This is a genomic window from Microcoleus sp. B7-D4 (genome assembly GCF_036705125.1).
Classification (GTDB): domain Bacteria; phylum Cyanobacteriota; class Cyanobacteriia; order Cyanobacteriales; family Microcoleaceae; genus Microcoleus.
On record NZ_JAUBTT010000012.1, the window covers coordinates 57672 to 113619 of the forward strand.

Here is a 55948-nt window from a genome sequence, read left to right on the forward strand (position 1 = left end):
CTACTTTTTGTTGGTGAATCCTACTTTTTGTTGGTGAATCCTACTTTTTGTTGGTGAATGCCAAATTGTCGGTCATTTGAATAAATAGCTGTTCGCTCTTCAGTTTTCGACGCCGGGGGGCGATCGCTATTTATGATGTAAATATTTTAAGGCCAATACTGGCCTATTGTCAAGAAATGGGATTGGTTAAGTTGCGGATTCGAGAGCTGGCTGCCGAGAAGGGTTGGACTTTGACAGAGGTTTCTGAGCGATCGGGAGTTCACTACAGCACGCTTAAGAATTATGCTCGTTCGCCCGGGTTAGCAACGGTTGACGTTACTCATTTGCAAAAATTAGCTCGAACTTTTGACCTGTTGATTGAAGATTTGTTTGAGGTTGTGGAAGATTAGGCCCCGTCCTGCGGTTGCGGTGGTCGGCGCTTTCAATCTCATATATAGGTGAGGTGAAATTTCACCCTGATGTCAAGAGGCGAATTGGTTAAATTGCGGATCAGAGAGTTTGCTGCTAGGGAAGGCTGGACGCTAAAGGAAGTAGCCGATCGCTCTGGAGTATCCTACAATACTGTTAAAAGTTATGCCCTGACGGTATTACGCTGAACATATGTGGACAAACACATCTGACGCGATAGCAATGCTTCCAACGGCTAGGTTGAGAGCAAAGGAGCCGTCCCTCAAAGCACGGAGCATAATATTCCGTGCGCCACCCCAGTCTCGGTCGTGTTCATGACCGCATCGAGGGCATTTGAATGTTTTGGAGCCGCCTAACTTGTCATGCTGAAATCCGCAATGGGTGCAAGTCTTGCTAGTATAGGATTCGTTGACATCCACAACCACAACGCCACGACGCCCGGCCAAAGACTTAAGAAATGTCTTAAATCGGTAGCTTGCCCAAGTCAACATTGCTCTAGCTGTTTTAGTATTCAGCTTGCGTTTTGACTTGATAACCATTTGAGAGGTTTCAAATTTGGGCAGAAAGATGATTTTGTAGTTTGTGGTTAAATAATTGGCAACCTGCTTGTGACATTCATCAATCAAATTGCGAATGCGATTTCTGATTCGGTGAGCAGCTTTATACATTTTCTGTTTCTGTTTGCGCCCAGCTTTGGCTGCTTTACCTATTAGTTTGTCAAGGTGAGAACACAATCGATGAATGCGTCCAATGTCTGCCTTGCCAAACTCTAAAATAGCTTCACCGTCGTAGCCAGTTAAAAACGTTCTCACGCCAGGGTCTAACGCAATTACCTTACTAGCTTTGGAAAGAACTTCCTCTACACGAACGGGAAAAACAGCAAACCAGCGCTGCCTATCTCGTATCAATTGGGTTGCGTGTTCGCAAACAACAGGAAGAGTTTCGCTAGCTTTGACTTCTAACTTCTTTGTCAAACCTGGATACCACGTACCAGATTTGTAGTTACAGGCATGAAACTTAATGGTTTGCACGGGTTGCCGACAGCTTCTGTAATGAGCCTCTCCTTGCTGCTTTTTAGCCTGTTTCCAAGCGTCATGAGCATCAAAAATAGCGTTTTCTCTTGGATGATTAGGAGTGGCTTTTATCCAATCAGGTAAGTTGGAATTCATTACGCTATCTCGCAACGAATAGGCGCTTAGGCTGGGGTTGTTTTTAAGTATAGATATTGCTTTGTTGTAGCAATATCTGGCAGCAGCCAACCATTGTTTCCAGGTTTTATGCAACTCAGCTTCGGGATACACCCGAATTTTAAGCGTCTTATTTGGAGCTAGCTTTTTGGTCTTGTGTCTCGGTGCCTTCTTGTACGAGTTCTTTGATTTGCTTGGCGTGTTTTCTAAGGGAATAGAGTCTACTGGAGAAACTATGCAAGATGGCGATGATATCGGCAACAAGCTCTTGGTCGTCCTCTCGACTATCTTGGTTGAGAACCACGATTTTGCTGTCATGGATTTCACACAACCATTCAATGAGGTCGAACCCGAACCGAGCAAGTCTGTCTTTGTGGGCAACCACAATAACTTTGACATCTCCTTTGAGAACTCGTCCCAGAAGGGAGAGCAGTCCTTTCCGCCTAAGATTGAGTCCTCCTGCCACTTCCTTAATAACTTCTGCGCTTGGGTAGAGCGTTGATAGTCGCTCAACTTGTCGATGGAGGTCGCCAAGTTGAGGTCGGGTAGAGACGCGAGCATAGATAACAGTGGCACGTCTTCTTCCGTCTTCTGATTCTTCTTTAATGAACTTTTCGATGTCATATCGCCGTTGTCCTGATGGCGTTTTGACCCTGTTGATTTTACATAAGAGCTTCCCATCGCCTGATGGTTCGGAGGCAAACCCAAGCGAGTGTTAGCTGCTTCATTAGGTTTGACAAATTTTGGCATAAGCTGATTATTTCAGCTTATGTGCTTATTGTCCATTATTGTCCAGTAAATTAACGACTAGAGGAGTACCGATCGCCCGGTATGGCAATGGCTGACATCGGTGCTCTGCTAAAATTGGCGCGGACGTTTGATGTGTCGATCGAAGAATTGTTGGATTTTGTCGAACAACAGTAACAAATTACACTTAAAATAAACCAGCGCTACCAGCGCCAACCAGTTCGACCTCGCAGGGACGATCGACTGTGGGCCCAAGTAACAAATGCGAGAGTTGGCGGATGGGACGGGGCGAGGTCAGAAAGAGATGATATACTCTCAGCGGCAATTGTAGCTGTCCGATCGCCCATATCGGTCTACAATTTGTAACGTTGAGCCTTATTGAAGTGCAGGAGTGGAGCTGGCTTGGATAACGCTAGTCTGTCAAGAAAACCCGCGCAAGCCTCGGAGCTTGTCGCCGACGAAATTCCAGAAGCAGTGCGAGATCACCCATACCCAGAAGCAGGGCAGAGTCAGTCTAAGAAAAAAGGGCTGATTTGGAAACTGCTAGGGTTGGCCGCATTAGCCTTTGGGGTCAGCATCTGGCTGCACCTCAACTTTAACTTGTTCCCAGCCACCAGTCAGGCAGAGCAAACTCAACAAGACTCAGCGCCGACAAGTTCCGCGTCTCCGTCTGTCGCGAGTCCAGCTACCACTCCAAAAGTCCCCGCAATCCCAGAAAACCTGCTGGGACACTTGCCGTACCCAGAAGCACCAGCCAAAGACTTGGTAAGCGTCACCTCCGACGGTAGCGTCAAACTCCGCACCTCAGCAGCAGCAAAATATCAGGAAATGGCCAACGCCGCAGCGGCATCAGGCATCTATTTCGCTCCCATATCCGGCTTTCGCTCCCTGCAAGACCAACAGCACGTATTTTTTGACGTGAAAGCCGAACGCAGGCAAAACGCCAGCAAGCGAGCCGAAGTCAGCGCTCCTCCAGGTTACAGCGAACACCACACCGGTTATGCGATCGACATCGGCGACGGCAGCGCCCCGGAACACAACCTCAGCCCCAGTTTTGAAAATACCGAAGCATTCAAGTGGTTAGAAGCCAACGCCGTCGCCTTCAGCTTTGAAATGTCCTTCCCCAAAAACAATCGCCAAGGCGTCAGTTACGAGCCTTGGCATTGGCGGTTTGTGGGCGACAAGCAAAGCCTCGAAACTTTCTACAAAGCTCATTCCATGAAAAAGTAGAAGTCTGTTGACAGTTGACAGTTGTCAGTTGACAGTTGACAGTTGACAGTTGACAGTTGTCGGTTGACAGTTGTCAGAAGGAAGGCACTACACGGATACAAGGATAATAGACTCTCCCACTCCCCCACACACTCTCCCCCTATCCCACATTCCCCCACTCCCCCACTTCGTTGAGCCAAACTCGTGATTGCAATCTATCCAGGCAGCTTTGACCCCATTACCTTCGGTCACGCAGACATTATCGAGCGGGGATCTAAACTTTTTGACCGGGTAATTGTTACCGTAGTCAGAAACCCCAGCAAAACCCCTCTCTTCACCGTAGAGGAACGGATCGAGCAGATCCGGCGCTCTACCCAACACTTGCCAAATGTAGAAGTAGACAGTTTTGAGGGTTTGACAGTAAACTATGCTAAGATTCGACAAGCCAAAGTGCTGCTGCGGGGGCTCCGGGTATTAACAGATTTTGAAATGGAACTCCAGATGGCCCACACCAATAAAACCCTTCTGGGTGAAATTGAAACAGTTTTTTTGGCAACTTCTAACGAGTACAGCTTTTTAAGTAGTAGTGTAGTTAAAGAAATAGCCAAGTTTGGTGGCTCCGTAGATCATCTTGTTCCGAAACACGTCGCCCTAGATATTTACAAATGTTACGCCAGCAGGAACCAACTCGCATCGAACCCGACATTACCGGCCTCGGCACTGAGAACGAATCACCTCAGAACACAGCCGTCTTCGGAGATCCCACCCGAACCGCAGGAGTAGACATCCAGCGGGAATTGAACAGGCTTGAGGAAATTGTTCTCGACAGCCCGCGAATTCCTATGACCAGACGCACTCTGGTGGATGAAGAACAGTTGCTCGATCAGTTAGACTTGGTGAGGCTAAATTTGCCGATCGCCTTTCAGGAAGCCGAGACGATCATCCGGCACAAGGACGACTTGCTTCAAGAGGCGGAACTTTACGCTCAGGAAGTGATTGAAGCAGCAGAACAGAGAGCAGCAGAAATTTTAAACGATATGGGCCTGCTCCAGCAGGCGAAGATAGAGGCAGATCAGTTGCGGCAGCAAGTTTTGCTCGACTGCGAGGCAATTCAGCAGGCCACGCTGGCGGAAGTCGAACAAATTCGCTACCAGGCTCAAGAGGAATTGGAAGAGATGAGAGTCAGGGCGATGGCTGAATGCGAGGAAATTCAAAACGGAGCCGATGATTATGCCGACCAAGTGCTCGATAATATCGAGCACAAGTTAAGCGATATGCTGCGCGTGATCCGCAACGGGCGCGAGCAGTTGGATAGTGTTTCTGCGTCGCACATCCATCACAACAACGGTTAGCCAATAGTGAACTCATTGCTTGAACATTTCTAAAAGTCTACCTAATTTAGGTAGATTTTTTTTCGCAATAGTCTCTATAGTCTTTCTTCCTCAATCCCCGCACTCGGTGACTTATTTTGGCAGACATAAGTTTTGTGAAGATTGGAGCAAGTATAAAATTTTATGCTATTGTAATCCTCATACCAAATCCGGCTTAAAAACCCTCTTTATCTCTTAGTCCCCCTTTGCTCGGACTTCGTTTGACTCTATGCAGCGGTTTCAACCGCCGAATGATAAAAGGGGTAGCAAACCGGGATTGGGTATCAGACAAAAAATTCCTAACTTGATTCTAATTTTTACAATCTAATTTTTACCATGCAAAAAGTTTCTAATCGGTTCGCTGAATTTGATTTGATCCGAGCTTTAGCGATCGTCAGTGTTGTGATTACTCATGCTGGGTTCTTCGCATTTCGCGATCGCAGAATTTTATTTGTGGCGATCGATACATTGCAACTATTTTGCGTACCTGCATTTTTACTGTTGAGCGGTTTTTTTCTCACCAACAAACTGGAAAATCAAAATAATCCCGCACTGGTAGTCAAAAAAAGACTGTCCAAAATTATACCCCCTTATCTGTTTTGGTCAGTAGCTTTGTACATCTTAAATAATTTGGGAGCACTCCAAAAATTTGATTTACTTTCATTACTCCGAGATATCTTGACGGGTTCAGTGCTGCCTCCCTATTACTTCATCGTTGTGATTGTTCAATGCTACGGCTGGTGGTGGCTTCTCGTGAAATTAAGATTTTTACAACCCCGAAAAGTTTTGGCTTTGGGCTTAACAATTCAAGCAATTTTTACAATCTTCTTCTACTTAACCGCTTTCCAATACATATCAATACCTCTACCTTTGATGGAGCGCTGGATTTTCAGTTGGATTTTGCCATTTTCAACTGGTCTATTTTTGGGCGGCTCGTATGACAGAATTCAACCCGTTCTCGAACGGAAAAAAATGCAAATTTTAGGGGCAACGATACTTTTTTATCTAGCGAGCATTTGGGAATATTACCTGATAAGTGGAGTGAATTCGGAGGGATGGTTTCTCCGCTCGTTTTTTAAACTATCTGCTCAAGGATACGCAATTTTGTTCGTATTATCGATCCTCGCATTTTCTAAGAGTATCGCACTTCCCAGTAGAGTATCGGGGTTAGTCAAAATATTGGCTGCTTACTCATTCCCTATATATCTCCTGGATTCGACAGTAGTGAGATATGTGGCGTTAGTGTTTTATAAGTTTATTGACCCCGTACATCCGCTGCTGAAGCTCGGCTTTTTAGTGACAGGCACTTTGTTCGGTTGTTGGGCGATTATTTACCTGTTGCAGAAAGTTTTGCCAAAAAATTACAGCCAGTACATTCTGGGAATTTAATCTGATTTTGTGTGTCAGCGGATGTCTTCATAAAACTGCTTGAGATACCTTGGGGAAACGCCAAAACCCCACAAAAAACCAATCGAAAGATAGATGGCAATAGCTTTAAATTCGCCCCAACTCGCAACTCGACGATCGCTACTTTCCACTACCCGATTGACTAACTTAAGTCTCCCCCGTCGCACTAACTTCAAACACAAATCCGCTTCCTCCATAATTGGCAGCGCAGCATCGAAACCCTCGCATTCCCAAAAATCGGTACGGCGGCAAAAAATAACTTGGTCGCCAAACAGCAGGCGCAATCCTTTGAAAAATAAATGAGGTCGAAATAACAGCGGCGCGTAATAAGTTTTCAGGTAATTGTGGAGGGAAAAACCCCATCTTGTTTGCTGCGAACCAGCCATCAGGGAGATAAACCCGCCGCCGGAAATTTCGGCATCGGACAATGTTTTCTGGATGACCGCTACAATGTCGTCGGGAACTAAAGTATCGGCGTGGAGAAAGCACAGAATTTCACCGGTGGCGACTTGAGCACCTAAGTTCATTTGCAGGGATCGTCCGGCTATACTGCTAGAAATAACGCGGATGCCGGCGGAAAGTGCGATCGCCACTGTTTCGTCTTGACTGCCGCCGTCTACCACCAACACCTCCCAAGCGGGAGGATTAAGGATGCTGAGTTGGCGGAGGGTGCGTTGCAGACAAGTCGCTTCGTTGAGGGCTGGGATGATAATAGAAACGCGATCCATCTGGTTGAAAGTTATGCCAGAGCTATTATAATAAAAAACTGTGGCGATTCACAACTAACGATAAAATAGAACTTACGCGCGCGGATTCAGAAACCCGGTGTCTGCCTGCGAACTCGTCACGAAACCTCATAATTTTAACAAAAATTAGGTTGAGGGGCGTCCTATAAAATCAAGCCAAAGTGCAATCGCCCTCTATATTTTCCCCTAAGCAGGACTGAGAAAATCGTGCATAAAACAGAAGTAAAAAATGATTTAGAATTTTATGAGGAAAATGCCGACAATTGGTGGGACGAAAATGCTAAAATTTATGCCTTATACCATCTAAACAAACCCAGATTTGAGTTTTTCGACAGACACGCGACTAATTGGCAAGGGCTGAAAACCTTAGATGTCGGGTGCGGCGGCGGCTTTTCTTGCGAGTTTATGGCCCAGAGAGGTGCTATTGTTTCTGGAATAGATCGATCGGACAAATGTATTGTAGCCGCTCAAAATCACGCAGTTACCAGCGGTTTTGAGATTGACTACAGGCAAGGTTTTGCCGAAAATATGCCCTACGACGACAATACCTTTGATGTTGTAATCTGCGTGGATGTTTTGGAACACGTGGCCGATTACAAAAAAGTTGTGTCTGAGGTTCACAGGATTCTAAAGCCTGGGGGACTGTTCTTTTTTGATACAATCAACCGAACTTTTTCTTCGCAAATTGTGATGATTGGGCTGATGGAAAATATTTTGCAGGAGATTAGGCGGGGCGTTCACGATTGGGAAAAATTTATTACCCCGGAGGAACTATCTGTGGTAATGCAGGATATTGGTTTTGGCAAGATTGAAATTAAAGGTTTTGATATGTTTGGCGAAATTGGCGCTATGTTAGCCACAATGCACGGGTTTTGGGAAGATTTTACACGCGGAAAGCAGGTGTTTCCTTCGGCGGGTATTTTCAAACAAGTATCTCAAACTCTAACCTCTAATCTAGCTAACTATATGGATTACAAAAAGTCGGGGTTGTTTAAAATCAAAATTAATGAGGATCAGTCGATTATGTATGTTGGCGTTGGGGCGAAGAATTAGTCAGTTAATTGTTAACTGTTGTCATTAGGGGCGAGTGGAAGACGGATTTTTGCGATCGACAAATCCGGCTAAAGCCCGCCTCTATTGCATTTTTTAGGGTACGCACGCAGCGGTACACCTTATCCTGTTGAGTGCAATACAGATATTCCGTAGGGACACGGCACGACGCCGTATCCTTACTCTATTGCGGGCAAGTGAGAATTGCTATATTGGCGATCGCACTACAAACGTATTTTCAAGAAGTAACTGCAAATAATTACCAACTATTTTTTACGTTAAGCCCTGGCGCTGCGCTGTCTGAACATCCAAAAACACCGCCCCGTGTGAATTTGGGGCTGCTTGTGCTGAGTGTAAACCGAGTTTGACAGCCTTGTGTAACAAATCTTAATGTTTTCCTCTTGACAATTTATCTAAATTGCATGGTAGCTTATTGAATATTAATTGCAATAAGTGCCGGAAGTTAATAGTACCTGGAGGTCAATCACCGTGACAGCAGCAATAGTTTCCGCATCCGCCGATCGAATCAGCGACGGACAACCCGCCGACAGCCAAAAACTGATGAGTTTGGGTAAAAATTCCGAAATACCTGACCTCGATAACTCCAAAGATGTAACCCTCGCCGTCTTAGAAGGAGGGGGAACTCTCACGGTGTGCGATCGAACAGTCACTTTAAAACCCGGAGTATTTGTGTTTGTACCCGCCGGCATCCCGCGCAGTCTAAAAGTACAAACGACGCTGAATCTGTTACTAATTGACTGCGAAGCAGACCCCGATATGAGCGAGTCCGCTTGGTTGATGAATTTTCAAATTTAACCCAATGAAAAAACAGTGTCCTTGCTGTCTTGACTCCCTGATTTCTCAGGTTTGCCACAATCGCGTCTACTGTTTTTGCATGAATTGCAGGCAGGAAATGCCAAATCCTGAATCAAAAAAAATAAATCTCAAACCCTGTCAAGTTTCACCTTCGGAGTAACAATGTCGAAATCAATTGGTCTTTTCTACGGAACTACAACTGGCAAAACAGAGTCTGTCGCTGAAATGATTCGGGATGAATTTGGTGGCGATATCGTGACTTTGCACGAGATAGGCAGCATTGAAAATGATGATTTTGCTGAATATGAATGTCTGATTATCGCCTGTCCAACCTGGAATATCGGCGAACTGCAAAGCGACTGGGAAGGCTTTTTCTCAGAACTTGATGATATTGATTTTAGCGGCAAAAAAGTAGCTTATTTGGGAACTGGCGACCAAGAAGGATACCCGGATAATTTTATGGATGCAATGGGGATTTTGGCTGAGAAAATCACGGAACTGGGCGGCGAAACAGTCGGTTATTGGCCGGTAGACGGCTATGATTTTAATGAATCTAAAGCAGTAGTTAATGGCAAATTTTTGGGTCTTGCGATCGATGAAGACAACCAATCCGATCTGACGGAAGCACGGGTAAAATCTTGGGTATCTCAACTCAAGACAGAATTTGGGATCGAGGATTAATGGTGGGCGGGTTTTGCAATTACTCGTTACCAGGATCGGCCTGGTAACGCAGATCGGGGGGCTCTGCCTCCAATTTTACTCCGCGAGGCAAAGCCTTTGGATATCGGTTCCCAAGAATAGCCTGGGAACCAGTTAAAATTATTAATAGCTCCATTTCCCACTTGAAAGTGATGAGATATACTTCAGATGATGTGCTGTGGCTAAGTGCCAGTCCGAGTTTGCAATTATTCGATCTTTCTCTCCTTAACTACTTAAATCAGTCAGTACCAATACAAATATGGGAATACGAACAAACGCAAGATGAAGCGTGTTCTTTAGATGTCGCCGTTGAGCTACTACATCACTATTTGAAAGCGCGGAATCGCCCAATTCATCTAATCGGTCACAGTACCAGCGGACTAATTGGTTTAATGTATGCCCGCCGCTATCCTCACAAAGTCAGCTCTTTGGGACTGTTAGCTGTCGGCTTGCCATCTGCTATTAATTGGCAAGCTCATTACTATACACATCTTTCTGCTTTTTCCTGGAGTCGCGAACAAATTTTAACTCAAATGGTTGGCGATATGCTGGGAGAACAAAATCAGTATATCAATCAAAGATTTGTATCATATTTTGAAAAAGATTTAGCACTTTCGCCTTCGCCTCACTCGTTATTTAGTACGACCAATTTATCCGATGAGGGGGTAGAAGTACCTTTGTTGTTATGCAGTAGCAAGACAGACTTTGTAGTATCCCCTATTGTCATGCGCCGCTGGCTTAAGTTTCTGAAAAAAGGATCTCGACTTTGGGAATGTAAAGAGGGTAGGCATTTTTTTCACCACTTCTATCCAGAACAATTGGGCGAAAAAATACTGGATTTTTGGCTGTCTCTACACAGCCCGCAAGCAATTTTAACTTTTAAATTTTAGGTCGCAATTGCTATTCCCTGTTCAATTGACACCGAAAATTTCTGTGGCCAAGACTAGATAAATCTCGGAAATTTCGGGCCATTTTTGCAGACCTGCTTCTACTGTTTGGCCGCAGTTCCCCCAGTTTATTCTGCCAATTTTAGTTGGTAGGGTTTTGAGGGATGGAGTTTGAGTTATCATCAGTTTATTTGTGAGATTTTAGAATAAGTGTAAAAAATATTTAACATATGTTCAGATGTGTGAGTAAATGGTATGCTAATTTTATTGGATTTGTCAATTAGTTTTTTTGAATGAAACGCAGAGGCGTTCTTGATGCAGAGGAAGGTAATAGGAGATTAAAAAGGAATTATTGGCAACGATTATAAAATATTTTAACATCCGGTTAACAAACTCAGCCTTAGCGGGGGCTGAGGGATACTGAGTATCGATCGAATTTTAATGACTCGCCCCAACTCCTCAAATAGCGATCGAGCAAGCATATATACTTAAATGTTAGGGCGGACAGAGTGGCATCGCCCCTACCGATTCACAATTTATCAAGAATTATGCCAGCAAGTTTTCTGCCAAAGTCGATCGCACAACTCACAGAATCTACCTCAATTGCCTTAGCCCAAAGCATTCAACGGGAAGCAATTGCAACTCCCCTATCTTCTGGGCCAATTGCCACAACCTACGTGCGACAAGGCAGCGGCAACACACCGATTTTGCTAATTCACGGCTTCGACAGTTCCTTGTTTGAATTCCGCCGCCTGTTGCCGCTGCTAGCTGCCGAAAATGAAACTTGGGCGGTTGATTTGTTGGGTTTTGGCTTTACAGAAAGATCGGCAGGTTTGGCATTCAGCGCGAGGGCAATTGAAAGTCACCTTTATTATTTTTGGAAAACGCTAATTTCGCAGCCTGTAATCTTAGTCGGTGCTTCAATGGGAGGTGCTGCCGCAATTGATTTCACTCTCAATTATCCCGAAGCTGTAAAACAATTAGTGTTAATAGATAGCGCAGGTTTTGCCATCAGTTCTAATAAGGGAAAGTTTTTAATTCCTCCTTTAGGATATCTGGCAACTTCATTTTTACGCAATCCCAAAATTCGCCAGCGAATTAGCGTCAATGCTTATTTCGATAAAAATTTGGCTTCTCTAGACGCTCAAACTTGTGCTGCTTTACATTTGGAAATGCCCAACTGGAATCAAGCTTTAATTGCGTTTACCAAAAGCGGCGGTTACGGTGGTTTTGGGGAAAAATTATCGCAAATTCAGCAGCAGACGCTGATTTTGTGGGGAAAACAAGACCGGATTTTGGGGACGGCGGATGCGGAAAAGTTTGCAAGGGCGATCGCAAATTCTCAACTAATTTGGATACCCGACTGCGGGCACGTTCCCCACTTAGAAAAGCCACAGACTACCGCGCAGCATATTTTAGAATTCATCACAAAAAGCGGACTCACGCAAAAAAATTAAACCTAGGGTGCGCTGCGGCGCACCTTACATATATGTTTTCCCTTGCACATTGGTATACTTTGAGTTCAAATAGACCGGTTTCAAACTTTCGGCAAATACTTTTGTACTATCGTCCATCCTGTAAGCAACACAGTCACAAATCCCCCAAACAAGGCCACATTAGTGCCGATGTGGAGGGGACGCGCCCAAGGATGTTTAGGGCCAATTTGCAGCCCGCTTCCAACAGAAACCAACACCAAAGCCACAACAGCTAACCCCGCCGGTAAATGAGCCGAGTGACCCAAATTGCCGTAGTATCCTAGCGTACCGACTACACCAATTCCCAGCAGTAAAATTACCAAAGTCGCCATCCCCGCACCAGTGGCTAAATGAAAGGGACGCAGCCATTTTGGGCGCGGTTGTTTGGTACTCCTAGCGGCAAACATCCACGTTCCAGTAACGGCCAGCAACAGGTAAGCCAACAGGGAAACACCCATTGACCAAGCCGCTATTTTCCACAACCACAAGAAAGAAGGCAGATTCATCGGTTGCATCCCTAATTAGGATTTTCCACAAAAGGTTTCTTTCCGATTTTACCTGCACTTGAAAGCAAAAATGAATTATTTTGAGAGAAAGTGCGATCGGACTATCCACAGATTGCATCAGTCTTACCTTGAAGTCAAACCCACTTTCTCCGATACTCAGCTTAATTTACGCTAGAGATTTGTGGCTCACCTTTTTAGGAGCCACCTTTCCATTCTAGCTGGCTGGTTTTGCTCTCCATGAAAGGCATTTTATAAAACCCTAATTTTTGTTCTAAGATTAATCGGAAAAAAGGCAGACCTTCAATCAAATATCTTTTCCACAACCTTCTCGGTTCACTTAACAGTCGGTACGCCCATTCTATGCCGACTTCGCTCATCCATTTGGGAGCTCTGGCTTTGGAACCAGCTTCAAAATCAATGGTTGCACCTATCCCTAAGAAAATTTTGACGTGTGTAAATTTGCTCCTGTATTTAACCAGCCACTTCTCTTGCTTGGGGGACCCCACCCCTATTGCCAGAACTGTCGCTCCTGATTTATTGATCGCGTCAATTATTGTTTCACATTCTTCCTCATTTTTTTCAAAGCCAAAAGAAGGAGAAAGTGCTTCAACCACTATTTCTCTACCAATTTTTTGGTTAATTTTTTCCTGGGCTTTCCTAGCAATACCTTCAGCAGCTCCTAGCAAAAATATTTTAATCTTCTCGTTATCTTTGTGATACATATAAAATGCAGGAAACAAATCCGAACCTGAAATTTTTTCTTTGAGAGGAGTACCCAAAAACTTCGAGGCATACATCAATATTTGACTGTCGCAGACTCTATAACTAGATTTATTGTAAGCTTCATAGAAGTCGCGGTCATACTGCAACTTAATCAAGTGGTCTACATTTGGCGTAAATACAACACCGCCTTCGCAGTCGAGTTTTTCAAACAACTCTGTTATTGAGAAGTTATCTATCGAGACATTCAATAAATTAACTGTTTTCATTTATGATGCCCTTGCCGCTTTAGATTAATAAACTACAACTCAAACTATTATAACCCACAATACAGTTTCGGGTTTTAACTACTTGGGGGCTTCAGTGAACATACTTTTCTCAGTATATCCTCCTAGACCCTACCTGTCTACTCAGGATTTTTAAAGATTATGTAAAGAATCAGCTCGTTTTAGAAAAAGTGTATAAAGCGAATTTTTAAGTTTACAACTCGCAACACAGTTTTAATAAAAAAGCCATCCCGTGCTCATACTTGTTGAAGCATGGCAACTGAATGTAAAAAAGAGTTTATGAGATTAAAATTTTAGCCTAGTGAGAAATATCTCGCAACTTCCGAACTTGATTTCATGCAAAAATGGTAGATTTTTTAGTTGTTGTCTCCACGGAAGGCAAGATAGTGTCAAGCTTGAAGTGAAGCGGCGATCGCATTCCTGAAAATCATCCTAATTTTTGCTGAACCAGCGACTGTCTTCTTGGTGGCGAACTGGTTTTCTTGGGCTTAAGACTTTCTGGAGCTTTTAAGACCAGACCCGATATTGCTCCAGCAATCAGCGCAAAAATCGGGTTAGTCATAGCGTTCAAAACACAGTCAAACACGTACATAGTTAAGGCTACTCCCAGGGCGGCAGCGGGCGCTACTTTGGGATTAGACCAGGTTCTGGCGGGATACTTCACGCAAAAGACGATAACAGGAAGTAACAATGAAGAAAATAAACTAACTAAACCGACTACACCGTGGACGCCAAATGCAATAATCCATAAGCTGTCGGTGACTGAGATATCTTGACCCCACTCGCTATACACACGGTTCCCGCCGGAATCGCCCCAGCCAAAAAGAAAGCTTTGCCGCGCTTTTTCCCCCAAAATCTCTTCCATGTCAAATCTAAACTTCAAAGAGCCGGCTCGTTCTTCGCCAAATATTTGAGTGATGAAGCCAATCACGTCTTTGCTAGAAAATTGACCCGATGCAGCTATGTACAGATAAAACACTATATATCCAATTATGAATAGTAGGGGCAAAGAGGTGCGAAACCACTTGGCAGAGAATAATACGATCAACGCGAATACAAATAAACTGTAGGCGCCAGTCGAACGGCACAGGAAAAAAGCGATAGTTAATATAATTGCTAAAGTCTTGATGTTACGCCCCATAAACTTTTTGAGCGTCCCTGTTTGCCAAAGCCAAACTGCAATTAAGGCGGCTGTCATCATCCACAGCCCCACCATCAAACCGTGCTGCATAAACACTACTGGTCTCCACCCCCCCAAACGCCTTGCTTGACCCCAGTCCTCAAAGGCATTGACGCCGTAAACCATTTGGTGCAGAGTTGGGCCCTTAACCCCTTCAATTAAAGTAAAAGGGATGTAGGCTAACCCACCTGCAAAAATCCCGATCGCCAATTGTCGCAGCCCGTCTAAACTACCCACATACAAGCGTCCTAAAAAATAAGGCAGACCCCAAGCAACGATTTGGTTGAGAGTCGGAGAAATCGGGCTGCCACCATTACTAAGTTGTGAAACGATTGGGCACAAACAGTAAATTACCATTGGCACGTCCAGCCAACCGGGCTTAAAAGAGGTGATGCGCGAAGTATCGTAGATAAGAGTCCCCAGCAAAATGCCGTAGCAAGCTGCGGAGATTTTGGTATACGCTGGCAATAGGGGGATGGGATAAGAAGCTTGCGGTAAAAACAGCCACGCTGCCACAAAACTTATAATTACCGCCCGCTGAGCCGGAAACCTCACAAACAGGTAAAAAACGACTGGAATAAAGCCGAACATAGCAACTGGGATTAATGCAACCATAGGTCTTTTTTGGCAGTAAAATTGTAGAAAGACAACTCAAATTGCCCGATAAAAATTGTCGCTTAAACGATCGCCCAACCCCAATCTTTTAAATCAACCTCAATTTTACGTCTTGTTCGTTAATTGTGCCTGACGTTCCAAAGCAGTGTATAGTGCCGCCTCGAAGAGATTAGTTGCATCCTCCCAAGAATAATTTATTACCGTCTCCAAAGCAGTCTCGGACATTGCGCGCCATTCGGCATCAGGCAAGTGACAAATCTGCTCGATCGCTTTTGCCATATCCTCTGGGTCTTCTGACTTGACAAGTATGCCACCCCCGCCAGCAAGTAGTTCCGGAGCCGCACCAGCCGGAGTGCCGATGACTGGAGTGCCACAAGCCATAGCTTCTAAAATTGGCAAGCCGAAGCCTTCGGAGCTGCTGGAAAACAGCCAAGCATCGCATTTGCTGTAAAATTCTTTTAGTTGGTCTTGAGTAGGTGCTTTATTATACTCAGTACCCGGGGGCAGAAAATTGGGAGGAGGAGTATCGCCGGAACCAAAGGCAACTAAACGAAGGTTAGGAATTTTTTCAGCAGCTATAGAGAAAGCTTTCAGGGCCAGAACGCAGCCTTTCCAAGGAGTTGTAGTATAGTACATCCCGACTGTGGGAACTAATTGCTTGCCTCGCGGCTGCTTCGCTCGCGACTGGGGGTCGTAAAACTGTTTGGTGTCCACCGTAGGAGGGACGAGAGATACAGACAAATCGCCGTATTCATTCCGAGCTATGTCGGCCAGCCACTGGGCCACAGCGATTTTGTGCATCGGCAGCCGCCAAGTTGCCTCTACTCGACCTTTTGGTATGTAGTCAAAAGCCTCGTAGTGTTGTAGAAAATATACTTTCGTTCCTTTGCTGGGAGAGAGTTTTGCCACCCACTCGGCAGTTTCCCACCAAGTAGCCATGACAATATCGGCATCAGGTACGTCCACATCGGTAATTGGGCGGTTGGTTTCGAGAACTCGACTTTCGACCTCCACTTTATCAAAGTGAGACTTTGGTGTCTTGGGAGGGGACTCCCAACCCCTACCCCTCAGCAACGAGCGCAATTGTTGGATCAAAGCCGGTTGCCACGGGGGTTGAGAGACGATAAATATTTTGTGTCCTCGCTTTTGCAGCAGTTCTGTGTAAATAGATAACACCCTCATGCCACCTGTAAGACTAAGGGTAGGAAGGACAAAAGTAATTTTCATGAGTAGATGCTGAAGATGGATACTGGTTAAAACTCCTCCATAACAGCAAGTTCGCACTTACCAGCCTCTTTTGGCTTTTCTGCAGGGTGCGGGTGTCTGCAGGAGGGATCGTCACTTGATAGTCAAGCCGATCTTACTTTGTCGTCAGGGACTTTTCCCAATTACAAATGGGCAGATGTTTGACGACAAGACAAGTTTAACCTGTAACGGAGCCAGCCTTAAAACCTCCGTTGCCCTCTGGTTCAGATTTTGGCATCAATATATAACCAGTATTCCCTCGTCGCTGCAGTCAGAATTCGTCTCTAGACTGCTGGGTAGAAAACAGGATATGGGCGATTTTAGTTTTGGCAGAAGCACCCCACCAAACGATATTGAGTTTCTGCTGAGAATCCCGCCCCACAGCGAGTGGCTAGCGCAGAATTTCAAATGGCTGCAGTTAGCAAACCGGAATTGGTGGGTTTGCCACTACTGGGTCGGCATAGGGAGAAAAGGAATCTATGTTAACCTCGCGCTGCTTAGATTTCTCTACAGCAACTTTCAATGCCGCTTCAAAATGAGCCGCGGCATCATCCCAAGTATAATTGTTCACCTTGGCATAGGCGGCTTCGGACATGGCTTGCCACTTGGAATTTGGCATCTGACAGATACGCTCTATGGCTTTTGCCATTTCTTCGGGATCTTCTGGTCTTACAAGTATGCCAGTACCGCCGCTCAAAATTTCAGGAGCAGCGCCTGCGGGGGTACTGATGACGGGAGTGCGGCACGCCATCGCTTCAATAATGGGCAAGCCAAAGCCTTCTGAGCGGCTCGCCAGCAGCCAAGCATCGCATTTGCTGTAATAGTCTTTGATTTTGTCTTGGTCGGGTTGAATTACATACTCAGCATTGGCCGGTAAGGGCAATTCCGAGGAGGGGGCCCCTGTACCGAAGGCAACCAAACGCAGGTTGGGGATCTTTTCTGCTGCTAGGGAAAAAGCTTTGAGGGCGATGTCGGTTCCTTTCCAGTAGATTGTAGAGTACATTATGCCAACTGTAGGAACCGATTGTTTGTTGCGAGGACAGGCGTAAAATTGCTTGGTGTCCACGGTAGGAGGAGCTAAGGAAACTTGGTCATCGCCATATTTAGTCCAAGCTAGGTTAACTAACCACTGAGAGATCGTAATTTTGTGCATGGGCAGCATCCAGGTTGCTTCTACTCTACCTTGAGGTAGATAGTCAAAAACTTCGTGGTGCTGGATAAAATAAGCTTTGGCTCCTTTGCTGGGAGAGAGTTTGGCTACCCACTCGGCGGTTTCCCACCAGGTTGCAACTACTACGTCAGCATCAGGTACATCTTTGTCTTCTACCGGGCGGTAGTGATCGGTAATTTTGTGTTCTACACCTAAGTTATCGAAAAATGAGGGTTCGTTTTCAGGTGGGGAAATCCAACCGCGTCCCCGCAGCAGCGACTTGACTTGCTGGCGCATACTCGGTTGGGGGTGGGGTAGAGAGATGACGAACACGGAGTGTCCTCGCTTTCTCAAACGTTCTGCGAAAATAGATATTACTCGTATTCCACCAGTCAGAGACAGAGTAGGAAGAACAAAGGTGATTTTCATTTTTAAGTCCCGCTGAAGACTCCGGCTCGCGTACGACGCTGCTACCAGCGCTGATTTTAGAGCCCTAAAGGAAAGAGGGGCGGGTGAATATTAATTACCGCTTTCCTGGTGTTTACATAGAATCTAACCGAGTGACTGTTCGCAACACCCCAATATCTATCTACCAAAACTTCGCTGTCATTGCAATGATAATAACGATGGATGCGATCACGGAACAGTTCCCATAGGGATAATTTGCAGGTAAGCGAAATTTCCTCCTGAAGATGGATACCTCATCAAATATGATCTTTTTTCGCGACAAACACCAAGCTAGACCACAGCATCTGTTAAAGATAACATCATTTACTATCCAACGGACAGGGATGTACGGGAAACCGAATATCAGCCAACTTTTAATGTGGGGATAAAGGTAGCATTAACAACAATACGCAGGATATTGACATCGCCTTTGGCCAAATTTTATACTGCATTCAAGAGGGAAATTCTTACCTTGAGAATGGTGATTTCCCCATCGATATAACACATCTAAATATCGATCGGTGGCTATGATTTTTTGGTAACTGTGGTGTCGGTATTGCTTGATACACTATCCTATTTTTTCAAGATTCAGAGATGGTGGTTTTCTCAGATACCTGCAGGGGCGCGATCGCCCGAATCAGCGTCGTGGACGCGCGAATGAGGGGAGAAACCCTGTTTTTCAAGCGATATCCCTCGCCCTCAGTTTTCGTATGTTCATGAAAAAACCTGGTTGATTCGTCCACTGTTTGAAAAAATAGGTTGCCCAATCGTGCTACAGAACATAGAGTTTCACCGATATAAATTTAATTAGCTGCCTGAGTTTTAAATTGGTTAATAAAAGGCGATCGCCTGAAAAATTTGCCACAAGAAACTGCCACTGCCGGGCAGAGTATATGTAGCGTTCCTGCCCAATTCCGGTCTAAGTAATTACCGTAACAAAACTTGAGCAGCAACTTATCAAATGACCCTATAAAGATCAAAGGAATACTCAAGGGGGATCGGCCTATATCGTGCAAACTTTGACTCCTAAGCAGTAGCAGCAGCTTCGTGATATGTATCAAACGATTTCGCCTACAAAAAATTGGATGTTATGAAAGCATAATTTTTCCTAAGTAGGCAATTCCAGATGACAATCGGTGTGATCTTGGGGGCCGGGCCGCCGATGCTTGTAGCGATATGTTGGCCTGTTTTCATGCAGCTAAAATTATGCGATCGCAAGCAAAACCGAACCTAGAATTAAAAGCAAATGCCTTAACCGCAGGCATCTTCCTGTGGGAAGATATGAACGTTCGATTATTGCACAGCATCAGTCAATAGCCGAGTTCGGATATTGACTGATGCTGAAGAATGGATTAGTTTTAAAGTCAGCGATACTGGAATTGGAATGAATACAGAGCAAATTGAGAGAGTATTTCAAGCTTTTAGGCAAGCGGACGAGTCTACTACTCGCCGATACGGCGGTACGGGTTTGGGATTGGCAATCGCCCAGAAATTCTGTCAGATGAGGGGGGGAGATATTAGTCGGGAGAACGAGTTGGGAAAAGTGTCAATTTTTACTGTATAATTGCCGACGATACTCGCTGAAAAAGCAGCTAGTTAAAGAGGATTTGCCAACCAATAATTGCCAAGGCCAAATCTGCGATCGCGTGGCTGATATAACTCGACCAAAGCGAACGGTAAGTCACATAAGAGTGCGACCAAATTATCCCGGCGGCGAAGACAGCTAAGGAACCTAAGAGAACAGCCGGCCAGTCGCTGTAAGCTGCTATTACAAAAATGTGGTGGAGGCTGAAAAATAGCGAACTCAGAAATATTGCTTTTGTGCCCGGTATGAGAATCTGGCACTTGTTGCAGACAAACCACCGCCAAGTAAATTCTTCAATCAGCGAGTTAACTAGCACAAAATATGCTTCTACAATCAAGTAAATAGTAGGGCTGCTAATACCTAATTGGTACGATTTTTCTTTAGCAACTACAGGATCGATCCAGTGCTGGCCAAAAAGGCTATAGATACCCAGAATTACCGCAAACATGAATATTCCCCAAATAGATCCATCCAGCAATTCTTGGCGCTTGGGCAGGGATAAACGCAGCTTTTTGCGATCGACAAAAACAGACCACGCGATCGGAAAAACTAGCAACCAAACTTGACAAAAGACTGACAGTGTTTGTCCCCAGCTTCCAGGGGCAATATACAAGGCTGCTATGATACCAATACTAGCCGCAGGTACAAGCAGTGTTAGAGCCAATAGTGCTGATTTGCGATCGCCCATATCCAGCATTTTTCACGCTTCATTTAAAAATAGGATTGAGATCAAACGAAAAAGCTTGGTGGCGCCCGACAGATTATACCATTTTCAAGAAACAATGCAACTGTAGGCCAGTGTTCCAAACCCTTATGCCGTCAGCCATTCCCAAGTGTTTAATCTAAAATTTAAAATGGTATGAGTTTTGTGCCGCTTATAAAAGTGGCGCTTATTTGTTGCAACTAAAAATTGGTAAAATGGCGATCGCACGGACGATCCTACTAACCCGGAATTACTCTAAATCTACTCAGTTGTCTGCTTTCTGAAATCCGAGCGATCGTTCTATTTCAGGTTGAGCACCATTTTGCAGCCAATCAAGGGGTTTTTCTGCTATTTGGGCTGGATTTACCCATATAATATCTTTAAGCGGATCAATATCTACTGCTACTTTAGCAAAACTTTGTCTCACTTTGTTATCAAGTGAAATTACTGTGCGATCGGTAGCGATCGCAGCTTCCACCAACCGCAAATCTTTAACCATTACTTCCCGCTCTTTATCGCTCTCGGCTATTGCTTCTACTAGACACCACAAATCATTATCTACCGCGATATCGCAGGGACATAATTTCTTCTTGGCCACCATCCGGCGCAGCCATATACGAGCAGATTTTGATTGATGTTTGTTCCACTCATCTCTAATATCTGGAGTCATCACAACTCGGTGAGAAAGATCCAAGACAGCTTCGAGAAAATCCCGACAGTAAACCGATATGGGATAGGTTGCATCTTCTCCACCAGCAGCACGCGCAACAGAAGCATCTATTACCAGGCGTTTAGAAACTTTATCTGCCATGTTAACGCTTCCACAAAACAGCTTCTGCTGCATCCAAATAGCGGTTTTCTAGATGCAAAGAAACATCGCCCAAATCTTCAGGCCAATCTCCAAAAGCTCCCGTCTCGTCTAAATCGGCACTGCTGACTTCTGTAACACCATCGTCGCGCAGTTTAAACCAGTGAAGTTTTACTAAATCCGGTAATATTTTACCCTCGGCAACTAACGATTGAACTGCTAAAAGCAGCAATTCGCTGTGAGTTTCTATAACTACTCGCACACCTCGATTTGCAGCATCAACTAATATCTCTGCTAAAGCAGCTTGAGCGCGAGGATGCAAGTGAATTTCCGGCTGTTCTAGGTAAACTAATTGTCCTGGTTCTGCTACAAGCAAGGCAACTAAAATAGGCAAAGTTTGCGATACCCCAAAGCCAACATCAGCAATACTAACCGTATCGCTTGCACTCCCGCTGCGGGAGAAACGACCTACCAGCAGTTCAAATTGTACGTCATTAATCTGTCTGGCTTCAACTTTCCAATTGAGTCTCAGGAGCTCTAAGGCTTGACCCAATTTTATCAGTCTATCGTCCCACGTTTCTTGCCAGGAATTAACTATACTAGCAACATAATTTTCAAAAATCCCAGTAAATTCACTGCCAAATGCTGCGATATTGTAGGTGCGTTCTGGATTGCCTCTCGATCCGGGAACATGAATTATCTGGCGAATATGTTTTTGAAAGTTTATTGCCAAATGGGACGAATCCAACTGACTTTCGCCAAGTCGCAAGTCGAGAAAACCTCGCACATTACTCACCCTCCATAGTGGCGGTTCTTCCTCAATATTATCTAATAAGGTATAGTAATTTTCCGCCAAGTATTCGGGAAGAAGCTCAATCACTTCTTGATCTCGCATTCCCGGATAAATAGTAATAATTTTATCGCTATCAGGAAAACAGTAAATTGCCTTGACAATTCTAATACCAGGTTTTGGCTGCTTGCTGAAAACGCTTTTCAAAAAATTATCTCTCTCTAGATTAACCCTGACGTAAAACTCATCCTTGTAGTTTTCAGGTGACAGTTTAGACAATATCTGTTCTGCTGATGTAAATTTAACATTAGGCCCGTCAAGTTTCAAACCACCGGGGTCGTAAGGGGCTTCTAGCGTTTGCTTCATCAGCAATAGTGGCTGCATGATGCTAGACTTACCAGAACTGTTGGCACCGGCTAGAATTGTCAGCGATCGCACTTCAATCTGGCACTCTTCGTAAATAGACTTGTAGCCGCATACTGCAATTTCAGTAATTCCCTGTACAGGCTCTTCGTTCTCGGTTTCAAAGAAAGTGGATTGAGTCATGATATTATGGTTGTATTTGCGGCTATAAATACCATAATATAATCTAATCCCTAGTAGCTGTGTATTTTGGCTGAATGACGATCGCAATTGATTTTGGAACTAGCAACACCGTCGTCGCTCGCTGGAATCAAGTCCTCCAGCAGCCCGAAACTTTGAAATTACCGGGATTGTCGGCAATCTCGGCTCAAAATCCGCCCCTAATTCCCAGTTTACTCTACGTTGAGGACGCTGCTCAAAGTAAAGTCATACTCGGTCAGCAAGTCCGCGACAAAGGCAGGGATTTGAGTGGAGATTCTCGGTTTTTTCGCAATTTTAAGCGGGGAATTGGCACTTCTGTTCAGGGTTTCGTACCGGAACTTGACGGGAAACTTATTACTTTTGAACGAGTAGGCGAGTGGTATTTGAGCCAAATTGTGAACTCAATTCGCGAACTGCCTTTGCCGATCGACTCTTTGATTTTTACAGTGCCTGTAGATAGTTTTGAAGCTTACCGCCATTGGTTGGGCAAAGTGTCTCAATCTCTGCAAGTAGAACAGGTGCGGATGTTGGACGAACCTACGGCGGCTGCTTTGGGTTACGGTTTGGCCGATCGCGAAAATCTGTTAGTCATTGATTTCGGCGGCGGAACTCTCGATCTTTCTTTGGTGCGTTTGGACGCTTCCTCCAACAAAAAGCCCCTCGGTTTTATTCTTAAGTGGGGCGAAAAGCTATTAGCTGAATCTTCAGCGCAAAAAACAAAAGTTGCCCGGGTTTTGGCTAAAGCCGGACAAAATTTAGGCGGTTCTGATATTGATAATTGGCTAGTTGACTATTTTGTGCAAACAAAAGGGCTGACAAAATCTCCGATTACAACGAGATTGGCAGAACGGTTAAAAATTCAGTTGTCTTTGCTGAATCAGGCAGTTGAGGTTTATTTTGATGATGAAAATTTTGAGAGTTACGAATTAGAATTAGACCGAAATCGTTTTGAATCTATCCTCGCTGAACATCAGTTTTTTGACAAACTAGACGACTGCATGAATCAAGTATTGCAGCAAGCGCGGCGCCAAGGCTTAGAAATTGGCGACATCGACGCAGTTTTGCTAGTTGGCGGTACTGTGCAAATCCCCGCTGTCGGGCGTTGGGTGCAGCAATATTTCGAGCCGGCAAAAATTCGCTGCGACAAACCCTTTGAGGCGATCGCCCAAGGTGCTCTGCAACTGAGTCAAGGCATAGAAATCAAAGATTTTCTCTATCACAGTTACGGCATTCGCTACTGGAACCGCCGCGACAATTGCCACAGTTGGCACAGTTTAATTAAATCCGGCCAGTCTTATCCGATGAGCGAACCGGTAGAATTAGTCTTGGGGGCTTCTTTAGAAAGTCAGCCAAGTATAGAATTAATTATCGGCGAATTGGGAGCGGAAACTGGTGGCACGGAGATATATTTTGACGGCGACAGGCTAATTACTCGCCAACTCGCGGGCCAAACATCGGTACAGCCCCTAAATGATAAAGAAGGAGCCCGCAGCATCGCGCAATTGACGCCGCCTGGGTATCCGGGGAGCGATCGCATAAAAGTTTTGTTCCGCGTTGACGAACAGCGCTTTTTGCGAATTACCGTGGAAGATTTGCTGACAAATGAAACTTTGTTAGAGGATAAACCAGTGGTGCAGCTAAGTTAAGCATTCCTGAACGCATAGGAGCTCAGAAACCGGGTTTTTTACGAAAATCCTTCGTTGCAGCCCGCCGATTAAGTGAAAAACCCGGTTTCTTTGATGGAGTGTGTCCAAGACTAAAATTGTTAAAAGCAGATGAACTACAAACTAGAATTTCCACTCTCTCCCGAACTAGAAAAGTATCGCGACAGAATCGAAGCTACCATTAAACCTTACATCGAAATTCAAACCCAGAATAATGATGACGTTAATTGGTGGCAGAGTAAATTTGGGGGATTTCCTTATTTACCTAAAGGCTTTGAATATCCTAAAACTGCTGACGGTAAATATTTATTCTTCCTAGCACAAATCAACTTTTCTGAAATACCGCCTTTAGATGGTTTTCCCGATCGGGGGATTTTGCAGTTTTATATAGCCGACGATGAACCATATGGTTTAGAATTCGGCAATTCCGCCGATGTAGATAATCCCACAGTCGAAGACAGATTCAAAATAATGTATTTTCCTCAGCCAGACTTCAAAGTTGAAAACATCATTACCAATTATGATTTTTTGCCGGAACCCGAACTTTTTCCTATCTCAGGCTGTTGCAGCTTACAATTTACTAAAAAATATGCGCCGATTAGTACCAGTGATTACCAATGTACCGAAATTTTAGGCTCGGAAATTGATGAGTTATTTATGAATCAGGAAATAGAGGATGAATACCTAAAAATATCGTCTTTTTGTGGTCATAAAATAGGTGGTTATCCTGATTTTGTACAAAATGATGTTAGAGAATATAGCAGTAAATGCGATCGGGAACATAAGTCAGATATTCTTCTATTCCAAATGGATACCGATTGCAATGAGACAGTAGATATCATGTGGGGAGACGGTGGTATCGGTAACTTTTTTATTGATGAATCAGCACTAAGAGAATTAGATTTTAGTAAAGTTTTATACAATTGGGATTGTGGTTAATACCAATTATCTAAAGTCTTGCAACAATGATGAGTGTGGGTTTGTTTACGCTCACCCGCTCGTGTAAGGTGCGTCGCTCAAAGATTGTGGATATTCTTTAAGATTTAAGGGTGGCGACGCACCCTACAGATACTGTTGCATGAGTTTTGAGAATTAGTATAAAAACAGCAGTAAAGTCAGCAAGCTAAAAAAAACCAGAACTGATGAACTCCGATCGAAGAAACCGGGTTTTTGACGGAATCTACGGCTGTAACCCAGTATTTCGCAAAAAAACCCGGTTTCTGACCACCGGTGCATTAGTTCTAATAATGTTCGACTATGCCCCATGCCCGATGCCCGATGCCCCATGCCCTAAACCTGAGATTTGTGCACCACCACGGGTGTTCCCACCGAGGCCCATTCAAATAGCCATTTAGCGTGATTGACAGCTACATTTGTGCAGCCGTGAGTAACGGGATTGCCAAACAAATTGTGCCAGTAAGCGCCGTGAATTGCCATGCCTCCGTCGTAATACATTGTATAGGGAACGTCGGGCACGTCGTAGTCATCCCCTGTCATTCTAGTAACGCGGTGTTTGGTTTGAACGGCAAAGGTTCCCGTGCGAGTGGGAGTCGATGATTTGCCGCTGGAAATAATCACCGCGTAAACGGGTGTATTTCCTTCCCAAGCTATTAACCTTTGTCTTGACAAATCTATTTCAATCCAGCGTTCGCTGGATTGCTGCAACAGCATAATTTTATTGGCAATTGTGTTGTGCTGTTCGCTGGCAAATGCGGTCATTGAACCGCCGCAGAATGTAGCAAAAGTGAGGGCGCAGCCGGCACAGAAAGTTCCAGCGCGGCGGAAGTAAGTTGAGTTAATAATCCTGTTCATTCCTCACACCTCGTACTATTTTAGATTTTAGATTTAGATTTTAGATTTGCTGGTACTATTTTAGATTGTAGATTTGAAATGTTGGATTGGAAACAGGGCTTAACAAGTTGTTAAATTTTGGGCGAGATTCCGGGCAATTTGGACGATCGCCCGCCAATCGCTATTTTCCACTAAGTGTTTAGGAAATAAGTCTCCGGCTAAACCCACGGCGATCGCCCCGGCGTCAATAAATACTTTCGCATTTTCCAGCGTCACCCCGCCAGTGGGAATTAAAGGAATGTTTCCCAGGGGGCCTTGCAGGCTTTTCAGGTAAGCCGCGCCTCCCAAAGCCGATATCGGAAACACTTTAACGCAGGTAGCGCCTGCTTGCCACGCGGTTACAATTTCCGTGGGAGAAAAAGCACCGGGGACGATCGGCACTCCGGCGTCAACTGCTGTTTTAATCATAGCTAAATCGGTGTGCGGAGTAAACAGAAATTGAGCGCCGCAGTCGATCGCTTGCTGCAACTCTTCTAAGTTTAATAAAGTACCGGTGCCAATACTAAAAGTAGGGAATTCGGAGCGGAGTTCGGCAATTAATTCAGCAGCTTTGTGAGTATTCCACGTAATTTCAATAAACTGGATTCCTCCTGCTGCTACCGATGATGCCATCTGCCGAGCGAGTTCTTTTTCGGAGGAACGGATAACTGCGATCGCGCGGTGTTTTTTTAGTTGTGTCAACCAAGATTGATGATTCATACAATTTTAGATTTTAGATTTTAGATTTTAGAATTCGGCGTGCTCAGTCGAAGGATTTTAAATTGGGCATATCCCAAATTTGAAACTCATATCATTCTGACTCGCCTCTAATTTTAATACAGGTTGCTAACTTCGATATATGGGCAATTACAATATGTGCGACGTTCAATTTTTAACGGACAATCTAGGCAACAAAACCGCTGCAATTGTTGACCTCAAAAACTACAGAGATTTTTGAGCTGACGTGCTGGCTGAATGCGGCGAACCGATCGACTTTCAGTTTTTAGTTGAGTCTCAAGACTCAAAAGTCGCGGTGCTGCTTGACTTCCAGAAGCACGGCGAACTTTGGGAAGATGTTTATGATGCGATCGTGACCGAGGGGCTAGAAGATGAACCGGGCATCCCTTGGGAGGAATTTACACGTTGCTGCTCTATACAAAAAAATGTAAACTAATATAGTAGTGTCTGCTGTGGATCCAGCCTCCTGCGGCAAATTTTCTGGGAGACTTTATGAATAATTATGATGCAGCTACTCCTCTCAAGTCCCACGGAGTTAGTCGATTATTAATGCAGTTCGCTTGGGCTAACGTCTCGTTAAACATCGTTTCCCTGCTTTTAACTTCGGTGAAAGCAATTGCACCAACGATTGAGGCGTCGCTTCAAGGTTTGCAGCAGATTTTGTTGATTGTTACAATTCTTGTCGCCTTGATTTTGTTCGTGCTTTTTCTAGTCTGGCTATATCGCTTGCACGTCGATCTCAAGGTTCTTTTCAATGATTATCCTATCACCCCAGGAGGAGCGATGGCAAGATTTCTCATACCGATATACAGTATATGGGGAATTTGGAATGCACTCTCAACATTTGCCAACAGATTTAATCAGGAAGGGGGAGAATTAGCAAAGTTTGCCGAGTATATAAATCCCCTGATCGGAGGGTTCTATGCTTTAACTATTGCCTCAAATATGTTGAACCGCGAATTTTCAAGAATGCAGACACAGAGTCCAGAAATAGAGCCTTTATGGTTGTTCTTGCTTAATGATGTAGTAGGCCTGGGTTTGTCGGTCATGTTATTGCTAATGGTAAAAAGTATGAGCAGTGCGGTTGTTGCCAAAGCTCGCCAGCCAAAATAAGGCATGACAATCAAGGTTTAGTCGCTAGGGGTTGGTAGTGGTAGGGTGCGTCGCTATGGGATAACTGCAACAGGGCGAGAACTGTCGCAGCGACGCACCCTACTATAAAAAATCGGGGCGATTCCAGACAATCCCGGAATCACCCCAATTACCGATTTCAAACTTTAGATTCAATCCAAAATTTCAAATCAAAAATCAATTAGGCGATCGTCGCCATTTTCACATCGCTATTAGCTAACAAATTTTGCAATTCATCCGCATCCACAGTTTCCTTTTCAACTAGCATATCTGCCAAAGCATTAAGGACATGGCGGTTGCCAACGAGTACATCTTTAGCGCGACGGTAAGCTTGTTCTACCAACAAACGCACTTCATCGTCGATCGTGGCTGCGGTTTCTTCCGAGAAATCCCGTTCAGCCATGATATCGCGACCCATGAACATATTGCCTTGTTGGCGACCGAGAGCTACAGGGCCTAGCCGATCGCTCATTCCGAAGCGAGTCACCATTTGCCGCGCTACTCTTGCTACTTCCTGCAAGTCGCTCGACGCCCCAGTCGTCACCTCTTCCTCGCCGAAGACAATCTCCTCAGCAATGCGGCCGCCCAAAGCTACCGCCATTTTATTTTGCAAGTAAGAGCGAGAATACAAGCCAGAATCCATCCGATCTTCGCTTGGTGTGAACCAAGTCAAACCGCCAGCGCGGCCGCGGGGGATAATGCTAATTTTCTGCACGGGGTCATAATCGGGCATCAGCGCGCCGACTAAAGCGTGACCGGCTTCGTGGTAAGCTACCAAAGTTTTGCGCTTTTCGCTCATCACGCGGTCTTTCTTTTCCGGGCCTGCGAGCACGCGGTCGATCGCGTCGTTGACTTCATCCATCGAGACTTCGGTCAAGTTGCGACGGGCGGCTAAAATTGCTGCTTCGTTGAGTAGGTTGGACAAATCCGCACCGGTGAAACCGGGTGTCCGGCGGGCGATTTTTTCCAAGTCCACGTCTTTTGACAAAGTTTTGCCGCGGGCGTGAACGTTGAGAATTTCTAGGCGGCCTCCGAAGTCGGGGCGATCCACTACAACTTGGCGATCGAAGCGACCCGGACGCAGCAGCGCCGCATCGAGCACGTCGGGGCGGTTTGTGGCAGCAATCAAAATGATGCCTGTATTGCCCTCAAAGCCGTCCATTTCTGTCAGCAACTGGTTCAGGGTTTGTTCCCGTTCGTCGTTACCACCGCCCAAACCAGCGCCCCGCTGGCGACCTACGGCGTCAATTTCATCGATAAATACAATACAAGGAGCGTTCGATTTAGCTTGTTCAAACAAGTCGCGGACGCGGGAAGCACCGACACCCACGAACATTTCCACAAATTCTGAGCCGGAAATCGAGAAGAAGGGAACGCCGGCTTCTCCAGCGACTGCTTTTGCGAGCAGGGTTTTGCCTGTTCCGGGAGGGCCCACCAGCAGTACGCCTTTGGGGATTTTTGCTCCGACTGCGGTGAAGCGGTCTGCATTTTTCAGGAAGTCCACGACTTCTGCGAGCTCTAGCTTGGCTTGTTCGATGCCGGCCACGTCGCCGAAAGTCACCTGAGTTTGTGGCTCCATTTGGACTCTGGCTTTGGATTTGCCGAAGTTCATGGCTTGGTTGCCGGGCCCGTTTTGCGCGCGTCGCACCAGGAAAAACAGTCCGACCAAAAGCAGAATCGGGAAGAACAGGCTGCTGAGGGCTTTTACCCAGAAGCCTTCGTCGCTTTGGGGCAGAACTGAAATATCTACGTTATTTTTGGTCAGGATGTTGATCAGTTCGGGGTCGTTGGGCAGGTTAACGAGTACCTTGTTGCCGTCCTGGGCTGTGACCAGGGCTTTGCTGCGATCGGAACTGATATTTATTTTGTCTACTCTCTTGCCTTCGACTTCCTGAATGAATTGACTGTACTTCCAAACTTCGCGGCTTGGGGGCTGTTTGTCAAAAAAAGCCGTTGCTAAGGCAATGACTACAATAGCCAGCAGTGCGTACAGGCCAGCGTTTCTCCACCGTTTATTCACCGAGGTCGATCCTCCTAATTTTTAGTCCCTGTGATTTGGGAATTTTTATTTATGTTCATCAATCTTAACGTAATTGTAACTTGTTTTTGTGGGGTGAGGAATCCCGGCCCTGCTGTGGCGGTCTCAGGTCGCGGGAACGGAACTTCTCATCTGCCCGCGAGTAAGCCATCAGTTACAATATTAAATGATTTTTGTCAAGAGTTGGCGCCCCCCAGCCCACAAGGTTTTCGGCGATCGGCGGGCGATTTTCAGTTAATCTAGTAGAAACCAAGAAGTGAGCAGCGATGGGAATTACCTACACTACCTTAAAAATTAGAAATTTTTTGACTGACAGCGAGATAGTGGATCAGGAGGCAAAAGTAGATACAGGAGCGACGATGCTAGTTTTGCCCGAATCAACTGCTGCACAGTTTAACTTCCCTAAGATTAGGAAGCAGATAGTTAAGTATGCTAACGAGCAGACGGCCCAAAGAGATATTGTTGGTGGGGTTGAAGTCGAAGTGTGCGGTAGGAAAGGTTGGTTTGAAGCAATCGTCTCACCTGGGAAAAAGTATGCTTTACTCGGTGCTATTGTGATGGAGACGCTCGATTTGATTGTCGAGCCCAGAGGGTTGCAAATATATCCAAATCCGCGCTCTCCGAATATGCCTATGGCTGAGATAGAGTAGAGCGTTGAATTTGTCAATGGAACGAGAGAGAGTGATGTTAAAGCTGCTCGCTTGCGATCGGATGTCTCAATCCTCAGCGTTTTCTATGTAAAATAATCCTGTGTGCGTGCAAAAACGTTGTATAAAATAGTAGGGACTATTCTGGGAACAACCAAAATGGGTGTTCGTCTGTTAGCAAACGATCTATATTAGTAGCTTGGCGGTAACAACTACGATAAAATCTTTAGTGTATGACTGAGCGCTAAGGCAGGAGCGAGGGTTACAGCGTGATGTGCGGAAACTTCCTTTAGAAAAAACGAGCTATCGCCAAACATCCTCAGTTAGATTCTTTTAAACCAATCACATTTGACCTATGGCAGAAACACTTGGCTCTCTCTGCGACAAATTGACAATTGTTAAATTGAAACAGTGGCATTCCGAAGACGAAATCAGACTCAAGAGCCTTGCTGTTCAAGAAAAACAGCTTCAGCAGGAAATGAACGAATTTATTAGCGCTGCTATATCGGGTCAAATTCCGATCGCTCGCCTGACTTTCGCATCAAATAAAGTTTATAAAAAAGAAGGCAATTATGTGCCTGATGTCCTTGGCAGCATAGGCGAAATCTTCTCGCAGCTCGCCCACGTTAACTGCAACTTGTGGCACGAACAAGAAAAAGTCTATGAGTTTGAAAAAGTGGCAGCCTCAGAAAAAGATCGAGTTGTCAAACAGCTAGCGATATTGAACTTAGAACGGAATAAGTGTATAGATGGAATAGATGGAAATTTCAAAGCACTGGTAGAAAAGCTAGGCTCTCAAAAAAATAACTAATTTTAGAGGTAAAACAATGCACTTAGGTCATCGTAAAACTTGTCGGGTATGCGGTTCTTCAGCCCTCACCCCAGTCATTAATTTAGGCGAACAGTATTTGCAAGGTTCCTTTGTCAAGCCAGGGAAAGAAGAACCACCCCTGAGAAAAATTTCCCTTTCTCTAGTGCGTTGCGATCCCACCAAAGATGAGAGAGCCTGCGGTTTATTACAGATGGAACATACGGTTCCGCCGGAAGTTTTATATTCTGCCTACTGGTATCGTTCCGGCACGAACGCAACCATGCGAAATCACTTGCAGGGAATTACTGAAGAAGCAGCATCCCTGATTGGCAAAAGCAATGCTCGTGTTTTAGATATTGGCTGTAATGACGGCACTTTACTAAAGTGCTATCCGCAAAACTTCATCAAATTTGGTGTCGATCCGTCAGACGTAGCTCAAGAAATAACCGGAGACATTACTGCAATTCAAGACATTTTTCCTTCCGAAGAACTCACCAAGGTTTTACAAGGCGAAAAATTTGACATTATTACGTCAATCGCCATGTTTTATGACCTGGAAGATCCGGTAAGCTTCTGCAAAGAAATCAAAAAAGCGCTTGCTCCTGGGGGTTTGTGGGTCTTTGAGATGTCTTATATGCCATCCATGCTCAAGATGAATTCTTACGACACAATTTGTCACGAGCATTTGGAATATTACAGTTTAGCAGTGCTGGAATATATACTGAAACAAGCTGACTTGAAAATAGTAGATGCCGTACTTAACGACATCAACGGCGGTAGCATTCGCTGTTATGCAACGCATCTTGACAACTTTGCCTTCAAAAAACAAGAAGCTGTGACGCGCATCAAGCTATTACGTCAGGCCGAATTTGACATGGAGCTGGATACCGACAAACCCTACAAAAATTTTCAAGACAGGATCAACGTGCATAAAGAGCAGTTAGTTTCGCTGCTAAAAATGTTGAAAAAAGAAGGTAAGAGCATTCACATTTACGGTGCATCGACTAAAGGCAATACAATTTTGCAGTGGTGCGGAATCGACAATCGCATTATAGATGTAGCGGCGGAGAGAAACCCAGATAAATACGGCGCCTATACGCTCGGTACTGACATTCCGATTGTCAGCGAAGCGGATTCAAGGGCAATGAAGCCGGATTATTATTTAGTCTTGCCGTGGCATTTTAAGGAAGAATTTCTCAAGCGCGAGGAAGAAATACTGCAAAGGGGTGTTGGTCTAATCTTCCCTTTGCCTAACGTGGAAATTATCAAATACTAAGTCAAGAAACAAGACAGCGCACAACAGGATAAAGCTATGACACATTTCTTCATTCATAACAGTTTTCACAGCGGCGATGTAATTTTGACAAGAGCCGTAATTCAGGCGGTTAGAATTAGTTTTCCCGGGGCGAAAATTACCCTGGAGTGCGCTGAAGTCTCTACTTATCTTTGGCAGGATTTAGATTTGCCGATCACGCTTTATCAAAGTCAGGAATACAAAGGCACGGAACCAACGCCAAACTGCCCCGATACTGCCATATTTGTCAATATGTGGTTTGGCGTTTTTGATGATATTTTAAAACTCTACGGTATGACGTACCAAAATAACGTTCATACCTTTAATCGCCAGATGTATCAGCATGGCCTGAATCATCAATATCTTCTGCCGATACCGATTCATACCCCGACGATCGCCTTTTTTGGACGGACAGAACCGGAAATAGCAGTTAGAGCCAATAGTATTTTAGTAGAAAACGGGGAAGTTTTCTCGAATCAAAGCTATTTCTATTTAAACGAACACCTGAAGCAAATAGCATCGGATTTTCCTCAGCTCAACTTTTACTGTTCGGCTCCACCTAAATCTCCGGCTGCAAATCTGGTCGATTGCAGCGGCATGAATCTGAAAGAATTATCGCAAATAGGAGACAAATCTATTGGTTTGTTGATGAAAGGAAGCGCTATAAACGCGGCTTGCCAAACGGAAATTAATCGATATAAGCCTCGTTGTATTGTTGGCTGGGACTTAGCAGAGAAGCTTTGGGATAACTTGGAAAATCCGGTGGTTTATGCCAAGAATTATGCCGAAGTCCAACAATGGCTGACCAAGATTGTGGCAGATATTACCTTCTCTACAGCAGCAGTTAAGAATGCCAATCTCGTAGCTACGAAGGCATCAATTTTTCCGACAGAATCGGTAAGTAAAGATCGGGATAACTTGCTGGATAAAATTTTGATAATCTCGCACACAAAAACTAATTGTGGCGTGCATGAATACGGTTTTAATATAGCAAAAACGCTCAAAAATTCGACCAAATACTCTTTCGTATATGCCGAATGTTCGAGTGCTGAAGAGTTGCTCTATCGCGTCAACCAGGTAAAACCATCAGCAATTATCTACAACTATCATCCCACAACATTATCTTGGGTGAATAAGAGCATACTGCAATCTATTAACGGGTCACACATCGGGATTATTCACGAAGTCACGCAGCGCCTAGCAGATGTATCAAATAATTCCATCTTTCAGTACCATATCGGTCCAGATCCGACGTTACAGCTCAAGAATCCAATTGTCTTTAAAACAGGAAGAATTATCGCTCCGTATACGAATAATCACAAATTACCAGAGATTCCAACTATTGGTAGTTTTGGATTTGGACTGGAAGGAAAAGGATTTGAAAAGCTGATTGCTACCGTACAGCAAGAGTATGACGAGGCACTGATTAGGCTGCATATTCCCTTTGCAACTTTTGGCGATGCTGATGGAAGTAAAGCAGTTGCGATCGCCCAACGATGTCAGCAGTCGATATTCAAGCCGGGAATTAAACTAAGTTTAAGTCACGATTTTCTCAGTCAAGAACAATTACTGGATTTTCTAGCACAAAATACGCTAAACGCCTTCTTTTATGACAGACTTGAGAATCGCGGTATATCGAGTACGATCGATCACGCGCTGGCTGTCAAAAGACCGATCGCCATTACAAAAAGCAATATGTTCAGACATATTGTTTCGGCCAAGCCTTCAATTTGTATAGAAGATTCCAGCTTGAAACAAATTGTTGATAACGGTATTGCACCGCTGGTGCCATTTTACAATGAATGGAGCGAAGCTAATTTCATTTTGGATTATGAGCGTATACTTGCTCAAGTATTAGAAAAGCCACAGAAGTCCCACAGCCAGAGGTATTTAGATGTTGGGATTCCCAATGTAACATCATTCAATCGGATCTTGGATGATGCCGCGCGATCGCAGTACGCACCTAGGATTAATCAGTTATTTGCACTAGTTCCTGAGATGATGGCGCGGAAAATACCGGAAGCTAATATTCAGCAAGCCTTTATATTGGATACGGTAGACAAATTTGCTTCTCAATTAGTCAAGCCTAAAATTTTATGTGTTGGCAGTCATGAAGATAGTGCTGCTGCTGCTCTGAAGCAAGTCGGCTACCAATTGGAAGAAATCGATCCGGCGATTAACTGCGATCTCAACACTTATTTCCACAAGCCGTCTACTATTAAAGGGAGCTATGATATTATATTTTCAACATCTGTGATTGAACACGTTCAAAATGACGAGTTGTTTCTGATGCAAATCGCTGAACTTCTGGCACCTGGAGGTAGTGCCGTTTTAACCTGCGATTATAATGACCAGTATAAACCGGGCGATCGGATTCCGGGAGTGGACTTTCGCTTGTACACGCAGAAAGATTTCAAACAGCGACTTCTGCCTTTATTAAAAAATTGTGTTTTCCCTGACGTTCCGCAATGGGATTGTCCGAAACCCGATTTTATTTATGAAGGATGTCGCTATACATTTGCCACCTTTGTTTTTCAGAAAAATAAACTGTGAACGCTCTTATTTTCGGTGCTAACGGACAAGATGGATACTATCTCCATCAGTTGTGCAACGCTAAAGGAATTAAACCTGTAGCTGTATCGCGATCGGGAGATTGGATGCGTGGCGATGTGTCTGACTACAAACAGGTTGAGGAGTTCGTAAAAGAATACCAACCAACCTACGTATTTCACTTAGCTGCTAAATCAACAACACGACACGATGCGCTGTTTGAAAATCATGCAGCAATTTCGACAGGTACACTCAATATTTTAGAAGCGGTTTACAAGCATAGCGCCAATTCTAAAGTTTTTATTACAGGTAGCGGCGTTCAATTCTATAATGATGGCAATCCTATTTCTGAGGATACTGCTTTTGAAGCAAGTAGTGCTTATGCCGTTGCTCGAATCCAATCAGTTTATGCTGCCCGATATTACAGAAGTCTCGGTATCAAAGCCTATGTAGGATATTTATTCCATCATGAAAGCCCTCTCAGAAAGCCAAATCATGTCAGCCAAAAAATTGTAGTCGCCGCTAAGCGTATTGTTCAGGGATCTGAGGAAAAACTTCAAATTGGCGATGTTAATGTAGAGAAAGAATGGACGTTTGCCGGTGATGTAGCAGAGGGAATTATGACGCTGGTAGAACAGGAAAATGTTTTTGAAGCTGTTATCGGTTCCGGCAAAACTCATTCTATAAAAGATTGGATAGAAGTCTGCTTTTTACACCTGGGTTTGGATTGGACTCGATATCTAGAACAAGCTGAAAATTTTCAGCCTGAATATAAACGATTAGTATCCAATCCTGCGCTAATGGACAGCCTACATTGGCAACCCAAAATAGACCTGCGACAACTCGCAGCTATGATGATCGACGCCATATAAAATCATAATCCACCTTTAGGTATTTCCATGATGAAACCATTATCTCAGCCCGCTTCTTATCCCTATACACCGATGCACAAACATTACGGTTTTGCGGTTTTTGGACCACAGGAAATATTGTCCTATCTGGAAACAGCGCAAAATCTAAAAAATAGCGAACCAAACTGCATAATTACATGGTTCATTACTTCCGAAAGTGAGATTATGTTGCAAAATAATCCTTGCCTTGACCAAGTTGTGGTTATGGAGGGAAGCGCGAAATTTCTCCAAACTGAGATACCGCGTTTGCAAACAGAACGTTCTTGGTCTGGTTTTTTTACTCCTGATTTTCCGAAAAATAATTCTGGCAAACGAATTTTGTTGGGACAACTAGGTTTAAATGGTGATTGTCTTCATGCTACTGTTGTAGCTCGACAAATCAAGCATGACTATCCAGGATGTCATCTAACTTGGGCAATTTCATCTCTTTGTCGTAGCATAATCGAAGAAAATCCCTTCGTGGATGAAATTTGGGAATTTCCAGCCGAAAATTGGAATCAAATATTTGCTGCTTGGTATCAGTTTGAACAGGAATTACAAAAGCGGGTTAAGCAGGGTGAATTTGATGAATTATTTTTCACACAAATTTACCCAGGAAATACTCAAAATTATGATGGGACAACGAAAGTTTCTCTATTGCGAGGCTATCCTAAACCAATTACAGTTCCTTTACAAAATATCTTGAGACTACGCCAAACGGAAGTAGAAAAAGTGCGAATATTTGCCGAACAACACAACCTACAGAACCGCCGTAATATAATTTTGTTTGAGTGTGCATCCAGCAGTAATCAATCATTTGTTACACTTGATTTTGCTTTGTCCTTTGCCCAGGGATTGCTGTCTCTTGTGCCAGATTGTAGTATTATTCTTTCATCTAAATCTAAAGTTCCGGTAGTAGATGCGCGAATTGTTGATGGTAGCACCTTAAGTCTACGAGAAAATGCAGAATTAACAAAATATTGTTCTCTTTTTATCGGTTGTTCGAGTGGAGTGACACAAACAGCATTGACAGATTGGGCAAAACCACTGCCCATGATTCAGTTATTACTGGCATCAACATCAGTATATGCCTCGATCGCACATGACTTAGAATACTGGGGACTGTCATCAGAACAAGTTTTAGAAATGACTGATTTGCCTCCAGAAAGACTGATTGAATGTGTTTACCTGGCGCTGACACGAGGATTTGCCGAAGCTCGTCTAAAATTTCATCAAAAAATACAAGTAGACTTTAATTTTTATCTCACTCATGTTCGCAGTTTTATTTTTCCACATTATGTCAAAGCATCTCGCTCACTTCTAAATACAGTAGCAAGATATGGCTGGCATCAGCAGCTTAAAACCTTTATTCAGACAGAATTAATGCCAACATTAGGTGTACAAACGCCCCCACTTCTCTCTGATGAAGTGTGTACTAAACTCTTAGAAGATTTCATTTTCAGCAAAGAAAAGCCACAAACTCCTCAAGAGGCTGTTAAAACTAACAAACAGCTAGCGAGACAAATGCCTTTAGTCAGTGTTTGTATTCCTACTTACAATGGTGAACAATTTCTAGAAGCAGCGCTAGCAAGTGCAATTGCCCAAACTTATTCTCACATAGAAATAATTGTTTCCGATGATAACTCAACTGACAAAACAGTAGAAATAGCAAAAATATTTCAACAAAAGTATCCAGCTAAAATTACGATCTTAAATCATCATCAATATGGATTAGTCCAAAATTGGAACTTCTGTATATCCCAAGCTAAAGGGAAATATATTAAATTTTTGTTCCAAGATGATCTACTAGAACCGGACTGTATAGAAAAAATGGTGAATTTAGCGGAACAAGACGAACAAATCGGCTTAGTTTTCTCACCTCGTAATATTTTGATGTCTGGGGGTGCTGAAGCTAATTCTGCTTATATGCCAGATTATCAAAATGCCAAAGACACCTACAAAGCTTGGTTGAATTTGAAAGCGATTCAATCAGGACAAGAACTGCTAGAAAAACCTCAGTTATTGAGCGATCCTATTAACAAAATAGGAGAACCAACTACGATATTAATTAAGAAGAACGTCTTCGATCGAGTAGGAGTTTTTGATGCTGATTTATGTCAGCTTGTGGATGTTGAAATGTGGCTCCGAATTATGAGCCAATATAAAATTGGGTTTGTCTATGAGACTCTTTCTCATTTTCGGATTCATCCTAGTCAACAAACTCGGAAAAATTCTGAAACTAGACAGACTATTTTATCAGATTGGTATAAATTTTATCACAAAATTCATGTAGACGATCGCTATCCTCAAAACTTAAGAGAGGAAGCGTTTAATAAGTATACAGCGTTAGGCAAACAACATCCTGGATTAACAACACAGCCTCTTAATGAACTACATAAATCTCGCAAACAACTTGCTGAAACTTGGCTGAGTTTACCTATTGAGCAACTAGAAAATGCTTATGCCAGCGAACTAGGCAAGACACATCAAATGCTACTCAATAGTGCCATTAAAGATGACCCATTTACGGACACAGAAAAAACATTTATCGATCGACTAGCATCGCATCTCTCCCAGGGAGTTAAAAATCCCAAAGATATTAACTACCTACTAGCAGCCGCCCTCTATCGTCGTGCAGATCAGTTAATGCTGAACTATGAAAATGCAGTTATACCTAACTGGTTTGTCAACGACTACCTCAAATTTATGTTTGCTGCGCCTACTCTCTTTCAAGAAATAGGAGAGGCTGACAATTATTGTCGGTATGTGCAGGGATGGGTCAGTTATTTGCATAGCAATATCTTCAAGAACCCAAACTCACAAGTCTGGCAGGACATCGCCTGGTTTTTCACTCAAAGCGCTAACTTTATTCCTCTGTACTTCAATAGTGAAAATCTCAAGGATATATACACAAAGCGCGCAGATATTATTGAATATGCCATGAAAAATCGTGGCGCTGCGATTGATTGCATTTTTCCGGCTAGACCTGCGAATAGGCCGAAAATTCGCCTTGGTGTCCTGACTAAACATTTCGGGGCGATGACGGAAACTTTCGCTACTTTGCCAGCTTTTGAATATCTGAATCGAGAGCAATTTGAAATTATTTTGTACGCTCTCAATCTCGACGGGAATAAACTAGAACAGTATTGTCAGAGTCGCGCTGACAGGCTGGTTAAACTATCTAATGACTTGCCAAGTCAAGTTCAGACAATCCGCGCTGATGACTTAGATATTCTGCTGATTGCTACCAATATTACTGCGGTTACTCATCCGATTAGTTTACTAGCATTGCATCGCTTAGCGCGGGTACAAACTACGTGTTTTAATTCTCCCATTACCACAGGAATGCGACACATTGACTATTACATTGCTGGTAAGTTGATGGAACCTGCACTTGAAGGACAGGAGCATTATCGCGAGCAATTAGCAACTATTGACGGGCCTGGCTGCTGTTTTAGCTATACCCTCGAACCTTACACTCCTAACATTAATTTCACCAGAAATAGTATCGGCATTTCCGAGGAATCGGTGGTCTTTATTTCGAGTGCGAACTTGTATAAGCTAGTGCCGGAGTTAAGGGAAACATGGGCAAAGATTATGGCGGCTGTTCCTAATTCTGTGCTGTTTTTAATGCCCTTCGGCCCTAGCTGGACTAATCATTATCCTGGGGGGGCTTTTGTGAATAATATGAAAGCCGTTTTTGCTAAGTATGGCATTGAGAGTAATCGTTTGCGCGTGTTGAAGAGTTTTCCTAACCGTGCGGATGTTAAAGAAGTTTTGAAGTTGGGAGATGTTTATTTAGATTCCTATCCCTATGCGGGGACTACTTCGCTTGTAGATCCGTTAGAGGTGGGACTTCCAACTGTGGTTAGGGATGGTGATACTTTGCGATCGAGAATGGGGGCTGCGGTGGTACGATCGCTCTCTATGCCTGATTTAATTGCCAATAGCGAAGCATCTTACATTCAACTAGCAGTTACCCTCGGCACTAATCCTGAACTTCGGCAGCGCTATCGCCAGGAAATTCAGCAGAAAATGCAAGCTAATCCGGCTTGTTTTGACAGTGTGGCATACTCTGGGGCGATCGGCAAATTATTCCAAGAACTCTTTGGCCAATGGCAAAGCAGCCACCTGGAAGCATCGCGCCACTTACAGGATAGCATTCCCAAGCAGCCAGATTTCGACGAAATTCTCTCGAACACCGTCAACCTTTACCAAAGAAACTCCTCAAACATCTCAGCAATATCCGAACTGCGTCAAATCCGCAAACAAATCGCTGATTTTTGGCTGAACGTTCCCGCCGAAAACCTCGAAGCAGCCTACAAAAGCGCTTCAGGTAAGAGCTATCAAATCCTGCTCAAGAGCGGCTTCCAACGTCAAGCGATGATCGAAAGCGAACAAAGGTTTTTGCAGCAATTAACCCAGATTAGCAAAGGATTAGTGCATCCCAAAGCTGTCAACGCCTTGCTTGCCGCGATGCTGTATTTCCCGCCGGGAACCATGCGAATTCCCGACGCTCGCAACCGCTTGCCGCACTGGTTAATTGGGGATTACGAACAAGTTTTTGAGACGGAAGCCGCCGCCAAGTCTGAGTCTACTTCTGACTTGCTAGCTCAATACATTCAATCGCCACAATTTGCGAATCAACTGTTAGGATGCGTCAATCTTTACCGCATCGATCCGTCAGACGAATCGGTTGTTTTGGAACTCCGCCAAATCAGAAAACAAATGGCTGATTTTTGGCTGACTGTTCCTTCAGAAAAACTCGAAAGTTTTTACCGAGGAGAGGTTCGCAAGGGATATCAAGCAATACTTAGCTGCGGCTTGCAAGCAGAATCAATGACTGAAGCCGAACAGCAGTTTTTGCAGAGATTGACTGAAATTAGCAAAGGGTTGGTGCAGCCTCAAGCTATCAATGCTCTGCTGGGGGCAATGCTGTATTTTGTACCCGGAAAAATGCTGGTTCCCGATGCTCGCACCCGCTTGCCGCAGTGGTTGCTTGAAGATTACGAAAAGGTGTTTGAAAGCGCATTCGCGACAACAGAACCAACAGTTGTCAAACAAGATTATATGCCGCAGTTTCTCAATCAATTAACTGCTGCGGTCAATCTCTATGAAATCGACCCGACGGCTGAATTGGTAATAGCAGATTTGCGGCATATTCGCAAGCAAATTGCCGATTTGTGGCTGAGCGTTTCCGGCGAACAAGTAGAAGTTTTGTACCGGAGCGATTTTGGTAAGGGTTACAAAGCAATGCTGGGCAGCGGGTTTATTAAGGAGCCATTGAATGAGAGCGATCGCGAGTTTTTTAACTCGTTGGTTGTTGAGTTGAGTAAAGGGTTTGGAACGCCTAATGCGGTGAATAATTTGTTGGCGGCGATGCTGTTTTGTCGCCCTGGACTGTTACGGGTTCAGGATGCGAATACTTGTTTGCCGGAGTGGTTGTTGGCGGATTACGAGCAGTTGGTTGGGGGTGCCGTTAAGGTGGCTGTGGGGTAAACGAAGGCGGAGTAGGCGATATCTGTAGGGAAACGGCACTGCCCATTAATGTCAACTTAAGCTTTTAGTCCGCCAGTTCTCCCGCTCACCCGGCAGTCCGCCAGGGAATGAATTCCCTGTCTAATAGCGAAAGTCCTCTGAAAGAGGACTGAGAAGAAGAATTCTTAACTCATTAGTCCTCTTTGAGAGGACTTTCGCTTTGAGGCAGGGGTTTCAACCCTTGCCGGACTATGGGTTTTACCTTAAGTTGACACCCCTTGGGCACGGCGCCGTGTCCGTAAGAGGAGACGGCAGTGCCGTTTCCCTACTGGAATACGCTTGATTGTTAAGGGCAAAAGAAATGCTTCAATTATATAGAAACGGTGAAAATGGAGAAATAATTCGGGGTAAAGGGTTGTCGGCCTTTATACACAACGGCGACTACTACCAAACCATCATCCGAGTTTTTGAAGACGGTATGATCGATTGTTGGGAATGGGTTAACTTTGAGGAATTCAAAACCAAAGTTGCCGAGGGATGGGTTGTTACCCAAGTTCCCAAGGGTGCGAGGATAAGCTGTCACCATCTCTACTACGGAAATTCGACTTTAGAGTTTTATATAGAGATTGATGATTTTGTAAAAGAAGTAGAAGATACGATAAACCGGCTTCAGGGAAAGCAAACAGTTGCAGATACTTGTGTTCAAGCCTTTGCTAAATTCCTAACATTCCCAACAAAAGAAAATAAAAGTAGCTTGCGAGAAGCTTACAATGCTATTCCCAAACATCTGAGAATTTATGTGCTTGGTGATATGGATTGTAAAGATTCTGCTATCAGAATGTGTATCGAAGATACAGAAGTTTCCCAGAAAGTTCTAGAAAGCTTTAAGAGGCACTATGAATGGATCTTGGAACGGTTAAATTAAGCGAAGGTAGGTATGTGTAAATAAACTTTGGTATATCACAAGAAGTAAAGCTATAATAAACCTTGCGATTGCTTCGTTTCACTCGCAATGACATACTCATGTATTTGACAGCTCATTTACTACTATCTGAATCCTCAGTATTGTCCAAAACTCTATCTAGTGATGTTTGACTCGCTTGAAGCCAAAACTCAGCTTCATCATCAGGTAAGAGTGTTACTAATACTTTTGCCCCTTCGGGTAACTCTGATAACTCCAGCAGTTCAATTTTCCCTTGTCGAACAGTAGCCCAAAGTGTTTTCAGCATATCCACCTCATAAACTGTGCTTTATGCAATTTGCAGATTTTTGGTACATTGTCGCACTGAGCGACTAATTACAACCTCACAGGGAGCATCTCACCTTTGCAGCCCTCCGCTAGAAATTGGAGTTTTGAGGCAGGAGGCAGGAGGCAGGAGGCAGAAGGAAAGAGGAAGAAGGAAAGAGGAAGAAGGAAAGAGCCAGAAGAAGGAAGGAGCCAGAAGAAGTATTTTTACAAATATGAGATGCTCCCACCTCACATACATAGATCGAGGAAGTATTTAAGCCTGATTTAGGATCAATTTAACACAAGTTCTGGCTGCTGAGTCTCAAATAAGGGGCGAGTTACCTGACGCAGCAGCACGGTTTCTAAACTGCCTTCTACTACATTTGCTGCTTCTATTTCCAACTCGCCCCACAATAGCCGATCGCCTTGATTGGGCATTTTACCTAAATTGTGGATTACGAACCCGGCGATTGTTTGGTAAGCTTGGTTAGTCGGCAGGTTTAACCCGAGTTTTTCGTTAACTGCTGTCACTTCCCATAGGCCAGAAATTAGTGCCGAATGAGCATCTTTTTGAACGAGAGTTGCTTCGGAAGGTAACAGCAGCGGTTGAGACTCTTTACTGGTAATCCAACCGGTCAGCAGCCGGACGGTACCGTTGAGAATTGCTAGCAGCGGCCACAGTAATTTTGAGCAGAGTTCGAGGGCCGGCATCAACAGCAAAGCGGTGCGTTCTGGGGCGTGGGTTGCTAATACTTTGGGGATTAGTTCTCCTAAGACTATTTCTACGTAAGTTACTAGGATAAAAGCTGCGGGAACTGCGATCGAATGAGCAGTCAGCACGGCCGAAAAATGACCGATCGGCAATTTGTCGATCCACGGTTCGATCCAGTGTACAGTCGCGCCCTCACCCAACCAACCCAACAGCAAACTCCCTGCTGTTGTGCCAGTTTGAGTCACAGACAGGTAATGCGGTATGTTGTTTTGAGCTTGGTGGACGAGTTCGGCAGTTTTAGCGGTTGGGCGATCGTCCAACTGGGCAAGTTGGCGGATTTGATGGCGATCTGCTGATACTAATGCTAGTTCTGACGCCACAAAAAAGGCGATTAAAAGTGTTAAGCCCGCCAACATTGCTAATCTCAGCGTTGTTTGAGCGACTTCTATTTCCAGGCAAGTAAGGTTGTTCAAGATAGATATCTAATATGATAGATGTTTTAAGTTAATTATTTTATTTTAGCTGGGGATTGAGATAGATCGATCGCCAGACATTGTGGATCTCCGCACTACCCGTATTCGTAGGTGCGGCTGCACCTTACCCGTAGAACTTGTAAACTCTTTCTCTTCTCTTCCTTCGCGCCCTAGCGCTTACGCGCCGCTTCGCTAACGCACCTCGAAGCGGTTCGTTTTAACTGAGATATTGCACCATTCTCAATTACTTTTTTAGGAACAGGCTTTTCGGCCTGTTCCACAAGAAGACTCATTCTTTGTGGAACGGGCCGGAGAGCCCGTTCTTGACAATGGTGCAAGATATCAGTTTTAACTGAGATATTGTACCATCCTCAATTACTTGTTTAGGAACAGGCTTTCCGGCCTGTTCCACAAGAGATGAATTTTCTTGTGGAACAGGCCGGAAAGCCTGTTGTTGACAATGGTGCAAGATGTGAGTAAAAAAAAATCTAATTCACAACACCGGAACTGATTGCTGTATCAACTCTCCCTTACTCCCCGGAGCGAGTTAATTTCCGTAAAAGTCTGCACCGGATCGGACTTCAACCCGCCTTGAATGTAATTCAACTTCACTTCTTCTAACAAATCCGACAGCAGCGACTGCAATTCCCCAAGAGTTTTCTCATCTTGCAATTCCCGCCGCAAACTTTGATTAAATTCTTGGCTGAAATTATCTAGAATTTTTCTACCTTTATCGTCTTCATAAGTAGTAGCTACCACATCCACAGCAGTTTGAGCCAAATAATTCGCTACCTGTTCCGTCATCTCGGTCGGCAAAATGTTAATGGGAGAGAAATTTTGCAGCATTTGATAAAAATCAGACTGTTTGATTGTTGTTTCCAAATTGTGGTGCAGCAATTCTTCTAAATCCGGTTGCACCTGCGGCAAAACTTTGTAAATTGTCAGATCCAAAATCCGCTTGGTAATTTGTTCGATCGTATTTTCCTGATTGACGTGAAGGTACGGCTGCTGCGCCAGCAACATCTGCGCGGCGTCGCCCTGTTTGATGGAAGTTTTAGCTTGATTGATAAACCGCACCATCATGTATTCCGACATCGTATTGGCTAAATAAGCCACCGGTTCATAGGTAACTTGAGCAACTACGCGATCGAGATTCACCAAACCCGACTTGTGCAGCCGCACCAATACCGGCAGAATGCGGCACCCCTGCCAAATCGGCATCACCAGAAACACCTCGTACCAGCGCCTCAGCAGAAAATCAAACCAAGTTACCCCCGGTTTACGGCGGGTGTGGAACAGACTTTTAATCAAAAATTCCGCCCCAAAAAAACCGATAAAAAACGTATCAATTCGCCAAAACTGGTCAGCGCTTTTCAAATATTCGGGATTTGGCAAACTCGAATCAATGCCTTTAATCGGGTCATAAATTTTAACTAAACCCGGAAAAAAGCTCTGATAAACAGGGCGCAACTGAAGGTAACTGAAATGGAAAAGCACCAGCAAGAAATTAACTACCGCTACTAATGCGCTTAATTTAGCCCAAGAAATTGCTTTTTTAGACAATTTTACATCGGTGCTGTTAACAGTTGTGTGGGAATCTGACATAAAAGTAATTTTCCGAATTTGGTAATCGATAAATCTATCTTGTGGCCGACGCTAAAAAACTCCTAACCTCTTAAAATCCCTGGTAAACGCTAAGTATAAGGAAAGCAAAGACCGTGAACTTAAAAACAGTCATATCACTGCTAAAACAAACTTTTACTGAATGGCAAGAAGATAAAGCGCCAACCCTAGCCGCCGCCCTAGCCTATTACACAGTCTTCTCCCTCGCCCCGCTGCTAATTATCGTAATTGCGATCGCCGGTTTAGTCTTTGGTGCAGACGCAGCCCAAGGTCAAATCGTCACCCAACTCCAAAGTTTAATCGGCAAAGAAGGCGCCGAAACCGTCCAAGAACTCATCCTCAAAGCCTCCGAACCAAAGTCGGGAATGATTGCGACTTTAGTAGGTATCGCTACACTTTTGTGGGGGGCTTCCAACGTATTTACTAATCTCAAAGAAGCCCTCAATACTATTTGGAATGTTTCACCGCCCCCCGGACGAGGCATCTGGGGATTCCTGCAAGACCGCATATTGTCTTTTGCAATGATTTTAGGCATAGGCTTTCTACTGCTAGTATCTTTAGTCATTAGCGCCATTTTAGCCGCCGTCAGCTATTGGTTGAACGGCTTGCTGCAATTACCAGTCGGCATTTGGCAGATTGTGGATTTTGCTCTCTCCTTTGGCGTAGTTACGCTGCTTTTTGCCTTAATTTACAAACTTTTGCCCGATGTCCATCTTGCCTGGAATGATGTTTGGATCGGCGCCGCCATCACCTCAGTGCTGTTTACGATCGGCAAATCCATAATTGGAGTTTACCTCGGAGGTAGCGGTATTGCCTCTACCTACGGTGCTGCGGGATCGTTCGTGATTATCTTACTTTGGATCAATTATTCAGCTCAGATTCTCTTCTTAGGTGCTGAGTTTACTCAAGTTTGGGCTAACCGCTACGGTTCCCTGATGCTGGCAAAACGCAAAAATTTGATCGGCATTCAAGCTGAGGAATCCTCCGGGCCCAAACACCGGTAGAATTCTTAATATTAGATACAAAAAAATGCGATCGCTCACTTTTGAGTCAGCCGGATGCCAGCACCTTGAAACCTATGTCAGTTGGGACGGCGAGGCCTGTGGAATCACTAAATTTTAGACTCAACCCATCGCCAAATCTGCCCATGAACTTGACCGGGCGAACACTTAGTAGTATCACTGGATATGGTTGAAACCAGTTTATCTTGATCCCTGTCGCTGCCCTTCGGTGATGACCGAAAAATTTGAAGTTTGCGATCGCCCCGAAAAAGATTTGTTTCCTTGCCAGTCCCGAATTTCAACGGTGAAACCAATCTCAAGTCCACAAACAGGGATATTTCAACCTGAACTCATATCAGGAGGTACTTTTGTACGCATCAAAACATCTGGGAAGCCACCTGCTCCCTATGTCAGACATGGAGCTAATTCGCCTGTGGGTAAACGGTAAATCCCCCCGCAACCGGCGCTTTAGCTGGCAGGCGGCCAACCATTTTCGAGTGTTTGTCGCAAAACCACTGGCACAAGTTACTTTGACAGATGTGGAGACTTTCGCCGCAGCGATGAGAGCTCGGAAACTTCCACCGCGTTTCTACCAGCAAACCTTGGTAGCGCTGAAATCGCTGTTCGCCTTCGGCCAGCAAACGAAAATTTTGCCCGCAACACTCCCCCTTCACCGGTGGCCGGTTCTGCGCGGGAATCGCTCCAAACGCCTTCGTTTTCAACTCTCTTGGGGTTTCTTAATCTGTTTGTGCTTTTTCTTAGGTCGAATGACGCCGCGACTGTGGGGGCAATCGGTCTCGGCAGAAAGCTCGCCCACCCCGAAACGCCTGCCGCAAGTTGCGGCCCTCAATTCACCAGACAAAGGAGAGGATAACATCGATCGCGATCGATCGCCCGAAACTGCAACCCTGAATTCACCAGAGCCCATACAGGATAGCAGACTCGATAGCATCGCGCCCGAACTTCGAGTCAAAGCCTTTCTCGACACCATAGCCGCCGCCGAAGGAACCGCTAGCCCCGACGGCTACCGCACCCAATACACCGGCACGAAATTTGTCAGCTTTCAAGATCATCCCAGAGAAATGAGGTGCGGCCGTCGCTATGGCAAAAAACTCTGTTCCGACGCAGCGGGGCGATATCAGTTTCTCAGCACCACTTGGGACAGATTTGCCAAAAAATTTGGCGTCCGCGATTTCAGCCCCGAAAATCAAGATTTGATGGCTATAGAGTTAATCCGAGAAAAAGGTGCATTAGAAGATATAGAAGCGGGTAGATTGGAGTCAGCAGTCAGAAAACTCGCTTACATCTGGCCTTCTTTTCGGCGTTATGGCGGTTCCGTGGAATCGTCGATGCCCAAACTCGAAGCAATGTACCTGCAAAACTTGGGGATTTATCCGCAAGGATTGGTTGTTAGCAATTAGTTCATTGTTATGGGTTATTTGTTATTTGTTATTAGAACCAACAAATAACAACCAACAAATAACAACTAACTAATAACTATTTATGCTAATTTTCCATCTTCCATGTGAACGATGCGATCGGCAATATCCAAAATTCGGTTATCGTGGGTTACTAACAAAATAGTACAACCCTGTTCTTTAGCCAGTTGCTGCATCAAATTCACCACTTCGCGACCGGATTTGCTGTCCAGGGCGGCTGTTGGTTCGTCAGCTAAAACAATTTGCGGTTGACTGACCAAAGCGCGGGCGATCGCAACTCTTTGTTTTTGTCCCCCTGACAAATCATCTGGATAATAGTTAATCCGCTGTTCCAGTCCTACTAACTCTAGCATTTTTGCAGAGCGATCGCGCATTTGAGAACGCGACAAATTCCCGTGAACTTCCAAACCCATCTGCACGTTTTGCAGCGCCGTCAAACTGCGGTGCAAGTTGTGCGCCTGAAAAATATAGCCAATTTTGCGTCGCGCCCTTACCAATTGGTCTGCACTCGCATGGCACATCTCTTGACCGAGAATTTTGAGACTTCCCGATTGACCGGATCTCAGCCCGCCAATCAAAGTTAAAAGCGTAGTTTTGCCCGAACCGGAAGGCCCCGTCATCAGCACGATTTCACCTGCTTTAATTTCGAGATTAATGTTAAAAAGTACCTGTTTTCGCAGTTGACCTTGACCGAAGTAGTGGTCGAGTTGGTGCGCGGAAATTATAGGTGCAGGAATCTCTAATGCGTTGGTTGTTGGGTAGAGAGTAGTAGAATTCATAACTTTTTGGTTTGAGGTTTTAGATTTAAGAATAAACAGCTTTATTCGCCGAAAAGGCCGAGAAAAAAAAGAGAATGATTACAAAAAATATGTGTGTAGTCAGGAGTTTATACAAAATCTGGCTTGAATACCCCCTTGATTCTTTAGTCCGCTTGGAGTGGACTTCGTTTGACAAGAAGCGGTTTCAACCGCCGAATCTTCTACTATCAGGTAAGGTGCGTCGCTTTGAGATTGTCGCTCTTTTTTAGGATTTAAGGGTGGCGACGCACCCTACAGCTACTGTTGCATGACTTTTGAGAATTAGTATTATCTTATTCATTTTCCCTTAAAACATATCGGCCGGGTCTGCTGCTTGCAGTTTACGAGTGGCAATTGCTCCCGAAATAGTGCACATAATCACGTTCAAAAGTAATACTATAAATGCTCTCAGCAGCGTCATATAAAGCGGTAAATTTGTAGCTTGGCGAGTTAAAGAGTAGAGTCCGAAAGAGACTCCTACTCCCGGCAAAAAACCGAGGACGGAAAGAATTAGAGCTTCTTCAAAAACGATGCCCAGTAAATAAACATTGCGGTAGCCCATCGCTTTGAAAGTAGCGTATTCTCCCATGTGGTCGCTGACATCGGTTGAGAGAACTTGATAAACAATAATCACCCCAACGACAAAACCCATCGCGACGCCTAAATTAAACACAAAGCCGATCGCAGTATTCTTAGCCCAATAGTTTTTCTCAAAATCGATAAATTCTTGTTTGGTTAGTACCTTGACATCCGGCGGCAAATATGCTTTCAAAACTTGTTGAACTTCCACGGGGTCCGCACCCGGTTGCAGTTGAATTAATCCGGCATTAACACTCGCGGCGTTTTGTCTCGCAAACAGGCGCAGGTAATTTTGATCGCTAGTCATCAAAATACCGTCGGCGGCAAAAGATGCTCCAACTGTGAATAAACCGCTGACGTTAATCCTGCGTCGCTCGACCTCAGCTTTAACGGCTTTTCCTCGATCGATTTGTGCGATCGTTTTTTGGTAATCTCCCCTAGAAGCTCGATCGAACAACACAGTATCCGGCAATTTAATCGCGCTCAAATTTTGGTTAACTTCTGGAAGCGCAAACGCGGGGTGATTCGGATTGAAACCGACCACCATCAGCGACGTTTCGCGCCGAGTTTCGGGATTTTTCCAGTTAGCAATTTTCACGTAAAGCGGCTCGGCTGATTTCACGCCCGGTACGTTCATTGCTTGATACAATCTACGTCTGGGGAAGGAAGACAAATTAATCAAATTTCGCGCTTGGGGGTGAATCAAAACTAAGTCTGTTTCCAAGCTTTGGTGCAGCCGCGTATTGCTGGTGTAAAGCGCATTTTGAAAGCCCAACTGCATGAACATCAAAACGTCAGCAAAGGCAATTCCTGCTACTGCAACCAGCATTCGCCCTTTGTCGTGACTCAGTTGCAGCCATCCGAGGGAAGTTCTGCGTCTTAACTGTTGTAATGGTTTTATGAGTCCAAGCATAGGATTTTAGATTTGGGATTTGGGATTGAAGAGATAGGGCTGATGGTTTACTCTCTTCGTACTGAAAGAATATGTGATTATTGAACCGCGAAGACGCGAAGGACACGAAGGAAGAGAGAGGAAGAAGTAGAGAGTTTTTTACCGGGGAGAAAGTAACATTTTTTACTTAATCTTTAATTTCCCCGATCGCCACTTTGACTTGCAAATTGGTGAATCCCGCTACTTTCTGGCTGGAAGCTTCATCTAAGCGCACTTTTACTTCCACAATTCGACCATCAATATTCGCAGAAGGATCGGTGTTAACAATGTTTTGCCGCTGCACTTGCAAACCAATATGTTCGACAGTTCCCCGCAATTCGCCTGTCAAAGCATCGCTAGTAATTTTGGCGGTTTGTCCGAGGCGTACTTTGTCCACATCGCTTTCGTAGATTTCGGCAACAGCCAGCATCTCGCGAGTTTGTCCGAGTTCGACAATGCCGTCGTTTCCCACTTTTTCCCCCGGATGCGTGTGAATTTTCAGGACTTGGGCGTCTCTGGGAGCACGGATGTAAGCTAGATCCAGATTGGCTTTGGCTTGTTTGGCGGCTGTTGCGGCCAAACTGACTTCGGCGGCGGCTGCTGCTATGTCAACGGGACGCACTTCGGCGATGCGATCGAGATTTGCTTTGGCTTCGTCGATTTGCTGTTGTCGAGATTGCTCAACTTGGCTGAGTTTGGCTTGGGCTTCGTTAATTTGTTGTTGGCGGGATTGTTGAATTTGATTTAGTTTGGCTTGGGCTTCGTTAATTTGTTGTTGGCGGGATTCCTGAATTTGATTCAGTTTTGCCTTTCCTTCGTTGATTTGCTGTTGGGCTGTTTCGGCGGCGAGGCTTTTGCTGTCGCTAGTTGAGGCGGAAATTGCTCCCTGTTCATACAGTTGGGAGTAGCGCTGATCCTCGCTTATGGCGTTGCGGAGTTCGGCTTGTAGACGGGCAATTGTGGCTTGTTGGGTTTGAATTTCACCTTGTTGTTCGGCCCTGATGCGGGCAATTGTGGCTTGTTGCGCTGCAATTTCGGTGCTGCGATCGATTTCTAGGCGGGCAACGATCGCCTGTTGCGCTGTGATTTCGTTGCTGCGATCGGCTTGTATGCGGGCAATGGTGGCTTTCTGGGCTTGAATTTCGCCGTTTTTGGCTCCAGCTTTGACTTTTGCTAGGTTTGCTTCGGCGACGCGCACTTGTTCTTGAGCTTGGTCGAGGGCGGCCGAGAGGCGATCGCGACTGTCCAAAATTGCGATCGCCTGGCCTGTTTTCACCCTGTCTCCTTCTTTTACCAAAAGCCGATCGATCCGGTTTCCTTCGGCTGCACCGGAGGCGGAGACTTTAATTACTTCTCCTCTGGGTTCGAGTCGCCCCAAGGCTGTAACTGTGGTTAATTGGGATGCTGTGACGGCTGCTGCTGCGGCTACTGCATTGGGATCGGGTATGCGCGATCGCCAGATCGTGTAGCCTGTGGTTCCCCCTGCCCCCAGGGTTGCTACTGCGGCCACAACTAGGAGTTGTTTAACTAGGGATGGATTTGAGGATAAGCCGTCTGCTGTTGGTTGGTTTACCATGACATACCTCTTTGTGAGAAAATAAAACTAAACGGTTTAGTTACGATGCATATTCATACTAAACCGTTCAGTATAATAATGTCAAGCTCCCAAATAAAAATTACAGAAGCAAGGTATGGCAAGGACAAAACCGATCGAAGCAGACGCAGCAGCCAGTGACAAAACCGAGCAAATCCTGCAAGGCGCGATGCAAGAATTTTTAACCCACGGCTACGCGGGGACGAGTATGGACAAGGTAGCGAAGACGGGGGGAGTTTCCAAAGCCACGGTTTACAGCTATTTTGCAGATAAAGAAGGATTATTCGCGGCCTTGGTACAGCGGCTGGCGCGAAAAAAAGTCCATTTTACGGTTCTGGATGAAGAACCCGCCGTAGCGCTGCGATTCGTTGCCACAACTATATTGGATCAGGTGACCCAGGAACCAGAATATCTCAATTTTGTGAGGTTAGTGATTGCGGAGTCGGGGCGTTTTCCCCAGCTAGCGCAGACTTTTGTGAGAAACTTAGGTAAACCGGGGATCGAGCGGCTCACTGAATATTTGGCATCGCATCCAGAGTTAAAATTATCCGATGCGGAGGCAACGGCGCGGATTTTTATTGGATCGCTGGTATATTTCCAGTTAACGCAGCATATGATGCACGGCAAAGATATTATCCCAATGGAGCGCGATCGATTGATCGACGCTCTGCTGCATTTGATTTTATCCCCGCAGTCCAATTCCTAAGTGCGATCGACAAAATCTAGGAATTTTATTCGAGAATCATTTAAATGCCATAAAGAGCGAGATCCCTTTATGGCTGCGATCGCAGGTTCTATTCAGGTGTTTTCCCTAACCTCTCCCTCAATTCCTCCGCCGATAACTGTGGCAGTTGTTCTACAAACAATGTCAATTCTGCCACAGGCAATGCCAATAAATTAGTAACGGCTGTAGGCAGAATATCGCTCAATTCAGGCGATCGTATTTGCAAGACACTTTCAGCCAACAATTTCACTGCTGATTCCCGCCCTGCTTCATCGACTGTTAACATCGATATTGCCAGCAACAGCACTGTAAATTCCGCCGCCGCCAACTTGGATATTGGAGATAGAAAAGCCGTCATTTTTGGGCTTAATTCTCCAAATCGAACTCGCAGAAAGTTTTCTAAGATTAAGCGCTGTTGTTCTTGTCTACCTCGTTCTAGTCCTTGTTCTAGTCCCTGTTCTAGTCCTTCTTCTCTAGCTTGTTGCTGTGCTGCTTGTATTTGTTGTTGAAAAAGTGGTGCAATGGCCATAATTAACTCCCGCTCTTCTGGCTCTAATTCTTGTGGCGCATCGGTTACTAAATTTGACTGTAACCGATACAGCAATTCTAGCGCGATAATCCGCAACGGATCGTCTGTTGCTAAAGCGCTTAATTGGGAAATAGCCCTTTGCTGCACTCCCCCTTTGCCCAAAATCCTCAACCACAGAGTTTCTGGAGTTTCTGGCAACTGGTGAATCGCCACAATTGCAGTCCGCAAAGATTCCCCCAAAAAATAGATTCCCTGCATCCAATTCTCTGTGTCTGGTATCGCATTAAAGCTATCTACCAATGCTTTCGATGCTGTGGGCATCAATCGATTTTAGATTTTAGATTTTAGATTTTAGATTGAAGAAAGTGAAGTAAACATCGATTTCTCGAACTTCGGAACTCACATCGCGGCCGATATTAACCGTTCCGAGCGGCGACAGCAATTCCTCCAGGTATTCTTTTGCAAAGAGATCGTGAATAAATCGCGTCATAGGAATTATTTCAAACACTAAATAGATTTTTTAGCCGTTTTCTCACCCATTCTACAGGATTTTCCTCCTCTTCTGCTGCCTCTACTAATTCCATTTCTCGCAATAATTGCTGTCTCTCGCTGAGTTCTTCTTTGTGTTTGACTATTTCTTTAATAATCTGTTCAGATAAATCCGGTCTTTCAGTTAAAACTTTCTGGAAACCTTCTTTATTGATGGCAAACAAAATAGTTTCTTCTAAAGCTCTCACCGAAGCTGTTCTGGGGATGCCCAACATCAAAGAAAGTTCCCCGAAAAACTGACCAGAACCGAGGTTATTCAGATGTTTGTTAATAGCTTCTACAAAAACTTCTACTGAACCTGAAAGAATCATGTAAAAAGCATCTCCGGGGTCGTTTTCGTGAAACAAATATTCTTGCGATCGCAGCCGTTTGCGGTATCCAACTTCAATCAATTGCCGCAATTCCAGATCGGTCAGATTTTCAAAGTATTCCACCTCTCTTAGCAAACCGCTAAGCGACGATGGCTTTTTGAGTTTCTCTGCAAAAATTGGCGGTTTTTGCTCATTTTCCGTGTAACTGTTCGGGAGGTCAATTGCAGTTTCTTTTTTGTTTAACATTGACAACAGAACTTCGGGGTTTTGCAAATAAATTTCTCTGTCATTGAACGGAAATTCGATTTTTTGCTGGCGGAAATTGTATTCAATTGCAAAATTCAAAGAACTTTTAATTAATTCTCTTTCAGTCGGCCTGTCCGTCCACACTAAAAGTTCAAATTTAAAACTATCATCACCAAACTCGACAAACAATACTTTCGGGTTCGGTTCGTACAAGACTCCAGCTTCTGCGTAAGCAATATTTAACAGAGTTTCTGTCACTAACAGCGGGTTACTATTCTCGGCTACTTCTACGGGAACTCGCAGACAGAGTAGGGAGTTTTCGTAACTCCAGTTAACAATTTTGTTGCTAATCATTTTGCTGTTGGGAACTATGACGCTAGAGTCCTCAGTAGTTTGTAGGATGGTCGATCGAATCGATATTTTTTTGACGATTCCCATTAATCCTTCTAATTCCACAAAGTCTCCGACTTTCACAGGTCTGTCTAAAAGCAGCGTTAAGCCGCTGACAAAATTAGTTGTTAAATCTTGGATTCCGAAGCCAATTCCGACTCCTAATCCCCCGGCCACTACTGCAAAAGAAGCGAGGTTGAAACCGATGCTTTGGATGGCGACTATTACCCCCAAAGCTACTATTAAATACCCAATAATAACTGCGATAGCTTCCCGGTTCCCCTCGTCAATTCCCAGTCTAACAAGCAAGCTTTCCTTAAGAAAGTTCGTAAAAAAGCGTGCTATGACAAGGATAGCCATAAACAATACAAGCAGTTCCACCAGTGACTGCAGCGATACAGGATTCTCACCTATTTTAAATAGGGTGGCTGTAAATATTTGGGAGATATGTGTCAATACTTCTTCTGGTATTCTATTAAATTCCAATTCCGGTTCTAATGTTTTTGGTGTTGTCATTTTTTAAGTGGGTAGTAGTAAACAATAAAGTCCTCAGTGTCCAATTTAAAAATAAAATACTGAAGTCTTTATCACAAATCTTAGCCTATTTTGGTAAAAAAGCTGAAGTTTTTACAGAGATATGGGGTTCCTCATACTACGCAGTTATCCCCATTGCCAATTTTTCGGATACGTTGTCTTCCCAGACCTGCGGTTATTGTGCCATTTTTGCGCGAGACGAGATCCGACTCATCTATTATTAAAGTGATTGCTCTATAGCAATCCTCGCATCATTTGTGAACTTCTTACTCCCTCCCCGAACCCGGGGGGAGGGTTGGGGTGGGGTAAAAAAATACGACTCCTGCAAGGATTGCTATAGTAAATTTATTCAACATTAACTCAAGGCGATTTTATGATACTCTCCACTAATTTGTTTTGGAATTCCCCTTATAAACTCAAGCAGGGATTATTCAATAACTATTTAAGTGGACAAGTCAAATCTCCAAGTATTACAATGACTTTAACTCCTAGGAGAGATATTGCTATTACTCTGCCAGTGGTGTCCGTCTTGTTTATTTCTAAGGATCGCGAATTAAATAACTTACAATTTTAATTGTTATTGTGGGATGGGCGTCCCGCCCGTCCTTTTTGGACG

The 55948-nt window shown here is 44.5% G+C and carries 50 protein-coding genes and 1 pseudogene; 28 read left to right on the forward strand and 23 right to left on the reverse strand.

From position 1 onward, the window contains the following. Positions 1-176: 176 nt before the first annotated feature. Positions 177-389: a helix-turn-helix transcriptional regulator gene (locus QUB12_RS07115; RefSeq protein WP_333140882.1), complete on the forward strand. Its 213-nt coding sequence runs from the start codon at positions 177-179 to the stop codon at positions 387-389. 69 nt (positions 390-458) lie between these two features. Then, complete coding sequence (locus QUB12_RS07120; protein WP_445252045.1) at positions 459-596, forward strand: hypothetical protein; 138 nt, start codon at positions 459-461, stop codon at positions 594-596. Here the strand turns inward: QUB12_RS07120 and QUB12_RS07125 are convergent. Together QUB12_RS07125 and QUB12_RS07130 are read right to left on the reverse strand one after the other, a co-directional pair. After that, positions 588-1832: an RNA-guided endonuclease InsQ/TnpB family protein gene (locus QUB12_RS07125; RefSeq protein WP_445252046.1), complete on the reverse strand. Its 1245-nt coding sequence runs from the start codon at positions 1830-1832 to the stop codon at positions 588-590. The two genes, QUB12_RS07120 and QUB12_RS07125, sit on opposite strands and share 9 nt — an antisense overlap. Beyond that, positions 1726-2345 (reverse strand): annotated as a pseudogene (locus QUB12_RS07130) (IS607 family transposase). Before QUB12_RS07130 ends, QUB12_RS07125 begins: the two are co-directional and overlap by 107 nt. A 399-nt stretch (positions 2346-2744) precedes the next feature. On the opposite strand from QUB12_RS07130, the gene QUB12_RS07135 reads away from it, so the two are divergent. The 4 genes from QUB12_RS07135 (at position 2745) to QUB12_RS07150 (ending at position 6310) form a co-directional block, all read left to right on the forward strand. Further along, entirely contained in the window at positions 2745-3572 is an 828-nt protein-coding gene (locus QUB12_RS07135; protein WP_333140878.1) for a M15 family metallopeptidase, read from the forward strand. A 183-nt stretch (positions 3573-3755) separates the two neighbouring features. Next, a complete protein-coding gene (gene coaD / locus QUB12_RS07140) occupies positions 3756-4334 on the forward strand; it encodes a pantetheine-phosphate adenylyltransferase (protein ID WP_333140875.1) in 579 nt (192 codons plus the stop codon). Beyond that, positions 4217-4903 (forward strand): DivIVA domain-containing protein, encoded by a 687-nt coding sequence (locus QUB12_RS07145; RefSeq protein ID WP_333140873.1) that lies wholly within the window; start codon positions 4217-4219, stop codon positions 4901-4903. The genes coaD and QUB12_RS07145 overlap by 118 nt, the downstream gene beginning before the upstream one ends. Positions 4904-5257: 354 nt before the next feature. Then, positions 5258-6310, forward strand: a complete 1053-nt coding sequence (locus tag QUB12_RS07150; RefSeq protein ID WP_333306153.1) for an acyltransferase — start codon at positions 5258-5260, stop codon at positions 6308-6310. A gap of 14 nt (positions 6311-6324) precedes the next feature. Here the strand turns inward: QUB12_RS07150 and QUB12_RS07155 are convergent, their stop codons facing one another. Further along, positions 6325-7056, reverse strand: a complete 732-nt coding sequence (locus QUB12_RS07155; protein WP_333306155.1) for a TIGR04283 family arsenosugar biosynthesis glycosyltransferase — start codon at positions 7054-7056, stop codon at positions 6325-6327. Between the two features lie 225 nt (positions 7057-7281). Here QUB12_RS07155 and ubiG point away from each other — a divergent pair, with 225 nt between their 5' ends. The 5 genes from ubiG (at position 7282) to QUB12_RS07180 (ending at position 11983) form a co-directional block, all read left to right on the forward strand. Continuing rightward, entirely contained in the window at positions 7282-8127 is an 846-nt protein-coding gene (gene ubiG, locus QUB12_RS07160; RefSeq protein ID WP_333140867.1) for a bifunctional 2-polyprenyl-6-hydroxyphenol methylase/3-demethylubiquinol 3-O-methyltransferase UbiG, read from the forward strand. Positions 8128-8613: 486 nt separating this feature from the next. Next, positions 8614-8940: a cupin domain-containing protein gene (locus tag QUB12_RS07165; protein ID WP_333140865.1), complete on the forward strand. Its 327-nt coding sequence runs from the start codon at positions 8614-8616 to the stop codon at positions 8938-8940. A 162-nt stretch (positions 8941-9102) separates the two neighbouring features. Next, complete coding sequence (gene fldA, locus QUB12_RS07170; RefSeq protein ID WP_333140863.1) at positions 9103-9621, forward strand: flavodoxin FldA; 519 nt, start codon at positions 9103-9105, stop codon at positions 9619-9621. Positions 9622-9791: 170 nt separating this feature from the next. Further along, the gene (locus QUB12_RS07175; RefSeq protein ID WP_333140861.1) at positions 9792-10529 is read left to right on the forward strand and encodes an alpha/beta hydrolase; all 738 of its coding nucleotides are present in this window, start codon (positions 9792-9794) and stop codon (positions 10527-10529) included. Between the two features lie 545 nt (positions 10530-11074). Then, a complete protein-coding gene (locus QUB12_RS07180) occupies positions 11075-11983 on the forward strand; it encodes an alpha/beta hydrolase (RefSeq protein WP_333306157.1) in 909 nt (302 codons plus the stop codon). 80 nt (positions 11984-12063) lie between these two features. On the opposite strand, the gene QUB12_RS07185 is transcribed toward QUB12_RS07180, so the two are convergent. The 5 genes from QUB12_RS07185 to QUB12_RS07205 all read right to left on the reverse strand — a co-directional run bounded on the left by QUB12_RS07185 (position 12064) and on the right by QUB12_RS07205 (position 18133). Beyond that, positions 12064-12507, reverse strand: a complete 444-nt coding sequence (locus QUB12_RS07185) for a DUF4079 domain-containing protein (RefSeq protein ID WP_333140855.1) — start codon at positions 12505-12507, stop codon at positions 12064-12066. 194 nt (positions 12508-12701) lie between these two features. Then, entirely contained in the window at positions 12702-13496 is a 795-nt protein-coding gene (locus QUB12_RS07190; protein WP_333140852.1) for a WecB/TagA/CpsF family glycosyltransferase, read from the reverse strand. Positions 13497-13941: 445 nt separating this feature from the next. Beyond that, entirely contained in the window at positions 13942-15309 is a 1368-nt protein-coding gene (locus QUB12_RS07195; RefSeq protein WP_333140850.1) for an O-antigen ligase domain-containing protein, read from the reverse strand. Between the two features lie 105 nt (positions 15310-15414). Beyond that, complete coding sequence (locus tag QUB12_RS07200; RefSeq protein ID WP_333306159.1) at positions 15415-16536, reverse strand: glycosyltransferase family 4 protein; 1122 nt, start codon at positions 16534-16536, stop codon at positions 15415-15417. A gap of 436 nt (positions 16537-16972) precedes the next feature. Beyond that, entirely contained in the window at positions 16973-18133 is a 1161-nt protein-coding gene (locus tag QUB12_RS07205; protein ID WP_333140846.1) for a glycosyltransferase family 4 protein, read from the reverse strand. A gap of 1348 nt (positions 18134-19481) precedes the next feature. Here QUB12_RS07205 and QUB12_RS07210 point away from each other — a divergent pair. Next, complete coding sequence (locus QUB12_RS07210) at positions 19482-19715, forward strand: ATP-binding protein (protein ID WP_333306161.1); 234 nt, start codon at positions 19482-19484, stop codon at positions 19713-19715. A gap of 28 nt (positions 19716-19743) precedes the next feature. Here QUB12_RS07210 and QUB12_RS07215 read toward each other — a convergent pair whose 3' ends face one another. The 3 genes from QUB12_RS07215 to QUB12_RS07225 all read right to left on the reverse strand — a co-directional run bounded on the left by QUB12_RS07215 (position 19744) and on the right by QUB12_RS07225 (position 22583). Then, the gene (locus QUB12_RS07215; RefSeq protein ID WP_333306163.1) at positions 19744-20424 is read right to left on the reverse strand and encodes a type II CAAX endopeptidase family protein; all 681 of its coding nucleotides are present in this window, start codon (positions 20422-20424) and stop codon (positions 19744-19746) included. Between the two features lie 280 nt (positions 20425-20704). Continuing rightward, a complete protein-coding gene (locus tag QUB12_RS07220) occupies positions 20705-21250 on the reverse strand; it encodes a hypothetical protein (protein ID WP_333306165.1) in 546 nt (181 codons plus the stop codon). Position 21251: 1 nt separating this feature from the next. Beyond that, on the reverse strand, positions 21252-22583 hold the full coding sequence (locus QUB12_RS07225; protein ID WP_333306167.1) for an AAA family ATPase: 1332 nt from the start codon (positions 22581-22583) through the stop codon (positions 21252-21254). Between the two features lie 74 nt (positions 22584-22657). Here QUB12_RS07225 and QUB12_RS07230 point away from each other — a divergent pair, with 74 nt between their 5' ends. Further along, a complete protein-coding gene (locus QUB12_RS07230) occupies positions 22658-24247 on the forward strand; it encodes an Hsp70 family protein (protein WP_333306169.1) in 1590 nt (529 codons plus the stop codon). Positions 24248-24376: 129 nt separating this feature from the next. Continuing rightward, a complete protein-coding gene (locus QUB12_RS07235; protein ID WP_333306170.1) occupies positions 24377-25204 on the forward strand; it encodes a YwqG family protein in 828 nt (275 codons plus the stop codon). 351 nt (positions 25205-25555) lie between these two features. Here QUB12_RS07235 and QUB12_RS07240 read toward each other — a convergent pair whose 3' ends face one another. Both QUB12_RS07240 and QUB12_RS07245 read right to left on the reverse strand, forming a co-directional pair. Further along, positions 25556-26077 carry a L,D-transpeptidase gene (locus QUB12_RS07240; protein WP_333306172.1) on the reverse strand — a complete coding sequence of 174 codons (522 nt, stop codon included), beginning with the start codon at positions 26075-26077 and terminating at the stop codon, positions 25556-25558. A gap of 99 nt (positions 26078-26176) precedes the next feature. Further along, positions 26177-26815: a bifunctional 4-hydroxy-2-oxoglutarate aldolase/2-dehydro-3-deoxy-phosphogluconate aldolase gene (locus QUB12_RS07245; protein ID WP_333306174.1), complete on the reverse strand. Its 639-nt coding sequence runs from the start codon at positions 26813-26815 to the stop codon at positions 26177-26179. Positions 26816-27059: 244 nt separating this feature from the next. Between QUB12_RS07245 and QUB12_RS07250 the strand changes: the two genes are divergently transcribed. Both QUB12_RS07250 and QUB12_RS07255 read left to right on the forward strand, forming a co-directional pair. Then, positions 27060-27269 (forward strand): hypothetical protein, encoded by a 210-nt coding sequence (locus tag QUB12_RS07250; RefSeq protein WP_333306176.1) that lies wholly within the window; start codon positions 27060-27062, stop codon positions 27267-27269. A 56-nt stretch (positions 27270-27325) separates the two neighbouring features. Further along, positions 27326-27946 carry a hypothetical protein gene (locus tag QUB12_RS07255; protein WP_333306178.1) on the forward strand — a complete coding sequence of 207 codons (621 nt, stop codon included), beginning with the start codon at positions 27326-27328 and terminating at the stop codon, positions 27944-27946. 199 nt (positions 27947-28145) lie between these two features. On the opposite strand, the gene ftsH3 is transcribed toward QUB12_RS07255, so the two are convergent. Continuing rightward, positions 28146-29984 (reverse strand): ATP-dependent zinc metalloprotease FtsH3, encoded by a 1839-nt coding sequence (gene ftsH3 / locus QUB12_RS07260; RefSeq protein ID WP_333306180.1) that lies wholly within the window; start codon positions 29982-29984, stop codon positions 28146-28148. A 284-nt stretch (positions 29985-30268) separates the two neighbouring features. On the opposite strand from ftsH3, the gene QUB12_RS07265 reads away from it, so the two are divergent. From QUB12_RS07265 to QUB12_RS07295, 7 genes are all read left to right on the forward strand, one after another. Further along, positions 30269-30652, forward strand: coding sequence for a hypothetical protein (locus QUB12_RS07265; protein WP_333140832.1), 384 nt, complete (start codon positions 30269-30271; stop codon positions 30650-30652). Between the two features lie 352 nt (positions 30653-31004). Then, complete coding sequence (locus QUB12_RS07270; RefSeq protein WP_190741236.1) at positions 31005-31460, forward strand: hypothetical protein; 456 nt, start codon at positions 31005-31007, stop codon at positions 31458-31460. Between the two features lie 16 nt (positions 31461-31476). Next, positions 31477-32736, forward strand: coding sequence for a class I SAM-dependent methyltransferase (locus QUB12_RS07275; RefSeq protein ID WP_333140829.1), 1260 nt, complete (start codon positions 31477-31479; stop codon positions 32734-32736). Positions 32737-32772: 36 nt separating this feature from the next. Continuing rightward, positions 32773-35307, forward strand: a complete 2535-nt coding sequence (locus QUB12_RS07280; protein WP_333140827.1) for a methyltransferase domain-containing protein — start codon at positions 32773-32775, stop codon at positions 35305-35307. Then, positions 35304-36176, forward strand: a complete 873-nt coding sequence (locus tag QUB12_RS07285) for a GDP-mannose 4,6-dehydratase (protein ID WP_333140825.1) — start codon at positions 35304-35306, stop codon at positions 36174-36176. Before QUB12_RS07280 ends, QUB12_RS07285 begins: the two co-directional genes overlap by 4 nt. Before the next feature lie 27 nt (positions 36177-36203). Continuing rightward, entirely contained in the window at positions 36204-41693 is a 5490-nt protein-coding gene (locus QUB12_RS07290; RefSeq protein ID WP_333306182.1) for a glycosyltransferase, read from the forward strand. 340 nt (positions 41694-42033) lie between these two features. Next, positions 42034-42597, forward strand: a complete 564-nt coding sequence (locus QUB12_RS07295; RefSeq protein ID WP_333140821.1) for a DUF7638 domain-containing protein — start codon at positions 42034-42036, stop codon at positions 42595-42597. A gap of 112 nt (positions 42598-42709) precedes the next feature. Here the strand turns inward: QUB12_RS07295 and QUB12_RS07300 are convergent, their stop codons facing one another. Continuing rightward, positions 42710-42901: a hypothetical protein gene (locus tag QUB12_RS07300; RefSeq protein ID WP_333140819.1), complete on the reverse strand. Its 192-nt coding sequence runs from the start codon at positions 42899-42901 to the stop codon at positions 42710-42712. 96 nt (positions 42902-42997) lie between these two features. Between QUB12_RS07300 and QUB12_RS07305 the strand changes: the two genes are divergently transcribed. After that, positions 42998-43189 (forward strand): hypothetical protein, encoded by a 192-nt coding sequence (locus tag QUB12_RS07305; RefSeq protein ID WP_333140817.1) that lies wholly within the window; start codon positions 42998-43000, stop codon positions 43187-43189. 2 nt (positions 43190-43191) lie between these two features. Here the strand turns inward: QUB12_RS07305 and QUB12_RS07310 are convergent, their stop codons facing one another. Both QUB12_RS07310 and QUB12_RS07315 read right to left on the reverse strand, forming a co-directional pair. Continuing rightward, positions 43192-44085, reverse strand: coding sequence for a CNNM domain-containing protein (locus QUB12_RS07310; RefSeq protein ID WP_333306184.1), 894 nt, complete (start codon positions 44083-44085; stop codon positions 43192-43194). Positions 44086-44604: 519 nt separating this feature from the next. Then, entirely contained in the window at positions 44605-45690 is a 1086-nt protein-coding gene (locus tag QUB12_RS07315) for a hypothetical protein (RefSeq protein WP_333306187.1), read from the reverse strand. A 113-nt stretch (positions 45691-45803) separates the two neighbouring features. On the opposite strand from QUB12_RS07315, the gene QUB12_RS07320 reads away from it, so the two are divergent. The 3 genes from QUB12_RS07320 to QUB12_RS07330 all read left to right on the forward strand — a co-directional run bounded on the left by QUB12_RS07320 (position 45804) and on the right by QUB12_RS07330 (position 48130). Further along, positions 45804-46712, forward strand: a complete 909-nt coding sequence (locus QUB12_RS07320) for a YihY/virulence factor BrkB family protein (RefSeq protein WP_333140811.1) — start codon at positions 45804-45806, stop codon at positions 46710-46712. Between the two features lie 229 nt (positions 46713-46941). After that, positions 46942-47157: a hypothetical protein gene (locus QUB12_RS07325; RefSeq protein ID WP_333140809.1), complete on the forward strand. Its 216-nt coding sequence runs from the start codon at positions 46942-46944 to the stop codon at positions 47155-47157. Next, positions 47117-48130: a glycoside hydrolase family 104 protein gene (locus tag QUB12_RS07330; RefSeq protein ID WP_333306189.1), complete on the forward strand. Its 1014-nt coding sequence runs from the start codon at positions 47117-47119 to the stop codon at positions 48128-48130. Before QUB12_RS07325 ends, QUB12_RS07330 begins: the two co-directional genes overlap by 41 nt. 80 nt (positions 48131-48210) lie before the next feature. Here QUB12_RS07330 and QUB12_RS07335 read toward each other — a convergent pair whose 3' ends face one another. The 3 genes from QUB12_RS07335 to QUB12_RS07345 all read right to left on the reverse strand — a co-directional run bounded on the left by QUB12_RS07335 (position 48211) and on the right by QUB12_RS07345 (position 52031). Beyond that, positions 48211-48927 (reverse strand): DevA family ABC transporter ATP-binding protein, encoded by a 717-nt coding sequence (locus tag QUB12_RS07335; protein WP_333306191.1) that lies wholly within the window; start codon positions 48925-48927, stop codon positions 48211-48213. A gap of 325 nt (positions 48928-49252) precedes the next feature. Beyond that, positions 49253-50437 carry an ABC transporter permease DevC gene (devC, locus tag QUB12_RS07340; protein ID WP_333306193.1) on the reverse strand — a complete coding sequence of 395 codons (1185 nt, stop codon included), beginning with the start codon at positions 50435-50437 and terminating at the stop codon, positions 49253-49255. 166 nt (positions 50438-50603) lie between these two features. Beyond that, positions 50604-52031, reverse strand: coding sequence for an HlyD family efflux transporter periplasmic adaptor subunit (locus tag QUB12_RS07345; RefSeq protein ID WP_333306195.1), 1428 nt, complete (start codon positions 52029-52031; stop codon positions 50604-50606). 115 nt (positions 52032-52146) lie between these two features. On the opposite strand from QUB12_RS07345, the gene QUB12_RS07350 reads away from it, so the two are divergent. Next, the gene (locus QUB12_RS07350; protein WP_333140798.1) at positions 52147-52755 is read left to right on the forward strand and encodes a TetR/AcrR family transcriptional regulator; all 609 of its coding nucleotides are present in this window, start codon (positions 52147-52149) and stop codon (positions 52753-52755) included. Between the two features lie 88 nt (positions 52756-52843). Here QUB12_RS07350 and QUB12_RS07355 read toward each other — a convergent pair whose 3' ends face one another. The 3 genes from QUB12_RS07355 to QUB12_RS07365 are packed head-to-tail and all read right to left on the reverse strand — an operon-like array spanning position 52844 to position 55314. After that, complete coding sequence (locus QUB12_RS07355) at positions 52844-53623, reverse strand: hypothetical protein (RefSeq protein ID WP_333306197.1); 780 nt, start codon at positions 53621-53623, stop codon at positions 52844-52846. Positions 53624-53639: 16 nt separating this feature from the next. Further along, complete coding sequence (locus tag QUB12_RS07360; protein WP_333109680.1) at positions 53640-53792, reverse strand: hypothetical protein; 153 nt, start codon at positions 53790-53792, stop codon at positions 53640-53642. Positions 53793-53802: 10 nt separating this feature from the next. Beyond that, positions 53803-55314: a mechanosensitive ion channel domain-containing protein gene (locus QUB12_RS07365; RefSeq protein WP_333306200.1), complete on the reverse strand. Its 1512-nt coding sequence runs from the start codon at positions 55312-55314 to the stop codon at positions 53803-53805. Between the last annotated feature and the right edge of the window lie 634 nt (positions 55315-55948).

Excerpts from the sequence above, each read along its gene's own strand:
- QUB12_RS07115 (WP_333140882.1), top strand. The coding sequence starts at position 177 with ATGGGATTGGTTAAGTTGCGGATTCGAGAGCTGGCTGCCGAGAAGGGT.
- QUB12_RS07120 (WP_445252045.1), top strand. The coding sequence starts at position 459 with ATGTCAAGAGGCGAATTGGTTAAATTGCGGATCAGAGAGTTTGCTGCT.
- QUB12_RS07145 (WP_333140873.1), top strand. The coding sequence starts at position 4,217 with ATGTTACGCCAGCAGGAACCAACTCGCATCGAACCCGACATTACCGGC.
- QUB12_RS07150 (WP_333306153.1), top strand. The coding sequence starts at position 5,258 with ATGCAAAAAGTTTCTAATCGGTTCGCTGAATTTGATTTGATCCGAGCT.
- QUB12_RS07155 (WP_333306155.1), bottom strand. The coding sequence starts at position 7,056 with ATGGATCGCGTTTCTATTATCATCCCAGCCCTCAACGAAGCGACTTGT.
- fldA (WP_333140863.1), top strand. The coding sequence starts at position 9,103 with ATGTCGAAATCAATTGGTCTTTTCTACGGAACTACAACTGGCAAAACA.
- QUB12_RS07175 (WP_333140861.1), top strand. The coding sequence starts at position 9,792 with ATGAGATATACTTCAGATGATGTGCTGTGGCTAAGTGCCAGTCCGAGT.
- QUB12_RS07180 (WP_333306157.1), top strand. The coding sequence starts at position 11,075 with ATGCCAGCAAGTTTTCTGCCAAAGTCGATCGCACAACTCACAGAATCT.
- QUB12_RS07185 (WP_333140855.1), bottom strand. The coding sequence starts at position 12,507 with ATGAATCTGCCTTCTTTCTTGTGGTTGTGGAAAATAGCGGCTTGGTCA.
- QUB12_RS07190 (WP_333140852.1), bottom strand. The coding sequence starts at position 13,496 with ATGAAAACAGTTAATTTATTGAATGTCTCGATAGATAACTTCTCAATA.
- QUB12_RS07195 (WP_333140850.1), bottom strand. The coding sequence starts at position 15,309 with ATGGTTGCATTAATCCCAGTTGCTATGTTCGGCTTTATTCCAGTCGTT.
- QUB12_RS07200 (WP_333306159.1), bottom strand. The coding sequence starts at position 16,536 with ATGAAAATTACTTTTGTCCTTCCTACCCTTAGTCTTACAGGTGGCATG.
- QUB12_RS07205 (WP_333140846.1), bottom strand. The coding sequence starts at position 18,133 with ATGAAAATCACCTTTGTTCTTCCTACTCTGTCTCTGACTGGTGGAATA.
- QUB12_RS07215 (WP_333306163.1), bottom strand. The coding sequence starts at position 20,424 with ATGGGCGATCGCAAATCAGCACTATTGGCTCTAACACTGCTTGTACCT.
- QUB12_RS07220 (WP_333306165.1), bottom strand. The coding sequence starts at position 21,250 with ATGGCAGATAAAGTTTCTAAACGCCTGGTAATAGATGCTTCTGTTGCG.
- QUB12_RS07225 (WP_333306167.1), bottom strand. The coding sequence starts at position 22,583 with ATGACTCAATCCACTTTCTTTGAAACCGAGAACGAAGAGCCTGTACAG.
- QUB12_RS07230 (WP_333306169.1), top strand. The coding sequence starts at position 22,658 with ATGACGATCGCAATTGATTTTGGAACTAGCAACACCGTCGTCGCTCGC.
- QUB12_RS07235 (WP_333306170.1), top strand. The coding sequence starts at position 24,377 with ATGAACTACAAACTAGAATTTCCACTCTCTCCCGAACTAGAAAAGTAT.
- QUB12_RS07240 (WP_333306172.1), bottom strand. The coding sequence starts at position 26,077 with ATGAACAGGATTATTAACTCAACTTACTTCCGCCGCGCTGGAACTTTC.
- QUB12_RS07245 (WP_333306174.1), bottom strand. The coding sequence starts at position 26,815 with ATGAATCATCAATCTTGGTTGACACAACTAAAAAAACACCGCGCGATC.
- QUB12_RS07255 (WP_333306178.1), top strand. The coding sequence starts at position 27,326 with ATGAATAATTATGATGCAGCTACTCCTCTCAAGTCCCACGGAGTTAGT.
- QUB12_RS07265 (WP_333140832.1), top strand. The coding sequence starts at position 30,269 with ATGGGAATTACCTACACTACCTTAAAAATTAGAAATTTTTTGACTGAC.
- QUB12_RS07270 (WP_190741236.1), top strand. The coding sequence starts at position 31,005 with ATGGCAGAAACACTTGGCTCTCTCTGCGACAAATTGACAATTGTTAAA.
- QUB12_RS07275 (WP_333140829.1), top strand. The coding sequence starts at position 31,477 with ATGCACTTAGGTCATCGTAAAACTTGTCGGGTATGCGGTTCTTCAGCC.
- QUB12_RS07280 (WP_333140827.1), top strand. The coding sequence starts at position 32,773 with ATGACACATTTCTTCATTCATAACAGTTTTCACAGCGGCGATGTAATT.
- QUB12_RS07290 (WP_333306182.1), top strand. The coding sequence starts at position 36,204 with ATGATGAAACCATTATCTCAGCCCGCTTCTTATCCCTATACACCGATG.
- QUB12_RS07295 (WP_333140821.1), top strand. The coding sequence starts at position 42,034 with ATGCTTCAATTATATAGAAACGGTGAAAATGGAGAAATAATTCGGGGT.
- QUB12_RS07300 (WP_333140819.1), bottom strand. The coding sequence starts at position 42,901 with ATGCTGAAAACACTTTGGGCTACTGTTCGACAAGGGAAAATTGAACTG.
- QUB12_RS07315 (WP_333306187.1), bottom strand. The coding sequence starts at position 45,690 with ATGTCAGATTCCCACACAACTGTTAACAGCACCGATGTAAAATTGTCT.
- QUB12_RS07325 (WP_333140809.1), top strand. The coding sequence starts at position 46,942 with ATGACCGAAAAATTTGAAGTTTGCGATCGCCCCGAAAAAGATTTGTTT.
- QUB12_RS07330 (WP_333306189.1), top strand. The coding sequence starts at position 47,117 with ATGTCAGACATGGAGCTAATTCGCCTGTGGGTAAACGGTAAATCCCCC.
- QUB12_RS07335 (WP_333306191.1), bottom strand. The coding sequence starts at position 48,927 with ATGAATTCTACTACTCTCTACCCAACAACCAACGCATTAGAGATTCCT.
- devC (WP_333306193.1), bottom strand. The coding sequence starts at position 50,437 with ATGCTTGGACTCATAAAACCATTACAACAGTTAAGACGCAGAACTTCC.
- QUB12_RS07345 (WP_333306195.1), bottom strand. The coding sequence starts at position 52,031 with ATGGTAAACCAACCAACAGCAGACGGCTTATCCTCAAATCCATCCCTA.
- QUB12_RS07350 (WP_333140798.1), top strand. The coding sequence starts at position 52,147 with ATGGCAAGGACAAAACCGATCGAAGCAGACGCAGCAGCCAGTGACAAA.
- QUB12_RS07355 (WP_333306197.1), bottom strand. The coding sequence starts at position 53,623 with ATGCCCACAGCATCGAAAGCATTGGTAGATAGCTTTAATGCGATACCA.
- QUB12_RS07360 (WP_333109680.1), bottom strand. The coding sequence starts at position 53,792 with ATGACGCGATTTATTCACGATCTCTTTGCAAAAGAATACCTGGAGGAA.
- QUB12_RS07365 (WP_333306200.1), bottom strand. The coding sequence starts at position 55,314 with ATGACAACACCAAAAACATTAGAACCGGAATTGGAATTTAATAGAATA.